Below are 56,381 nucleotides of genomic sequence, written 5' to 3'. Positions count from 1 at the left end.
GAACCGCGGCCCTGTTGCGCGTCCGGCCGAGGTTGCGATCCGGATCACAGTCACGGCCGCCGGCCACCACAGCCGGCCACCACCGCTGAACAGTCGCTGCCCCATGTGTCCGCGGCCCTCCGCGCACAAACCTTTCTCTGACCGGAGCAACCGGATGAGGTGAAACATTGCCGCCGAATCGGTCATCGAGTTGACATCCGGGAGTGGATTCGCAACCTTTGGTCTCATGCCAGCGAACCCCTCGCAGACCGCGACCCACGCCCGTGGATTCCGCAGTGCTGTCCAGGCCCGCTGTCGCTGTTCCAGCCGTGCCTGCTGTTGATGCCCCGGGGCTCCAGCCGATCGCACTGGTCATCACCGCTTCCTCACGCCGTGTGACCGCTTCATCCGCGTAACCCGCTCCGCCCGTGTGACCCGCCTTCGTCATCCGTATCTGCCGAGGACCACCGCACCCCATGAACAGCGACAGCGACCTTCAGATCGCCGGCGACCTCCTTGAGGTCCCGCACCTCCTCCAGCCCGCCCGGGAGCACCCCGTCACCGTCGCCGACTTCGTCGGCCTCGCCCGTACCGTCGCCGCCGACCGCGCGCAGTGGGCGCCGCTCGTCCAGTACGACGCCTCCAGCCGCTGGTACCACCGGCTGCGCACCGGGCCCGGCTACGAGGTCTGGCTGCTCTCCTGGGTGCCCGGACAGGGCACCGACCTGCACGACCACGGCCGGTCCTCGGGCGTACTGACGGTCCTCGAAGGCGAACTGACGGAGCGTTCGGAGCACGGCAGCCGGGTCCTCGCGCCGGGCGTGCAGCGGGTGGTGGCGCCGGGGCAGGCGCACGAGGTGGTCAACGCCTCGCTGGAACCGGCCGTGAGCCTGCATGTGTACTACCCGGGGCTGACGGAGATGCCGATGCACACGGCGGGGGCCACGGTCTCCGCTTCGGCGACAGCCTCCGAGGATGTCGTACCCGCCTGACAGACTGTTCCCATGCGCATTGTGGTTCTGGCCGGCGGTATCGGCGGCGCCCGTTTTCTGCGTGGCCTCAAGCAGGCCGCGCCCGAAGCGGACGTCACGGTCATCGGCAACACGGGTGATGACATCCATCTGTTCGGGCTGAAGGTCTGTCCCGACCTCGACACCGTGATGTACACCCTCGGCGGTGGCATCAATGAAGAACAGGGCTGGGGACGCGTCGACGAGACGTTCCGGCTGAAGGAGGAGCTGGCCGCCTACGGGGTGGGGCCCGAGTGGTTCGGCCTCGGCGACCGCGACTTCGCCACGCACATCGTCCGTACGCAGATGCTCGGCGCGGGCTACCCGCTGAGCGCCGTCACCGAGGCGCTCTGCGCCCGCTGGAAGCCGGGCGTGCGGCTGCTGCCGATGTCCGACGACCGCGTCGAGACGCATGTCGCGATCGAGGTGGACGGCGAGAGCCGGGCCGTGCACTTCCAGGAGTACTGGGTGAAGCTGCGGGCGTCCGTCGACGCCCGGGCGGTCGTGCCGGTCGGCGCCGAGCAGGCCAAGCCGGCGCCGGGTGTGCTGGAGGCGATCGCCGCCGCCGACGTCATCCTCTTCCCGCCGTCCAACCCGGTCGTCAGCATCGGCACGATCCTCTCCGTCCCCGGCATCCGCGAGGCCATCGCCGAGGCGGGTGTGCCGGTCGTCGGGCTCTCCCCCATCGTCGGGGACGCGCCCGTGCGCGGGATGGCCGACAAGGTGCTCGCCGCGATCGGCGTCGAGGCGACGGCAGCGGCCGTCGCGCTGCACTACGGCTCGGGGCTGCTCGACGGCTGGCTGGTCGACACCGTCGACGCCGAGGCCGTAGCCGGCATCGAGGCCGCTGGCATCCGCAGCCGCGCGGTCCCACTGATGATGTCGGACGCCGACGCGACCGCAGCGATGGCCCGCGAGGCGCTCGCGCTGGCCGAGGAGGTACGGGCATGACGGACGCCGCCCCCTCGTACCGTGTGCGCGCCCTGCCGGGGCTGCCTGAGGTCCGCCCCGGCGACGACCTCGCCAAGCTCATCGCCGCCACCGGCCCCGGGCTGGCCGACGGGGACGTGCTGCTGGTCACCTCGAAGATCATCTCCAAGGCCGAGGGCCGGATCCTCGAAGCCACGGACCGCGAGGCGGCCATCGACGCGGAGACCGTACGGGTCGTCGCGCGGCGCGGCACACTCCGTATCGTCGAGGACCGGCGGGGCCTGATCATGGCCGCCGCCGGGGTCGACGCCTCCAACACCGCGCCCGGCACGGTCCTGCTGCTGCCCGAGGATCCCGACGCGTCCGCCCGCGCGATCCGCGACGGACTGCGGGACACGCTGGGCGTGGACATCGGCGTGATCGTCACCGACACCTTCGGCCGGCCCTGGCGCGCCGGGCTCACCGATGTCGCCATCGGCGCGGCGGGGGTACGGGTCCTGGACGACCTGCGCGGCGGTACGGACGCATACGGCAACCCGCTGCGGGCGACCGTCATCGCGCTCGCCGACGAGCTGGCGGCGGCGGGCGACCTGGTCAAGGGCAAGACCGGAGGGCTGCCGGTCGCGGTCGTGAGCGGCCTGTCGCACCTCGTCGGCCCGGCCGCGCCCGACCCGGGCAGCCGTCCGCTGGTGCGCGAGGCCGCCAACGACATGTTCCGGCTCGGCACGTCCGAGGCCGTACGGGAGGCGGTCACCCAGCGCCGTACCGTCCGCGACTTCACCGACGAGCCGGTCGACCCCGGCGCGGTCCGCCGCGCGGTCGCGGCGGCGGTCACGGCGCCCGCCCCGCACCACACCACGCCCTGGCGCTTCGTCCTGCTGGAGTCGGCGGAGTCCCGGCTGCGGCTGCTGGACGCGATGCGCGACGCCTGGATCGCCGACCTGCGGCGCGACGGCAAGTCCGAGGAGTCCATCGCCAAGCGCGTCCGGCGCGGCGAGGTGCTGCGCAGGGCGCCGTATCTGGTCGTGCCGTGCCTCGTCACGGACGGCGCGCACGCCTACGGCGACCCGCGCCGGGACAGCGCCGAGCGCGAGATGTTCGTCGTCGCCATGGGCGCGGGCGTCCAGAACTTCCTCGTCGCCCTGGCCGGCGAACGGCTCGGCTCCGCGTGGGTCTCGTCCACGATGTTCTGCCCGGACGTCGTACGGGACGTGCTGGCGCTGCCCGCCGGCTGGGACCCGATGGGCGCGGTCGCGGTCGGTCACGCGGCGACGGCGGCTGCCGCGCGGCCGGCGCGGACGCCGGAGGGCTTCATCGAGGTGCGCTGATCCTGCTCCGGGTCCTGGGCCGGGCTACAGGCGCGCGATGTTCCGGATCTCCATCCGGGGCGCGCGGCGGGCCGGGACCCGGCCGCTGAGCAGGATCAGCCGGACGGCGCGGTGGCGCTGGCCCTCGTAGGGGGCGAGCAGTTCCAGCATCGCCGCGTCGTCCGCGTCCCGGTCGTCCGCGAGCGCGTGCCCGACGATGCCGGGCAGATGCAGATCGCCGACGGTGACGGCGTCGGGCGCGCCGTTCGAGCGCTGGACCACCTCGGCGGCCGTCCACGGCCCGATCCCCGGGATCAGCTCCAGCCGGGCGGCGGCCTCGGCCGGCGCCATCGCCGCGGCCTCCTCCATGCGGCGCGCGACGCGGACGGCGCGCAGGATCGTCGCGGACCGCTTGGCGTCGACCCCGGCCCTGTGCCACTCCCAGGAGGGGATGAGCGCCCAGGTCCGGGCGTCGGGCATGACGTACATGCGCGCGTTCCCGGCGGAGCCGGTCCCGCTGGGGCCTGGCGCGCTGGGGCCGTTCGCGCTGGGGCCGTTCCCGGCGGGGCCTGGCGCGGGCTCGCCGTACTTCCGTACCAGCAGCCGCCAGGCGCGGTACGCCTCGACCGTGGTGACCTTCTGCTCCAGAATCGACGGAATCAGCGACTCCAGTACGAGCCCGGTCCGGCAGAGCCGCAGCCCGGGGCGCCGCCGCTGGGCCTCCGCGAGGACGCGGTGGCGCGGGGTGAAGGCGTCCGGGTCGTCGTCGGCGCCGAGCAGTGCGGGCAGCCGGTCCAGCAGCCACGGCGCCCCCGGCCCCCACGCCTCGGCCACGACATCGCGCCCCTGCCGTCCGACGCGCAGCGCCCCGGCACCCTCGGGCGTCCGGCACGTCCGCCACACCGTCCCGTCATTGTCGGCCCGGAACGTCGGATCCCCGGGCCCCCGCCGCAACGGCCCGAGCACGAGCCCGAGGTCGTACGCCCCCTCCGGCGGCGTCCACCGACGGCTCAGCGCCGGGGCGCGCGACGGCGCCACGTCCGCGCTGCGCGCGGGCCCGTGGGGTCTGTCGGGAGCGAAGCGTCCGGCCACGGGTCGAGCGTAGTCGCCTCCCGGCGAGGGGTCGTGGTCTGTGGTGGTGCGGGGTCCGGGCCGGTGGTGTCCGTGCCGGGGGCCGGGGCACTCCGGAGGCGCATCCCCGGATGCACGATTTACGCCGCGTGCGGCAGGGTTCTCTGTCCGCGGGTGCGTTCAGCGGCACAAATCGCGCTCTACATCCGGGGACGTCACCTCCTGCGACCCCGGCCCCCTCCGGTCGGTGGACGGCCCGCGCGCAAACGTCCCGGGCCGAGCCCGGTGGGTCTTGTGCGGCGTCAAGCGGGGAGCGGGGTGTCGGCGGACCAGAAGTCGGACCGCACGTTGGGGCGGGGAATCTCGACGCCGTCGTAACTCGGGCCATTGGGTTGGGTGAGGGGAGCGCCGACCTCGGACTTCCGCACACAGGGAGTGTTGACCTCCAGATACGCCTGTCCCTTGTCTCCCATCGTGAGATTCACCCCGAAGCCATTGGGCGTTCTGGCGAAGATCGCGGGAAACTCTCTGTCCTGATTCACCGACACAATCCTGTATCCACTATTCTTCCAGAAACTCTCGATCACACCGAGAAAATTCCCGCGCCGCTGTTCGGAAATGACCGTCATGACGGTTCGACGGCGAGTGACATCACAGGCCCTTGTCGTAGTGTCGTCGTGGGCCCAGTGGATTTCCGGCTTGACGGCCGAAATCGTCGCGTCCAGAATCCCGTCGGAGTACTGTGCCGCATCCTGCATATTCATGGCCGAATCGCTTCCCTTCCCGCTTTCATCCTTCCCGCAACCGGAGAGCAGGAGACCTGCCACCGCAGCGGCCGAAAGCCGGATCATCATCCGCTTCACCGCCATGCCTCCTCCTTGATTCCTTCGGATTTCCCGGCAACGATCCTGGCGATGTTGTCTGCCGAGATGTCATCCCGCTCGGGTGTGAAGTACTGACCGTGCGCGGCAAATCCGCCCAGATCGAGGACGGGGCGCGGCCCGTTGTCCACCTGGAAGCGTGTGGCCCCGAACGCCTCGCTGGCCGGGTCCTTCCCGAAGTACAGATCTTCACTTCGGAAGCCAAGCCCTTTTGTTACCACGGCCGGCGGCAAACCGAAATTCGCGGCCACCGCACCGACCCCGGCCTCTTGCTTCGTGGGAAGGTGCGTCACCGGATCGTTCTCGGCAGCTCCAACAAACACATGCCCCTTGCCCACCCCCAGGTCTTCGGCCCTGCTCACGCCGGTACCAGGACTGCCGACAACAATGATGTCATCTGCTCCAGGAATCCCGCCGTCCCGCTGCGACGCCGTACCCACGGTAAAAGAACCGTACGAGTGACCGATCGCCGTGAAATGCGGATCCTTGTGCTCATTCGTGGCCACCAGCCCGCTCATGAATGAATTGTAGAGCGGGGCACCCTTTCTGGCACTGCTCTCCGATGCGACATCCACGCTCAGTGGAGCGTCATAACCCAGCCAGATGATCGCCGCGCTGGACGCATCGTATTTTCTGGCTCCCTTGGCGGTGTCCAAGGCGCGCTCCATGGTTCCGTCGACGAATTCCTCGTCCAGCCGGTTCGACAGCCCCGGCACATACGCCGACACATTGCGCGCGGTGTCCGGGTTTCCGTAGGACACGATCGCTCTGCCGTTTCCCTCGGCACCGATGCCCAGCAGATACATCGGCGGCCTGGTCGGCTCGCCCAGTTTCTGCTCGATGCCGCGCAGCGCGGCCAGCTTGGCCCCGGCCCCGTCGCCACCGTTGCGTTCCAACTCGTCGATCAGCAGCGGAAGATAGTTACGGTTGGCCTCGTCGCGGGCGACCGCCGGAATGCCGTCGAGGTATCCGACCAGGTCCGGAGCGACCTCGATGTATTCGCGGCGCTGCTCCTCCGTCAGCCCGTCCCACCACGTCTTACGGCCCACGGGGGACTCGTTCTCCGGGATTCCCCGTTCCAGGTAGCGGCGGGCCGTGTCGCGTACGGCCGCCGTGTCTTGTGCCACGTCGGTGAAGGTCGCCGCGGTGACGTCCAGGCCCTTGGCCGCTTCGAGGCGGCGGAGGGTCCGGGTGTAGCGGGCGTCGATTTCGTTGGCGGAGCGGACTGCCCGGGCGATGCGGTCGGCGATGTCCTGGGCCTTCACGGTGTTCGGGTTGGGGACGGCGAGGCGGCCCGGGGTGAGGGGCAGGGGGTGGGGGTCCAGGGGGAGGCGGGTGGTGCCCCGGGCCGAACCGCCCGCGTGGTCCTCCGGGCCGAGCGGGCCTTCGGTGGTGGCGGCCGGGTAGGTCACCGAGCCGTCCTGGTGAACGGTGAAGGCCAGGTCCGCGGCGTCCCGGAGTGCCTGTTCCAACTGCTTCGCGGGTGTGGCGAGTTCGGCGGTCAGGCCGTTGAGCGCGGTGCTGATCAGACCGGCTTCTGTGTGGATGTACTGGAAGTTGCGGCTCAGCCGCTCCAGCCGTCCGACGGCCGCCCGGGCCGACTCGCTCTCCTGTGTCTCGCGCAGCTTCGCCGACATCGCGCCGTCCGTGTCGTCGCGGTCGGAACCGGCCCTGGCCGACACCTCGTTCCAGCCGTTCCCCGCGTCCTCGATCTCCGAGAGGTCGAGATCGCGCAGTTGCTGCCAGGTCAGCGCGGCGCCGGTCAACGGTCCGACCCGCTCCGCGCGACCTTCACCCGGCGCACCGCCTGCTCGGCGTCGCCGTCGGCCTCGCCCATCTCCTTCGCGACGGTACGCAGCGCGCCGTCGAGGTAGGCGCACTCGTCGCGTACCGACGCCAGCCGTTCCTCCCACGACTTCCGTACGGCCGCGAGCGCCGCCACGGCCGACAGCCCCTTCCCCGCGGGCGCCACGCCCTCGTGTGCCAGGCCGAGGCGGACGCGGCTCTTCTCGCTGCTGGTACGCAGGCGGCCTGCCGTACCCGAGGCGCTGGTCCACGGGCCGTCGCTGTGCCTCAAGGTGCTCGCGCCCGGTCCCCGGACCGGCGACAGCCCGGACAGGGCGAAAATCTCCTGCCATCCCTGTGAACGCGACACAGCAAACCCTCCCACGCCTCCCCGGCGGGCCCGCTCGGCTCACCGCCCGAGCGACGCTAACGCATCGCGCACGAGGCCGTGCAACCTGTCATATCTGCTGGTCAGCGTATTGATCGACTGGTCGTCACGGCTACGGCGGCACCTGCGCAGGAGTCCGTTCCCGCTGAACCGTCACCACCCCCGGTCGTCCGCGTGGGCCGAGGGTGGTGACGGGCGTGGCTCAGACCGACCGGTCTCAGACCGACCGTCTTACTCGTCCGAGGAGAATCTCACCGCGCCCGCGCCCAGGACCGCGTCGCACCACACCCGGACCCCCTCGCGCAGTTCGTTGTCCGGGCCCACCATCGCGCCGTCGCCGATCACCGCGCCCGTCACCACCGTGCGGGCGCCGATGTGGGCGCCCGCGCCGATCAGGGAGTCGGTGATCGTCGCGCCGGGGGCGATCGTCGCGCCGTCGAGGATCACGCTGCCCGAGACGCGGGCGCCCGCGCCGATCACCGCGCCCGCGCCGACGACCGTGCCGGCCGTGAGCTTGGCGTCCGGGGCGACCGTCGCGGTCGGGAGGACGAGGCGGTCGCCGCGGCGGCCGGGGACCGCCGGGGACGGGGCGCGGCCGAGGACCAGGTCGGCGGAGCCGCGGACGAACGCGGCGGGGGTGCCCAGGTCGAGCCAGTACGTCGAGTCGACCATGCCCTGGAGGTGCGCCCCCGCGTCGAGGAGGCCCGGGAAGGTCTCCCGCTCGACCGACACGGGACGCCCCGCCGGTATCGCGTCGATCAGGGAGCGCCGGAACACGTACGCCCCCGCGTTGATCTGGTCGGTGACGATCTCCTCGGGGGTCTGCGGCTTTTCGAGGAAGGCCGTGACCCTGCCCTGCGCGTCCGTCGGCACCAGGCCGAACGCGCGGGGGTCCGCGACGCGCGTGAGGTGCAGCGAGACGTCCGCGCCGGACGCCGCGTGGGTGGCGACGAGGGCGCGGATGTCGAGGCCGGTGAGGATGTCGCCGTTGAAGACGAGTACGGGGTCGTCGGGGCCCGAGCGCAGCCGCGACGCGACGTTGCGCAGCGCGCCGCCCGTGCCGAGCGGCTCGCGTTCGGTCACGTACTCCAGGCTCAGGCCGAGCGCCGAACCGTCGCCGAAGTACGGCTCGAAGACCTCGGCGAGGTACGACGTGGCCAGCACGATGTGCTCGACGCCCGCCGCGCGGGCCCGCGCCAGCTGGTGGGTGAGGAACGGGACGCCCGCCGCCGGGATCATGGGTTTCGGTGTGTGCACCGTGAGGGGCCGCAGTCTGGTGCCTTTGCCGCCGACCAGGAGGATCGCTTCTGTCAACGTGTGGTCTCCGCTTCTCGGTGATCGCGTCTCGGTGATCGCGTTCTCGTGGGCCGCGTCTACGTACGTATATCCATACATGCGCGGGTACCCGGAACCGACCAGTCCGTGCGGACCGGGTCAGCGCCCCTGGTATCCGGCCGCCTTCGCCCGTACCGTGCCGAGCTTCCCGTAGAGGCGGGCACCCGGGCATTCGGTGGCGAACCCGTCCCGGTGACCTGAGATGGTGTGCAGGGTGACGCGGGTTCCCTTTCCGTACTTTCCGCTGCCACCGGAGGTCAGCGTGACCTTTCCGTTGGGGTTGACGCCGTGCAGGCCGAGCTTCCAGGCGGTGAGCCGGGCGAGGGCGGTGAGGGCCGCCGCGGGCGGGTTGGTGTTGCTGTACGTTCCGAGGACGGCGATGCCCGTGGAGTTCGTGTTGAAACCGAGGGTGTGGGCGCCCAGCACGGGCTTGGCCACTCCCCCGGCGCGCCCTTCGTAGATGTTTCCGCACTTGTCGACGGCGAAGTTGTAGCCGAAGTCGCGCCAGCCGCTGCTCCTGACGTGGTAGCGGTAGATACTGCGCAGGACTGAGGGCGCTTCGTCGCAGGTGTAGTTGTTTCCGGTGGCGCTGTGGTGGACGAAGGCGGCCTTGACGGTGCCGGTGTAGCGGAAGTTCCGCTCGCGCAGGGACTCGTCGGCGCCCCAGCCCCTGCGGGTGATGATGCGCGGGCGGGGGGCGGCGTACCGCTGAGCCTCGGCCGAACTCCCGGACGCGCTCCCGGCCGCGCTCTCGGAGTACGTCGCCGAGAAGGTCGCGGAGAACGTTCCGGGCGAGACCTCCGTCGTGGCGGGGATCTCGCGGGCTCCGGGCGCTACGAGTTCCTCGTTCGCGGCCGAACTGGCCAGCTCCTCGGGGGACATGGGGGCGAGGGGGCCGAGCCCGCTACCGGTGGCGGGGTCGGCCGGGGACGCGCCCGTCTCCGTCTGCCCAGCGCCGCTCTGTTCCGCGCCGCTGCCCACGGCGGGTTCGACGCCCGGGTCGATCAACTCCAGCCGCAGGCCCTGCGGGAGCAGCGCGCGGGCCGGGCCCGTCTCGTCCTGCTCCTGGGTGGCCCGTACGCGCAGCTCCACACCGTCCGAGCCGCCGACCCAGAGCGGGGCGGTGGAGCCGTGCACGGTGCCGGAGTCGCGTTCCTGGCTGCCGGGGTCGGCGCCGTGTTCCTGGTTGTGGGTCTCCAGGTCCTGCCACTCGGACCAGATCTGGGTGCCGGCCGAGCGGGTACGGACCTGGACGGTGCCGTGGAACTCGGTGTCGGCGTCGTCCCAGACGACACCGAGCAGCGAGAAGGGGCGCACATCGCGGCGGGTCACACCCTGCTCCTGGGCGGCGCCCGGGGACCGGTCGGCGGGGAGCGCGGTCAGCGGGATCGACTGGGTGGAGCCGGGCACGGCCGGGACGGCGGCGCTCGCGGAGGCGAGAGCGACGGCCGTGCTCCCCGCAGGGAGCGCGGCGGCGCCCGAGGGGAGGGACAGCGGGAGGACCAGGGCGGCGGTGCACGCGACGCCGATCGGGGTTGCAAGGTAGGCACGCATGAACCGATCCTCGGGGCACGACCGCCCTCGCGCCCGTTGGACGCTCCCGGAAAACTGACGCACCGTCGGTCCAACCGGTGGAGGCCGTCACCGGTACGGCGGCGGTCCCACAGGGTCGCGGCGTACCCTTTGCCGCGTGAATGCCAGCGACCGCACCCCCGCCGACCTGCTGCGATCCGCTCTCACCGCGGACCCGGCCCGCCCCTTGGTCACGTTCTACGACGATGCCACCGGTGAACGTGTCGAATTGTCCGTGGCCACCTTCGCCAATTGGGTGTCCAAGACCGCCAACCTGCTCCAGGGCGAGCTGGCGGCCGAGCCTGGCGACCGGCTCGCGCTGCTGCTGCCCGCGCACTGGCAGAGCGCCGTCTGGTTGCTGGCCTGTTCCTCGGTGGGGGTGAGTGTGGACATCGGCGGCGACCCGGCGAAGGCCGATCTCGTCGTCACCGGTCCCGACACACTCGATGCCGCTCGCGCGTGCGGAGGCGAGCGGGTGGCACTCGCACTGCGTCCGCTCGGCGGGCGTTTTCCGCAGCCGCCGGAGGGCTTCACCGACTACGCGGTCGAGGTGCCGGGTCAGGGCGACCGCTTCGCGCCGTACGCCCCGGTGGACCCGGACGCGTCCGCGCTCACCGTCGGGGGTACGGAGCTGACGTCGGCCCAACTCGTCGCGCTGGCGCGGGAGAACGCCTCGGAACGCGGCCTGGCGCCGGGCTCCCGGCTGCTGTCGGGGCTCTCGTACGACAGCTGGGACGGACTGTCGGCCGGGCTGTTCGCGCCGCTCGCCGCGGGCGGCTCCGTGGTGCTCTGCCGGCATCTCGGGGCACTCCCCGCGGCGGCGCTCGAACAGCGTGTGACGAGTGAGCGGGTCACCCACCGCGCGGTGTGAAAGGGCGGTGGCGGCGGCGCGCGAACGTCCGAAAACCGCCCGGTCTGCACACAACGGACCGAGGTAGCGCAGCCGTAACCAAACTGAAGTACGTGATCGGCAATATGTGCGATCTCCCGTACAACCAAGAGCGCTCTCAGCCCGTCTACGACATCAACCGGCGGCCCAGCGCGCCGCCGACGCCTTGAAGGATGGACGAAGACGTGACCGACAGTGCTGGCACGCCGCCCGAACCGGACGAGAACTCCGGCGCCGCGGCCGGGACCACGGGCGCGGTGACGGACGCGGTGACGGACGCCGTCTCGGACGCGGCCAGGGACGAGTACCACGCTGTCTTCACGGCCATCGCGTCCGCCATGGCCGCCGCGGTGGCCGTGGCCGAGGCGGAGTCGGCGGCGGAGTCGGAGTCTGCGGCGGCGGAGAAAGCGACGGCCGCCGTCGGATCGCTCCCGTCCCCGAAGCCCGTCAAACGCCGCAAGCGCCGCTGGTTGCGCTGGGTAGCGATCGGCACGTCCGCCGCCGTCCTCGCGACGGGCGGCGCCGGCTGGTGGTTCTACCGGCAGCTCGACCAGAACATCACGACCGATACCACCACCACCGCCGAACTGCAGACGTACGAGAAGGAACGGCCGAAGCCCGTCGTCCTCGACGCGGAGAACATCCTCCTCGTCGGCTCGGACAGCCGCGCCGGCAAGAACGGCAAGTACGGCCGGGACGACGGCGGTTCGCAGCGCTCGGACACCACGATCCTGTTGCACCTGGCGGCCGACAGGAAGAGCGCGACCGCCGTCTCCTTCCCGCGCGATCTGATGGTGGACATACCGAGCTGCCGCCGGTCGGACGGCACCCGGACGAAGGCGCGGTTCGCGCAGTTCAACTGGGCCTTCGAGTTCGGCGGCGCGGCCTGCACGATCCGTACCGTCGAGAAGCTCACCGGCATCCGCGTCGACCACCACATGGTGGTCGACTTCCAGGGCTTCAAGGCCATGGTCGACGCGGTGGACGGCGTCAAGGTCTGCCTGAAGGAATCGGTCGACGACAAGAACTCCAAGCTCAAGCTCTCCGCCGGTACGCATCTGCTCGACGGGGAGCAGGCGCTCGCGTACGTACGCGCCCGGCACAGCCTCGGTGACGGCAGCGACACCCAGCGCATGGGCAGACAGCAGCGCTTCCTCGGCGCCCTCTTCAAGAAGGTGCAGAGCAACGGCGTCCTGCTCAACCCGACGCAGCTCTATCCGGTCCTGGACGCGGCTACGAAGTCGATCACCACGGACCCCGAGCTGGGTTCGCTGAGCGCGCTCTACGATCTGACCCGGTCCATGCGGAGCGTACCGACCGAAAAGGTGCAATTCCTTACGGTGCCGCGGCAGCAGTACACCCTGGACCCCAACCGCGACGAGCTGGTGCAGCCGGACGCCGGGAAGCTCTTCGAGCAACTGCGCGACGATGCCACCGTCACCGTCGTCCCGCCGAGCGCGGACGACGAGGACGCGCTCGGCGAGTCGTCCTCGGACTCCGCCACTCCCTCGCCCTCACCGAGCGGTGCGGGCACCGTATTCGAGGGGACAAATGCCGCGGCAGGCGTGTGTGAGTAAAGCAATCCTCAAAGAGATGGCAGCGGTCCATGGAGATTGAGCGGATTGCCCGCTTGTAAGTGGTGAGGAATGTGTCACTGGCGTCGCTCGACGCCGAACTGGACGGATAGTGTGGCGCGATCCGGTGTATCCGACCAACAGGTCGCGCACTAGCTGGAGCGAAACCGAGCGCCTTCCGGAGTGAAGGCGACTCGCGTGGCACCGACGGAGGATTCAGGCAACCGTGGATGCACATAGCCGTGGGCAGGCGGACGAAATCGACCCCGCCGACCAGTGGGTGCTCAACCCGGACACGGGTAACTACGAGCTGCGACTGGACCGCTCCGCAGGGCAGCCGCCCGCACCGCGCGCGGCCACCGGTTCGAGAACCGACGGCCCCGGCGCGGCCCCGGACACCGACAAGGGTGCGGGCAGTACGGGTACGACGGGTACGCGTGGCGGAGCGGCGTCGAGCGGGTCCGGCAGCGGACCGGATGCCGCCCCGGACCGGGAGCCGGGGGCCAGGCGGGCCGACGTGCCCGGCCAGCGCAGCCGGCGGGCGGGGAAGAACCAGACGGCCCCGCCGCCCCCCGCGGCCGGCCGCCGCAAGGGCAAGGGCAAGAAGAAGTCGGGCAAGAAGAAAGCCCTGCTGTGGACCGGCGGTGTGCTGGCGTTCGTCCTCGTGGGCGCCTCCACGGGCGGATATCTCTACTACCAGCACCTCAATAGCAACATCGCCACGATCGATGTCGCGGGCGCGGGTACCGGCGGATTCAAAAAGGGCCAGCCCGTCAACATCCTGCTGATCGGCACGGACAAGCGGACCGGCGCGGGTAATGAGGGATACGGCGACGCGGGCAGCATCGGCCACGCCGACACCAATCTGCTGTTCCACGTGTCGAAGGACCGTACGAACGCGACGGTACTGTCCATCCCGCGCGACCTGATCACCGACATTCCCGACTGCGAGACCAAGACCGAGGACGGCTCCAAAGTCATCCCGGGCGCCTCGCAGCAGCGCTTCAACAACAGCCTGGGCCAGGACGACCGCGACCCCGGCTGCACCATGCGCACGACCACCGAGATCACCGGCCTGGAGATCGATCACTTCATGATGGCGGACTTCAACGCGGTCAAGACGCTGTCCACCGCGGTCGGCGGCGTCGAGGTCTGCGTGGACAAGGACGTCGACGACAAGAAGTCCCGGCTCAAGCTCAGCAAGGGCACCCACCGCATCGACGGCGAGCAGGCCCTCGCCTTCGTCAGGACCCGGCACGCCTTCGGCAACGAGAGCGACCTCACCCGGATCCAGACGCAGCAGCAGTTCCTCAGCTCGATGATCCGGCAGATGAAGTCGGGCGACACACTCACCAGCCCCACCAAGCTGTTCAAGCTGGCGGAGGCGGCGACGAAGGCGCTCACCGTCGACACCGGCATCGGCAGCATCGAGAAGCTCAGCGAGCTGGCCAAGGAACTCGCCAAGGTCCCGGCGAAGAACATCACCTTCACGACGCTGCCGGTGCTCGACAACCCGGCGGAGGCCGTCCGCGCCACGGTCGTCCTCAACGAGGGCGAGGCCAAGCCGCTCTTCACGATGATGCAGAACGACGTCTCCCTCACCGAGGTGAAGAAGAAGGAGTCGGCGGCGAAGAGCGCGGCCAAGAAGAAGCAGGAGGCGCTCCTCAAGGGCACCAAGGCCGCCCCGGCCGATGTGCGCGTCGATGTGTTCAACGGCGGCGGGCCGCAGGGCTCGGCGCAGGAGACGCTGAACTGGCTCCAGAACACCGAAGGCGTCCTCAAGTCCTCCAACAAGGGCAACGCCCCCGCCGATGTCTCCAAGACGCAGCTGGAGTACGCGCCGAACCAGGCCGATCAGGCGCGGGCGCTCGCCGAGATGCTGGGGCTGCCGGCCGCCGGGATGAAGCCGGGCACCGAGGACGCCGTGGGCCTTGAGGCGATGACACTGACGCTCGGCAAGGACTTCAAGGGCGCGGGCGTGCCCATCACGGGCTCGGCGAAGGTGTCGGACACCGTGCAGCGTGTGGAAGCGGACAAGCAGGTCTGCGCCAAGTGACCCAGCGCGGACAGAGTGGTGTACGACCCGAGGGGGCGCCGGAACAGGCGCCCCAGGCGGGCGAGTTGGGCTGGGACGACAGCCTGTACGAGGGTGTCGGCGGCACGAAGACGGACGCGGACACCGCCTCCGGGGCCGACACCGGCGCCACTGACACCTCTGACACTTCCAGCCCCGGCGCCGTTGTGGTGTCCGACGGCAAGAAGGACGCCGAGAGTACGGTCGCGAGCGGCAGCGGCACCGGCGGCGGCAGCGGGCGCGGCCCCCTGCGGCGGGCGCTGCGCTGGGGCGCCGCCGTACTGTCGCTCCTGATACTCGGGACGGCCGGCGCCGGTTACCTGTACTACAAGCACCTCAACGACAACATCCGCAGCGGCGCACGGACCGGCGGCGCGGACGACCCCGCGAAGGCCCAGGCGAACGCGGCGGGCGACACCCCGCTGAACATCCTGCTCCTCGGCTCCGACAGCCGCGGCAAGCCGGAGAACGTCAAGCTCGGCGGCGGCAAGAACCTCACGTCCGACCCGCCGCTCGCGGATGTGCAGATGCTCGTCCACATATCCGCCGACCGGAAGAACGCCTCGGTCGTGTCCATACCCCGGGACACCCGGGTGGACATACCCGAGTGCAAGGACGCCGAGACCGGCAAGGTCTATCCGAAGACCAACACGATCATCAACGCGTCGCTGGGCCGCGGCGGCGCCGGCTGCACCCTCGCCACCTGGCAGAACCTGACCGGCCTCTACATCGACCACTGGATGACGATCGACTTCTCCGGCGTCGTGCAGATGGCCGACGCGATCGGCGGGGTCGACGTCTGTGTCAAGGACAACGTGTGGGACCGGCCGCTGCCCGGCGTCCCCGGCGGTTCGGGGCTGAAGCTCACCAAGGGCACGCACCAGGTCAAGGGCGAACAGGCCCTCCAGTGGCTCCGTACCCGGCACGCGTTCTCCAGCGACCTCGGCCGCGCGAAGGCGCAGCACATGTACATGAACTCGATGATCCGTCATCTGAAGTCGCAGAACGTCTTCACCGACACCCCCAGGCTGACCGGGCTGGCGGAGGCCGCCACCAAGTCGCTGGAGGTCTCCGAGGAGATCGGTACGGTCAAGAAGCTCTTCGATCTGGCCATGCAGCTCAAGAGCGTGCCGACCGACCGGGTCACCATGACCACCATGCCGACCGTGACGGATCCGCAGGACCCGAACCACCTGGTCGTCCAGGAGACCGACGCCGCCAAGATGTGGACGATGCTCCGCGACGACGTCGCCTTCGACGGCAACGGCACCAAGGCGGACGCCGAGGCAGCCGCCGCGAAGAAGAAGGCAGCCGCGGAGAAGGCCGCCGAGAAGGCCGCGGCGGCGGTCAAGGACCCGGCCGGGGAGCCCGCCGACACCGGTGTGCTCGTACGGAACGGTACGGGCGGGTCGCAGACGCCGGTACGGGGACGGGCGGCGACCGTGGCGTCCCTGCTGATCGGCAAGGGCTACGCGCTGGCCAAGGCGGACCCGACGCTCACCCCGCTGGAGAAGACGACGGTCGCGTTCCCGAGCGCGGAGCTGGAGGGCGACGCGCAGGGCGTGGCCAAGGCGCTGGGGATCCCGCTGACGTCGGTGCAGCGGTCCACGGACGTCTCGGGGGTCACGGTGACCGTGGGCGCGGACTGGCGTACCGGGGCGACGTTCCCGAAGGAGACCGCCGCGGCACCGTCGGCGGCGGCGGGCGGGATACCGGACACGGCGGACGCGATCAACGGCTCGGAGAAGAGCGCGTGCATGGACGTGTACGCGCCGTACCGCTTCTGACGTCCCGCTTCCGACGTCCCCGCTTCCGACGTCCCCGCTTCTGACGTCCCCGTTTCCGACGTCCCCGTTTCCGACGTACCGCTCCACGTGCCGCGTACGGGGCTGAGGCGCGCCGCCCCGTTACCGCGAACGGGGGACAGCCACGCGCGCCGCCCGGTTGCGGCCCGGTGCCGCTGATCGTATGGGCCTACTGTGCGCGTAATCCGCCACGGTCTCCCACCGGGCTTGCCTCTCCTTCTCTCCCCACTTGCTCCCACCGCGGAGGTGCTCCCCGTGCCCACGCCGCCCCGCACCACCCCCCGTCGCCCCGCCACGCCCCGCCCCGCCCCGCCCCGCCGGCCGCGCTGGGGGAAGCGCACGGCGACGGCGCTCTCCGTACTGGTCCTGGGCGCGGGCGGCATCGGCCACGCGGTGGTGACCGGCCTCGACACGGGCATCGGCCGGGTCGACCCGTTCAAGGACATGAAGAACCGGCCGAACGCGGGCCGCGGGCTGAACCTCCTGCTCGTCGGCACCGACAGCCGCGACAAGATCACCGAGGAGGAGCGGCAGAAGTACCGTCTCGGCGGCGCGCCCTGCCACTGCACCGACACGATCATGCTGGTGCACCTCTCCGAGGACGGCCGGCGCGCCAGCGTCGTCAGTCTGCCGCGCGACAGCTATACGGAGCTGCCCGAGCACACCGACACCGGCGGCAAGCACCACGCCGCGCACCCGGCGAAGCTGAACGCGGCGTACGCGGAGGGCGGTCCCGGGCTGACGGTCAGCACGGTCGAGCGGATGACGGGGGTGAAGATCAGCCATTATCTGGAGGTCGACTTCACCGCCTTCATGAAGACGGTGGACGCGATCGGCGGGGTCGAGATCTGCACGGCCAAGCCGATGAAGGACACGTACACCGGTCTCGACCTGGCGGCGGGGACCCACCGGATGAACGGCGGCGAGGCGCTCCAGTACGTACGGTCCCGGCATATCGACGGTGCGGCCGATCTCGGCAGGATGCAGCGCCAGCAGCGCTTCGTGGCGGCGCTGATCCACCGGGCGGCCGGCAGCGGGGTGCTGCTGAACCCGGTGCGGTTCAAGGAGGTCACCGCGACCGTACTGGCCTCGGTGCGGGCGGACGCGGGGTTCGGCGCGGAGCAGATGCTGGCCCTGAACGAGGCGATGCGCGGCTTCTCGCCGGCGTCGTCGGAGTTCACCTCCGTACCGCTGGCCGGTGACGGGTCCGGGGTGACGGTCAAGGGCCTCGGCTCCACGGTGAAGTGGGACCCGGGGAAGTCGGCGCGGCTCTTCCGCGCGCTGCGCGACGACAAGCCGCTGACGGCCGCGCGCGAGCCGCGCGAGCCCGGGCACCGGGAGCCCAGGACGGTCGAGGTGAACCCGCACGAGATCAAGGTGCAGGTCTACAACGGGACCACGGCGGACGGCCTCGGCAAGCGCGTCGACGACGCCCTGCGCGCGACCGGCTTCGACACCACCCGCGCCCCGCTCGGCTCCGACGGCCCGGACACGCACCGTACGGTCGTGATGTACGACCCGCGCTGGGACCGCTCGGCGAAGTCGCTGGCCGCCGCGCTGCCGGGCAGCGAGCTGCGCGCGGTGAAGCAGCAGGGCGCGACGCTGAAGGTGCTGGCGGGCACGGACTACAAGGCGGTGACGCCGGTCCGGGCGCGGGAGACCCCGAAGGGCGAGTTCGGCGCGACAACGGGCGACGAGGCGGTCTGCGCGTAGGCCTGCCGTCGCATGTGAGGCCCGTTGTGGAACAAAAGGGTCCCGATTGCATCATTCCAGCAACAGGCCCGGTCCGATTTCCCACCCTCCCTGTATAGAGCGTGGCCGGGCCCGGCACACTGGTCCGCATGAATGACTGGCCCAATGGATCGCACGCACAGCGCCAGGGTGTGCCGCCGCAGCGGCCACAGTACGTCCAGGGCGCAGGACCCACTTCCGGCTCCGGCTACAACACGGGCCAGACGTACGGCAATCCCTCCGGCGGCGGTGTACCGCCCCAGCGCAACGGCGGACGGCCGGGGCCGGGGCAGGCACCCGACTGGCGCCGCCGTATCAAGATCGGCTCGCTGGTGCTGGTCGTCGTCATCCTGGCGACCACGATCGGCACGTACTTCTGGGCGGACTCCAAGCTGCGGCGCGAGGTCGACCTGTCGGTCGTGATCGACCGCCCGGCCGAGGGCAAGGGCACGAACTACCTGATCGTCGGTACGGACAGCCGCGACGGCATGTCCGACGAGGAGAAGAAGAAGCTGCACACGGGCTCGGCCGAGGGCAGCAGGACCGACTCGATGATGATCCTGCACACCGGATCCAACGGGCCGACGCTGATCTCGCTGCCGCGCGACACCGATGTGCAGATCCCGTCCTTCAAGGGCTCGCAGTCCGGCAAGCTCTTCCCGGCGCAGACCACGCACAAGAAGCTCAACGCGGCCTTCGCCGAGGACGGCGCGCCGCTGCTGGTGCGTACGGTCGAGGCCAAGACCGGGCTGCGGATCGACCACTACGTGGAGATCGGCTTCGCCGGGTTCGCCAATGTGGTGGACGCGATCGGCGGGGTGGACCTGGACATCCCCCAGGCGTTCAAGGACAAGAAGTCCGGCGCGGACTTCCAGGCGGGCGAGCAGACCCTCAACGGCGAGCAGGCGCTGGCCTTCGTGCGGACGCGGTACGCCTTCGCGGGCAGCGACCTGGACCGTACGAAGAACCAGCAGAAGTTCCTCGCGGCCCTGGCCGCCCAGACGGCCACCCCGAGCACGATCATCAACCCGTTCCGCTTCTACCCGGCGGCGGGCGCGGGGCTGGACACGCTGGTCGTGGACAAGGACATGTCCCTGTGGTCGCTGGGCAGCATGTTCTTCGCGATGAAGGGCGTGACGAGCGGCGACGGCACCTCGATGAACATGCCGATCGCGGGCCAGAGCGGCGGGAACCTGCTGTGGGACGACGCGAAGGTCAAGCAGCTCGTCAGCCAGCTCAACAACGACGAGAAGGTCACGGTCACCGGCAACTGATGACGTCCCCCGCTTCCCCCGCCGCCGTCGATCACGCCCTCGTCGAGGCGGCCACGGCCACCGCCCGCGCCCACTCCCACGGCGACCGGCACACCATGGCGGCGGCGGGCCGGTCGGCGGACGGCCGCGTGGTCACGGCGATGAACGCGTACCACTTCACCGGCGGCCCCTGCGCCGAACTCGTCCTCGTCGGCACGGCGGCGGCGCTGGGCATCCACGACCTGACCACGGTCGTCGCGGTGGGCGACCGCGACCGGGGCGTCATGCCGCCCTGCGGTCGCTGCCGCCAGTTCCTCTTCGACTACTTCCCCGCGCTCCACGTCATCGTGGGCACGGGCCCCCGCCTCCGGACGGTCCCGATCGCGGACCTGCTGCCGGAGGCGTACGCCTGGTCGGACCACCAGGACTGAGCGGGTCAGCGCGGCGGGCCGACGACGATCCGGCCGTACATGCCGGCGGCCTCCGCCATGAGGTCCGTCGAGATCTCGAACCCGTCGGGTCGCGGCGTCCCTCGGGTGCCGCCCCGAACCGCGCCGCTCCCGAACTGGCCTGTCCCGTCACGTAGTTACGGCAGGTTCCGCGCCATCACGATCCGCTGGACCTGGTTCGTGCCCTCGTAGATTTGCGTAATCTTGGCGTCGCGCATCATGCGTTCGACCGGGTAGTCGCGCGTGTAGCCGTAGCCGCCCAGGAGCTGGACCGCGTCCGTCGTGATCTCCATCGCCGCGTCGGATGCGAAGCACTTGGCGGCGGCGCCGAAGAACGTCAGGTCCTCCTGGGCGCCGGTCGCGCCGCCGGAAACGCGTTCGGAGCGGGCGGCGGCGGAGTAGGTGAGCTGGCGGGCGGCCTCCAGCTTCATGGCCATGTCGGCCAGCATGAACTGGACGCCCTGGAAGTCGCCGATCGGCTTGCCGAACTGCTTGCGCTCCTGGACGTACCCCTTGGCGTAGTCGAGCGCGCCCTGCGCGATGCCGAGGGCCTGGGCGGCGATGGTGATGCGGGTGTGGTCCAGGGTCTTCATCGCCGTGGCGAAGCCGGTGCCCTCCGCGCCGATCAGCCGGTCGGCGGGGATACGGACGTTGTCCAGGTAGACCTCGCGCGTCGGCGAGCCCTTGATGCCGAGCTTCTTCTCCGGCGCGCCGAAGGAGACGCCCTCGTCGCCCTTCTCGACCACGAACGCGCTGATGCCCTTGGTCCGCCTGTCGGGGTCGGTGACGGCCATGACCGTGTAGTACTCAGAGACACCCGCGTTGGTGATCCAGCGCTTCACACCGTTGAGCACATAGTGGTCTCCGTCCCGGACCGCCCTGGTCGTCATACCGCCCGCGTCGGAGCCCGCGTCCGGTTCCGAGAGACAGTACGAGAACATCGCGTCGCCCTTGGCCAGCGGCGTCAGGTACTTCTTCTTCAGGTCCTCGCCGCCCGACAGCATCACCGGCAGCGAGCCGAGCTTGTTCACCGCCGGGATCAGCGACGAGGAGGCGCAGACCCGCGCGACCTCCTCGATCACGATCACGGTGGCGAGCGCGTCCGCGCCGGCGCCGCCGTACCCCTCAGGCACATGAATGGCGTGCAGGTCGGAGGCGACGAGCGCGTCCAGCGCCTCCTGCGGGAAGCGGGCCTCTTCGTCCACGGCCGCGGCGTACGGCGCGATCTTCGCCTCGGAGAGCGCGCGAACGGTCTCACGGAGCATCTCGTGCTCCTCGGACGGGCGGTACAGGTCGAAATCAGCCGATCCGGCCACGCTCATTCACTCCCCAAGACGCTAACTACCGTTAAGTAACACGATTTTAGTGGGCGGACCTCGCGCCCGCATAGGTGACGTTGCCGACAGCCCTCCGGCCGGGCGCTCCGCGCCGCGCGGTTATGCTCGGGCCCGCACAAACGCAGCGCGTGCCGCGTTGTCCTTCTCCGTCCCCACCTGGAGTTTCCATGGCCCCCAAGATCACCGTGATCGGCACCGGCTACCTCGGCGCCACCCACGCCGCGGCCATGGCGGAACTGGGATTCGAGGTGCTCGGGCTCGATGTGGTGCCCGAGAAGATCGAGCTGCTCTCGGCGGGCCGGGTCCCCATGTACGAACCCGGCCTGGAGGACCTGCTGCGCAAGCACGTCGCCGGCATCGAGGGGTCCAGCGGCCGGCTGCGCTTCACCATGGACTGGGCGGAGGTCGCCGAGTTCGGCGATGTGCACTTCGTCTGCGTGAACACCCCGCAGAAGCACGGCGAGTACGCGTGCGACATGTCGTACGTCGACGCCGCCATGGAGAGCCTCGCCCGCGAGCTGCGCCGGCCCGCGCTGGTCGTCGGCAAGTCCACGGTCCCCGTCGGCAGCGCCGAACGGCTCGCCGCCCGGATCACCGAACTGGCGCCCGCCGGCGCGGACGTGGAGCTGGCCTGGAACCCGGAGTTCCTCCGCGAGGGCTTCGCCGTCCAGGACACCCTGCACCCGGACCGGATCGTGGTGGGGATACGGAGCGAGGCCGCCGAGCGCACGCTGCGCGAGGTGTACGCGACGCCGCTCGCCGAGGGTTCGCCCTTCGTGGTGACGGACTTCCCGACGGCCGAGCTGGTGAAGACCTCCGCCAACTCCTTCCTCGCCACCAAGATCTCGTTCATCAACGCGATGGCGGAGGTCTGCGAGGCCGCCGGCGGCGATGTGGTGAAGCTGGCGGAGGCCCTCGGCCACGACGATCGGATCGGGAAGAAGTTCCTGCGCGCCGGCATCGGTTTCGGCGGCGGCTGTCTGCCGAAGGACATCCGGGCGTTCATGGCGCGCGCGGGCGAACTCGGCGCGGACCAGGCGCTGACGTTCCTGCGCGAGGTCGACTCGATCAACATGCGCCGCCGCGGCCACATGGTGGAGCTGGCGCGCGAGGCCGTCGGCGCCGACTCGTCGTTCCTCGGCAAGCGCGTCGCCGTCCTGGGCGCGACGTTCAAGCCGGACTCCGACGACGTACGCGACTCCCCCGCGCTCAACGTCGCCGGTCAGATCCACCTCCAGGGCGGCCAGGTCACGGTGTACGACCCGAAGGGCATGGCGAACGCCAAGCGGCTCTTCCCGACGCTCGGGTACGCGGACTCCGCGCTGGACGCCGTACGCGGCGCGGATGTGGTCCTGCATCTGACGGAGTGGCGCGAGTTCCGCGAGCTGGACCCGGCCGTCCTGGGCGCGGCGGTCTCGCGCCGGCTCGTCCTGGACGGCCGTAACGCCCTGGACCCGGCGCCCTGGCGCGCGGCGGGCTGGACGTACCGCGCGATGGGCCGCCCACGCGCCTGAGCCCCCGGGCCCGCGCCCCGGCCGTCCACGACCGGAGGGGGCCGGGGCCGCAGGAGGTGACGTCCCCGGATGTAAAGCGCGATTTGTGCCGCTGAGCGAAACCCGCGGACAGAGAACCCTGCCGCACGCGGCGTAAATCGTGCATCCGGGGATGCGCCTCCGGAGTGCCCCGGCCCCCGGCACCGGAACCAACCGGCCGCACCCCGGTACCACCGCAGACCCACGGCCCCCTAGCCGGGAGGCGCCTCCGCCAGCCTCGCCCGGTACGCCCGCATCTTCGCGCGCGCCCCGCACACCGACATCGTGCACCAGCGCCCCCGCCCCGCCGGGCTGCGGTCGTAGAACGCCCAGAGGCAGTCCTCCGCCTCGCACGCCTTGAGCCGTTCCCACGTGCCGTCGGCCGCGCCCGCCGCGATCGCCTCCGCGACCCGCGCGGCCAGGGTGTCCGCCACCGGGCGGACCGCGGCGGCGCCCGCCGCGTCGACGGCGACGCGGAGCGGGGCCCCGGCCAGCAGGCCGTCGAGTACGGCCGTCGAGCGGCCCGGCAGCTGGATCCCGGCGTGCGCGAGGCAGGCCGTACGGAGCGCTTCGCGCAGTTCACGGGCGGCCGGGACGTCCGCTTCCGCGAGGCCGAAGGCGGCGCGGCCGTCGGGCGAGCCGAGGGAGTCGGTGCCCGTCTCGACGGCGAGGGTGTTCACCAGGGCCTCTACCAGGGCGAGCCCGCCCGGCGCGGGGGGCCTGTTCGTCATGGTTGCGACGTTACCTCTTCTGCGGGAGTATGCGGTAACCACCAGCGTTACCGGATGAGCACCCTTACCAGTAACCCCGACCGACGGAGAATCGCCATGGCCATCGCCACCCTCTGCACCGTCGTCCTGGACTGCCCCGACCCCCTCGCGCTCGCCCGCTTCTACGCCGGGGTGCTCGGCGGCGAGGTCGTCACGGAGGACGACGGGACCGACACCTGGGTCGAGTTGACGCGCTCCGGCGGGACGACGCTCGCCTTCCAGGCCGCGCCCGGTTACGTACCGCCGGCATGGCCCGCGCCGAACGGATCGCAGCAGTTCCATCTGGATCTGGACGTACCGGATCTGGACGCGGCGGAGAAGGAGGTGCTGGCGCTCGGCGCGACGGTGCTGGACGCGGCGGACCGGAAGCGGTCGTTCCGGGTGTACGCGGACCCGGCGGGGCATCCGTTCTGCCTCTGTGCCGGTTGAGACGCAGAGGCGCGAGGTGGGGGCCGACGGGCCCCCACCCGCCACTCAGCCGTCCAGCTCCTCGATCGTCGCCCGCGACGGCCCCCGCGTCGCCGTCAGCGACCGCGACACGTCCTCCGCCGCCCGCAGCACCCGTACCGCGTTCTGCCAGGTCAGCTTGGCCACGTCCGGCGTCGACCAGCCGCGTGCCAGCAGCTCCGCGATGAGGTTCGGATAGCCCGCCACGTCCTCCAGGCCCTCCGGCGTGAACGCCGTGCCGTCGAAGTCCCCGCCGATGCCGATGTGGTCGACGCCCGCGGCCTCGCGCATGTGGTCGAGGTGGTCCGCGACGGTCGACACGGTCGCGACCGGGCGCGGACGCGCCGCCTCGAAGGCCGCGTGGATCTTCATCGCCTCGGGTGTGGTGGCGAGCGGGTGCAGCCCGTTGGCGCGCATGTTCTCGTCCGCCTCGTGCGTCCACTCCACCGCCGCGGGCAGGATGAACTTCGGTACGAACGTGACCATCGCGACGCCGCCGTTCCCCGGCAGCAGCCCCAGCACGTCGTCCGGCACATTGCGCGGATGGTCGCAGACCGCCCGCGCCGACGAGTGCGAGAAGATCACCGGCGCCTCGGTCACGGCGAGCGCGTCGCGCATCGTGGTGGCCGCGACGTGCGAGAGGTCGACGAGCATGCCCGTACGGTTCATCTCGCGCACGACCTCGCGGCCGAACGCGGAGAGCCCGCCCACCCCCGGCGCGTCCGTCGCCGAGTCCGCCCAGCGCAGATTGTCGTTGTGCGTGAGGGTCATGTAGCGGACGCCCAGGGTGTGCAGCGCGCGCAGCGTGGCGAGGGAGTTGTTGATGGAGTGGCCGCCCTCGGCGCCCATCAGCGAGGCGATCCGGCCCCGCCGCCGCGCGGCCTCCATGTCGTCCGAGGTCAGGGCGCGGGCCAGGTCGTCGGGGTAGCGGTCGAGAAGCCGGCCGACGGCGTCGATCTGCTCCAGCGTCGCGCTGACCGCGTCGTCCCCGGCCATGTCGGACCGTACGTACACGGACCAGAACTGGCCGCCGACGCCGCCGCGCCGCAGCCGGGGCAGGTCGGTGTGGAGGCGCGCGGAGGTGTCCCCGGCGATGTCGAGACGGTCGAGGTCGTAGCGGACCTGCTCGCGCAGCGCCCACGGCAGGTCGTTGTGGCCGTCGACCACGGGGAAGTCCGTGAGCAGCGCGCGGGCCCGGTCCAGGAAGTCCGCGGCGGAGCCGGAGGACGCGCCGGAGGACGGCACCGGCGGCGGCGTCACTTGCCGAATCCGAAGTGCTCCGAGCCCTCGACCTTGGCGCGCAGCCGCTTGCCCTTCTCCGTCGCCTGGTCGTTCAGGTCCTGCTGGAACTCCCGCATCCGCTGCTGGAGTTCGGGGTCGTGCGCGGCGAGGATACGGGCGGCCAGCAGCCCCGCGTTCCGCGCGCCGCCGACCGAGACCGTGGCGACCGGGACACCGGCCGGCATCTGGACGATGGAGAGCAGCGAGTCCATGCCGTCGAGGTACTTCAGCGGTACGGGAACGCCGATCACCGGCAGCGGCGTCACCGAGGCCAGCATGCCCGGCAGATGCGCCGCGCCGCCCGCGCCCGCGATGATCGCCTTGAGGCCGCGGCCGGCCGCCCGCTCGCCGTACGCGATCATCTCGTGCGGCATCCGGTGCGCGGAGACGACGTCGACCTCGTACGGGATCTCGAACTCGTGCAGGGCCTTCGCCGCGGCCTCCATGACGGGCCAGTCGGAGTCCGAGCCCATGACGACGCCGACGAGGGGTGCGTGGGGGGTACGTGGGGAGGTCACTCGGTGATCGTTCCTCGCAGGTAGCCGGCGGCGTGGCGGGCGCGCTCCAGCACGTCGTCCAGGTCGTCACCGTAGGTGTTGACGTGCCCCACCTTGCGGCCGGGCTTCACGTCCTTGCCGTACATGTGGATCTTGAGCTGCGGGTCCCTGGCCATGCAGTGCAGATACGCCGTGTACATGTCGGGGTAGTCGCCGCCGAGGACGTTGCACATGACCGTCCAGGGCGCGCGCGGGCGCGGGTCGCCGAGCGGCAGGTCGAGGACGGCCCGTACGTGGTTGGCGAACTGCGAGGTGATCGAGCCGTCCTGGGTCCAGTGCCCGGAGTTGTGCGGGCGCATGGCGAGTTCGTTGACCAGGATGCGGCCGTCGGCCGTCTCGAACAGCTCGACCGCGAGATGGCCGACGACGCCCAGCTCGGCGGCTATGCGCAGCGCGAGCTGCTGGGCCTCGCCCGCCAGCTCGTCGGAGAGTCCGGGCGCGGGCGCGATCACGGTGTCGCAGACGCCGTCGACCTGCCGCGACTCGACCACCGGGTACGCCACGGCCTGGCCGTGCGGCGAGCGGACGATGTTCGCCGCCAGCTCCCGTACGAAGTCGACCTTCTCCTCGGCGAGCACCGGGACCCCGGCGCGGAACGGCGGCTCGGCGTCCGCCGCGGACCGTACGACCCACACGCCCTTGCCGTCGTACCCGCCGCGCACGGTCTTGAGGACGACCGGGAAGCCGCCCACCTCGGCGGCGAAGGCCGCGGCGTCGGCGGGGTCCTTCACCACGCGGTGGCGCGGGCAGGGGACGCCGAGACCGGTGAGCCGGGCGCGCATGACGCCCTTGTCCTGGGCGTGCACGAGCGCGTCGGGGCCGGGACGGACGGGGATGCCGTCGGCCTCCAGGGCGCGCAGATGCTCGATCGGGACATGTTCGTGATCGAAGGTGATCACATCGCACCCGCGCGCGAAGTCACGCAGCGTGTCCAGGTCGCGGTAGTCGCCGATGACGACCTCGCTGACCACCTGGGCCGCCGAGTCCTGCGGGGTGTCGCTGAGAAGCTTGAACCTGAGGCCGAGGGGGATACCCGCCTCGTGGGTCATACGGGCGAGCTGACCGCCGCCGACCATGCCGACTACCGGGAACGTCACGCCACCAGGGTATCCGGCCACCGCGGGCGGCACACCGCGCCCCGGTCGGGCCCCGCACCCGCCACCCCACCACCGAGCGTCACCGAGCGTGACGTACGGTCGCCCGGGCGGCGGAGGAGGCCGCTGGTTAGCATGGTCCGGTACCGCCGGATCGAGTGAACTATCGAGTGAACTGGGGCTGAACGAGCATATGAGCGAACGCAGCGCACTCCGCGTGCGGCTGGACCGACTCGTACGCGAGGCGGCCAAGTTCGGCGCGGTGGGCGGCGCGGGGCTGCTGGTGAATCTCCTGGTCTTCAACCTCGTCCGGCACACCACCGGCCTCCCCGTGGTGCGGGCCAGCGTCCTGGCCACCGTCGTCGCCATCGCCTTCAACTACGTGGGCTTCCGCTACTTCACGTACCGGGACCGCGACAAGGGCGGACGTACGAAGGAGCTGACGCTCTTCCTGCTGTTCAGCGCGGTCGGGCTGGTGATCGAGAACGGTGTGCTGTACGCGGCGACGTACGGGTTCGGCTGGCACTCCCCGCTCCAGAACAACGTCTTCAAGTTCCTCGGCATCGGGATCGCGACGCTGTTCCGCTTCTGGTCGTACCGGACGTGGGTGTTCCGGGTGCAGCCGGCCGAAGGCGACGAGCCCGCCGAGGAACCGACGGAGCCGGCCGGCGTGCGCTGACCGGCTCGCACCCGTACACGCCGTACGTCGGCGGACCGTACGTCAGCGGACCGGTCGCTCCGGCTCGCTCGCGCCCTTGCGCGTCCGCGCCTCCCGGCTCAGGAACAGCGCGAAGACCGGCGGCTGCTGCTGGAGCAGCTCCAGCCGCCCGCCGTCCGCCTCCGCCAGATCACGCGCCACGGCGAGGCCGATGCCCGTCGAGTTCCGGCCGCTGATGCTGCGTTCGAAGATCCGCGCCCCGAGGTCCACCGGCACGCCCGGACCCTCGTCGGTCACCTCGATGACGGCCTGGTTCCCGGTGACGCGGGTGCGCAGCGCGACCGTACCGCCGCCGTGCATCAGCGAGTTCTCGATCAGCGCGGCCAGGACCTGCGCGACCGCGCCCGGCGTCGCGACGGCGCGCATACCGGGCCGGCCCGAGCAGACGATGGCGCGGCCCGCGCTGCGGTAGGCCGGGCGCCACTCCTCGATCTGCTGCTTGACGACCTCGTCCAGGTCGAAGGCGACGGCCGAACCGGTTCGCGGGTCGCGGGCGTTGGTCAGCAGCCGCTCGACCACATCGGTCAGCCGCTCCACCTGCGTCAGCGCGATCTGCGCCTCCTCCTTCACCGTGTCCAGGTCGTCGGTCACGGAGATCTCCTCCAGCCGCATCGACAGCGCGGTCAGCGGGGTACGGAGCTGGTGCGAGGCGTCCGCCGCGAGCCGCCGTTCCGCCGTGAGCATCCGGGCGATCCGCTCGGCGCTGGCGTCGAGCACATCCGCGACCCGGTCCAGCTCGGGCACCGAGTACCGCCGGTGCCGGGGGCGCGGGTCGCCGGAGCCGAGGCGCTCGGCGGTCTCGGCGAGATCGGTGAGCGGCGAGGCGAGCCGGTTGGCCTGGCGTACGGCGAGCAGCGCGGCGGCGATGACGGCGAGCAGCGCGACCGCGCCGATGATCAGCAGGGTGCGGCCGACCTCGCGGGTGACGGAGGAGCGGGTCTCCTCGACCGTGACGGTCTCACCCTCCTCCCCCGTGGCCCGGGCGCGCAGGACACTGCCGGTGGGCCGCTCGCCGACCTCGACGGTGGCCCGGCCGGGGATCTCGATCCGCGCGTACCGCTTCTTGGCGACCTGCTCGGCGAGCACCTTCGCGTTGACGCGGTCGCCGCCGAGCAGCCGGCTGTCGACGATGCTCACGAGGCGCAGCGCCTCGGAGTCCACGCTCTCCTGGGCGCTGCTGCTGATCGTGCGGGTCTCGACGATGACGAGCGAGACCCCGAAGACGGCGATGACGATGAGCACCACGGCGAGCGTGGAGCTGATCAGCCGGCGGCGCACGGCCCCCTCCTCGCGGGGGAGGCTCCGAAGTCGTTCAACGAAAGGCCCTAGCTCTTCTCGAACCGGAAGCCGACGCCGCGGACCGTCGCGATGTAGCGCGGGTTGGCGGCGTCGTCACCGAGCTTCTTGCGCAGCCAGGAGATGTGCATGTCGAGGGTCTTGGTCGACGACCACCAGGTGGTGTCCCAGACCTCGCGCATCAGCTGGTCGCGGGTGACGACCCGGCCGGCGTCCCTGACGAGCACGCGCAGCAGGTCGAACTCCTTGGCGGTGAGCTGGAGCTCCTCGTCGCCCATCCACGCGCGGTGCGACTCGACGTCGATACGCACGCCGTGCGTCGCGGGCGCGGGGGCGGTGTCGGCGGCGCCGCGCCGCAGCAGCGCCCGTACGCGGGCCAGCAGCTCGGCGAGCCGGAACGGCTTGGTCACGTAGTCGTCGGCGCCGGCGTCGAGGCCGACCACGGTGTCCACCTCGTCGGCGCGCGCGGTCAGCACCAGGATCGGGATGGCGTGGCCCTCGGCGCGCAGTCTGCGCGCGACCTCCAGGCCGTCCATGCCGGGCAGCCCCAGGTCGAGGACCACCAGGTCGATACCGCCCTGGAGTCCTGCGTCCAGCGCGGTCGGGCCGTCTTCACGGACCTCGACCTCGTAACCCTCCCGTCGCAGGGCGCGGGCCAGCGGCTCCGAGATGGAAGCGTCGTCCTCGGCGAGCAGTACACGGGTCATGAGGTGATGGTAGACCGCGCGGGGCGGGGCTCGGGCGGTGTGGCTCCGGCTGCGCCCACTGAGGCCCGAGGGGCGGGAAAGCGCGGGGGGCATATCGCCCGCTCTCATGCCGTACCACTCGCTCTCGTTCCGTATCACTCTCTGTCGTGCCGTATGGTTTCAAGACGCCTGTAGTACCACTTGGGGACCTTTGGCCCGCTCGGCGCCGAAGGTCCCTTTCGTGTGGTGCTACCCGTGCCCCCACACACAGAGCAAGCAAGGATCGATCAATGGCGTCCAGCCTGACGACGGACCCGCCCAGCGCGCCCGCCGGCCCCGAGAAGACCTTCTTCGGCCACCCGCGCGGGCTGGCCACCCTCTTCATGACCGAGATGTGGGAGCGCTTCAGCTTCTACGGCATGCGGGCCCTGCTCACCATCTATCTGATCTCCGGCGGCCCCGACGCCTCGAAGGGGCTTCAGGGCGGCGGGCTCGGGATGGACCTGGCCACCACCACGGCCATCTACTCCATCTATCTCTCGATGGTCTATCTGCTGGCCATGCCGGGCGGCTGGCTGGGCGACCGGGTCTGGGGGCCGCGCAAGACCGTCACCATCGCGGCCTGCACGATCATGCTGGGCCATCTGACCCTGGCGCTGCCCGGCTCGGGGACCTTCTTCGCCGGGCTGGCGCTGGTGGCGCTCGGCTCGGGGCTGCTGAAGGCCAATATCTCCACGATGGTCGGCCAGCTCTACGACGGCCCGGACGACCCGCGCCGCGACGGCGGCTTCACGGTCTTCTACATGGGCATCAACATCGGCGCGTTCTTCGCACCGCTGGTCATCGGCACGGTCGGCGAGACGTACAGCTGGCACCTCGGCTTCGCCCTCGCGGCGGTCGGCATGGGCATCGGCCTGATCACCTTCCTCGCCGGTACGCGCCACCTGAGCCCGGCGAGCAGCCGCGTCCCCACCCCGCTCTCGGTCGCGGAGCGCGCCTCCTGGCTGCGCAAGGGCATGAGCTGGCTGCTGGTCGCGGCGGTCTTCTACGCGGCCGTCGTGCTCAGCGGTCACTTCACCCTCAACTGGGCGATGGTGCCGCTCACGCTGGCCGGGGTGATCATCCCGACCGGGGTGCTGCTCCGTATCAAGCGGGACAAGGACCTCTCGGCGGCCGAGCAGAACAGGATGTCCGGGTACATCTGGTTCTTCGTCGCCGCCGCGGTCTTCTGGATGATCTACGACCAGGGCGGCTCGACGCTCCAGGCGTTCGGGACGACGAAGTCGGCGGGCACGCTCTTCGGGCTGTCCTTCCCGACGTCCTGGTACCAGTCGCTGAACCCGGTGTTCATCATGGCGCTGGCGCCGGTGATGGCCTGGTTCTGGCTGTGGCTGAACCGGCGGGGCCAGGAGCCGTCCACGGTCGTGAAGTTCGCGGGCGGGCTGGTCCTGATCGGCGTCTCGTTCTTCTTCTTCCTGATCCCGCTGGTGATGGCGGGCGATGGAACGCTGGTCAGCCCGATGTGGCTGGTGGGCATCTATCTGATCCAGACGGTGGGCGAGCTGTGCGTGTCGCCGGTGGGTCTCTCGGTGACCACGAAGATGGCGCCGGCCAAGTACGCGAGCCAGATGATGGGCGTGTGGTTCCTGGCGGTGACGGCGGGCGACTCGGTGACGGGACTGCTCTCGATCGCGCAGGTGGATCTGAGCCGGTCGGGCGTGGTGGCGCTGGAGGCGGTGCTGGCGACGCTGGCGGGGGTCGCGGTGTACATGTACCGGAAGCGGGTGCGGGCGATGATGGGGGACATTCACTGAGGGAGCCGGTCCGGCGGGACGCCCCGAGGAGGCGTCCCGCCGGTGGGTATCAGCGGGTGCTGGGCTTCAGCGGGTGCTGGGCCTCAGCGGTCTGCTGGGCCTCAGCGGGTGCTTGCGCGTCGGCGCCGGTGGAGTACGGCGGCTCCCGCCGCGAGGGCGAGCGCCGAGCCGGAACCGCCGGCGACGAGCAGGGTGGAGGACTCGGCGGAAGGCCCGGTGGAAGGCCCGGCCGGGCCTTCCGCGCGCTGGAGCTCGTAGCCGCTGGAGTAGCCGGTGGTGTCGTACTCCGAGCCGGCCAGCTTGTCCGCGTAGCGGTCCTTGACCAGCTTCTGGTATTCGCTGAGCGACACCGCCGCCAGGCCGCGCAGTCCCTGCCGGGCCTCGTCGTTGAGCGGTTCGACGGTGAGGGTGAGCAGCTTGAGCTGGTACCAGCCGCGGATCTGCGGCTCGGTGAAGACCAGCGAGCCCGTGGTGGCCTTGCCGGCGTACGCGGCGTCGGTGTCGCCGTCGCGTACGGCCGCCAGATGCCAGCCGCCGCCCTGAGTGGGGGCGAGCATGACGGTGACGTCGCGGCCGTTGACGGTGGCGCTCAGCGAGGAGACCAGCTGTGTCAGCGCGATCGCCTCGGTGGGCAGGGGCTGGGCGGTGCCCGCGACGAACCCGGGGGTGATCTCGTTCCGCGCCACCGGGTCCTTGATGGTGAAGGCCGGGAGGCCCTCGCAGGGCTCGGCGAGTTCCGGGATCGTCCGCACCGGCCCGCTGCCGTCGCTGTCTCCGGCGGGCACCGGAGTGCGCAGGAAGCGGCAGACGGTGTCGCGTACGTCGGCGGACTTCACCGCGTCGAGGGCGGCCCGGTAGTCGGGGATGTCGGCCGGGAGGGGGTCCTTGGCCGGGGCCGCGTGCGCCGGACCGACGACGGACAGCAGCGCGGACGCGCTCAGCGCGATGACGGTGGAGAGACGAGAAAGGCGGGAGAGACGAGAGAGGTGGGGTGTCGCCCGCTTGCCGGACATTCTGGTACCGCTGGTGTCGCGCATGTCGCCTGCCTTAGCGGGAAATACCGATGCGGGAGTGGGTCCACTTGGACGAGCTGTTGCTCACGTAGTCGTCGTACTTCCACCACGTGTACGTGGTGGCGTCCGGCCACGGGTCGGCCACACCGATCGTCCTGTTCGAGGTGTCGAAGCCGTAGATCACGTTCATGTGGCCACCGCCGGACGTCCATCCGATGCGGGCGCCGATCGGCCGGGCCGCCTTGACGTCGGTGTACACCTGGTCGAACGTGGCCGCGCTGTTCAGGCCCGAGCCGGTGTGGGTCATGCCGAGGCTGCTCCAGCCCCTGGCCATGTCGTCGAGCGTGGCGGGCTGGTTGTTGCAGCCGTAGTAAGGCTGAGCCCGGTCGCAGAAGTCCGTCTGTGTGGAGCCGAAGCCCTGGAACGTGGCGATGGTCAGCCCGGAGGCGACCCAGCACCACTGGGACTTCTCCTGCTTCTGCATGTTGATGGTGTCCTGGCCCGCTTCCGCGTGAGCCGTACCTCCCGCGGCCACGAGCGAACCCAAGGCGGCCAGCGCGAGGGCCGACGCCGAGGTTCCGTACCTGAACCTGCCCATTTTCCTGCCTTCCCCTGATGGGTAAAACGAGACGAACGGGGCAATCTGGCAGGAATATGACACCCCATCACATCTGATCCACACAGGGGACTTGCAGGGGATTACCCCTTACCGACCATTTGTCGGGTAATCGCGCGGCTCTACGCGGGCGCGGCCAGCTCCGCCCATACGGTCTTGCCCGTCGCGCCGGGCGTTCTGACGACGCCCCAGTCGAGGCAGAGCCGCTGCACGATGAACATCCCGTGGCCGCCGGGCCGGCCGGCGCGGTGCGGGGTACGGGGCGCGGGCTGGCCGGCGCCCCGGTCGGTGACCTCCAGGCGCAGCGCCTTCGTGCCGTACGCGACGCACAGCCGCTCCGGGCCCTCGGCGTGCAGGCAGGCGTTGGTGACCAGCTCGGAGACGACCAGCAGCACGTCCTCCGCCGCCGCCCGCCGGTCCGCGGTCGGGGCGGGGAGCCAGCCCCAGTCGTGCAGCGCCTGGCGGGTGAAGTCGCGCGCGAGCGGGACGACGCCGCTGGCACCGGACAGCACGAGCGTCCGCACCCGCGCGTCGGACGCGGCGGGGGCGGGGCCCGCCTCGTCCGACTCGGGGCCGAGGTCGCCCGGCGGAGGCTGCCGGGTGGTGCTCATCAGCGCTTCACCTCACCGATTCACCAACTGTGTGGATTCCGTCAAATTCAGATACGTATACGTACAGGGAACGCGTCAATGCAGGCCGTGCGGCACATCGTCATACAGCAGTCGGTACAGAACTGCGGGGTCCAGAGTTCCATGGTCCTCCCGTGCGGCCCGCCCGGGGTCTTCTGCCCGCCCGAATCGTGACAACACCCACTTCACCGATACGGAGGGCGTGACACAGGCAACACGGGGGACCGCCGGGGCGGGGGAAAACGGGGCAGACGAGAGGGACGGATGGGGCGGGAGGGAGCGGGGGGCTGGAGGGAGCGGAAGGGACGGGGGTGGCGGGCGCGGGGCAGCGGGTGCGGGGTGACGAGTGCGGGTGCGGGGCAGCGAGTGCGGGGGCCGGACACCGGCCCCGTTCAGTCGGCCAGGGCCTCTTCGAGCGACTCGTGGACGGTGAAAACGGCGTCCGCGCCGGTGATCTCGAAGACTCTCGCGACGACAGGCAGCATCCCCGCCAAGTGGACCCCTCCCCCGGCGGCGTCCGCTTTCAGGCGGGCGCCGAGCAGCACATTGAGTCCGGTGGAATCGCAGAACTCCAGCCGCGAACAGTCGACCACCAGGCGGGACCGGCCCTGTTCGAGCGCCTCGTCCAGCGGGGCCCGCAACAGCTCGGCCGTATGGTGATCCAGCTCACCGGCCACCGTCACCACCTCGCTCCGGCCCTCCGTGCGCGCCGCGACCTGAAGTCGGCCCCGGTTCGTGCTGTCGGCCGTCTGGCGGTCCATGCCCGTCCCTCTTCGCCGTGTCGTCCCGTGGTCATCCCGTGGTCATCACAAACGGATGACGTCCGCCGAACATTACGCCTTTCACCTGCCGACCGGTACTCAAACTCCCCCACAATAAGGGCATACTGCACAATTCGCACTTGCAACTGGCCGCGTAGACCGGGTAGGGCTTGTAAGGACACATCCGCCCGCGACGGCTTTGGAGGCGCCGCAAACCGCACAACGCGCATCGGCACCGGCAGCCATATGCCGCTACGTATGGAGGAGACCCATGTCACCCCGGCTCGACGAACCGCGTACCCCGCACGCGCCGTCGGCAGCTCCACCCGCCCCTGCCCACCTCACTGCCGTCCCCTACCCCGCACCCGACCCCACACTCGTGCTGGACGGCCTGCCCGAGATCCCGCAGTTCGACAAAGTCAACGCGGTCGACGCCCGGGCCCTGTCGAAGACGCTCTTCGCCCGCCTCGCCACCCTCGAAGAGGGCACGCACGAGCACGCGTACGTCCGTAACACCCTGGTCGAACTGAACCTCGCCCTGGTGAAGTTCGCGGCGTCCCGGTTCCGCTCCCGCAGCGAGCCGATGGAGGACATCGTCCAGGTCGGCACGATCGGTCTGATCAAGGCCATCGACCGGTTCGAGCTGAGCCGGGGCGTCGAGTTCCCCACCTTCGCGATGCCGACCATCATCGGTGAGATCAAGCGTTTCTTCCGCGACACGTCGTGGTCGGTACGCGTCCCGCGCAGGCTCCAGGAACTCCGCCTCGACCTCGCCAAGGCCGGCGACGAACTGGCCCAGCAGCTCGACCGCGCGCCGACCGTCGGTGAACTCGCGGACCGGCTCGGCCTCACACACGAGGAGATCGTCGAGGGCCTGACCGCGAGCAACGCGTACACCGCAAGCTCGCTGGACGCCCAGCCCACGGACAGCGACGGGGACGGGAACGGCGAGAACGCACTCGCCGACCGGATCGGGTACGAGGACAACGGACTTGAGGGCATCGAGTACGTCGAGTCGCTGAAGCCGCTGATCGCGGGCCTGCCGTCACGGGACCGCAAGATCCTCTCGCTGCGGTTCGTGGCGAACATGACGCAGTCGGAGATCGGCGAGGAGCTCAACCTCTCGCAGATGCATGTGTCGCGGCTGCTGTCGCGGACGCTGCGGACGCTGCGCAGGGGTTTGACGCTGGAGGAATGAGCGCGGGAGCCGGAGCGCCGTAGCGCCGGCAGACAGACGGACCGCACCCGCGCGCCCGCCCCGGAAGAACATCGGGGCGGGCGCGGGCAGTCGGCCGTCGGATCAGCTCAACTGCCGCTGCCGGCAGTCCTTCTCGACGCCGCTCTTGTAGAGGCAGACCTTGACGACAGGTGAGGTCACGGCCCCGGCCGCCGTCGTGAACGCGGTGCAGCGGTCCGCGTACGCGCCGTCCGCGCCGGTGAGCACCTCGGCGCCGCCCGACGTCCGGTACACGTACGCCCGTACGCCCCAGCCGTCCGCCTTGTTGTCGCACACCCGCAGGGTGGCGGCGCCGTCGTCCTGTACGGCGAGATGCGCCCAGCCCGCGTCGGAGTCGGCGCCCGCGAGCACGGTGCCGGTCCTGGTCACGGCGGCGGAGCGGACGGTGAGGTCCGTAACGACGGGCAGGTGGTCGGAGGCGTTGGTGGAGACCGTGTGCGCGCTGCCGACGTCGAGGGCGGGCGTCGAGTAGACGTAGTCGATACGGGAGTCGTCCAGTCCATCGCCGGGGTGGGTGACGGCGGAGGCGCCGGTGTTGGCGTTCACCCGGGTCCAGGAGTCGATCCAGTCGGCGGCGGCGAACCAGGGCCGTATCCCGTCGTCGGGACGGACGTTGAGGTCGCCGGTGAGCAGCATCGGGGACGTGACCAGCGAGCTGGGCAGCTTGTCGATGACCGCGCGGGCCTGCCGGTTGCGGCGCTCGGTGGCCTCGGTGCCGACGCCGGCCGAGAGGTGCGTGGTGTAGACGCGTACGGCCGTACCGTCCACGTCGAGCCGCGCGCCGCCGAGGCTGCGCAGGACGGCGGTGGTGCCGGCCGGGTACTGGGGCAGCTGGTAGGTCAGCGTCTCCTTGATGGGGTACTTGCTGAGGATGAGGTTCCCGGCGACGCCGCCCAGCGCGTTGGTGTCGCTCTTCGCGAAGTGCGCGGAGTAGCCCGGGAGGGCGTCGAGGAGGGCCTGCCACTGGTTGACGCCGCCGATGGCGCGGTTGTCGTGGAGTTCCTGGAGGGTGACGACGTCGGGGTTCTGAGCGCCGATGACGCGGGCGATGCGGTTGATGTCGGTGACGCCGTCGGTGCCCTTGCCGCCCTGGATGTTCCAGTCCATGACGCGGAGGGAGAGTGCGGCGGCGGCCGTGGTCGCCGAGTCGCCGTCGGCGGCGTAGGAGACGCCCCCGCCCGCGCCCGCGCCTGCGGCGACCAGGGCGAGGGCCCCGATCAGCCCGGATATGAGGCCATGGGTACGTCGTCTCATTGCAGTCCCCGTTCGTTGGTGCGTGAGTTGGTGCGTGAGTTTTGGTGCGCGCAGGTTGGTGCGCGCAGGTTGGTGCGCGCAAGTTGGTGCGCGCAAGTTGGTGCGCGCAAGTTGGTGCGCGCAAGTTGGTGCGCGCAAGTTGGTGGGCAGATTCAATCAGAGGTCTGGTCGCGGCACACGGCGACTCATTAAGGTCAAGACATGATCAATGCCTCTTCCTCCGCCTCATCTGCTTCAGCCGGACGTCGGATCGGCGTGATGTTCGACAGAGACCGCCGCCCGGAAGAACTCGCCTCTTTCGCGGCCGAGTTGGAGAATCCGGCCACGGGCCCACAGGTGGATGACCTGTGGGTGGTGGAGGATCTGGCCTGGGCGGGCGGCGTCTCCTCGGCGACGCTCGCGCTGGCGGCGACCGAGCGGCTGCGGGTGGGGATCGGCATCAGCCCGGCACCGTTCCGTAACCCCGCGCTGCTGGCCATGGAGTTCGCCACGCTGGCCCGGGTGTTCCCCGGCCGGTTCGTCGCGGGCATCGGGCACGGCTCGACGGACTGGATGGTGCAGGTGGGCGCCGCGTCCCCGACGAAGCTCGCGCTGCTGGAGGAGACGATCGCGGCCGTACGCGGCCTGCTGTCGGGCGCGACCACGAGCGTGGACGGCCGTACGGTCCACATCGACGGCGTGACCCTGGTCCACCCCCCGGCCGTGGCGCCGCCGGTGGTCGCCGGGGTCGTACGCCCGCGCTCCCTGGAACTCTCCGGCCGGGTCGCCGACGGCACGGTCATGGCCGAGGGCCAGGGCCCGCGCGCGGTCGAGGCCGCGCTGAACACCATCGCCAAGGGCCGCGCGGCCGTGTCGCCGGACGACCCCGCCGCCCCGACCGCACACGAACTCATCGTCTTCACGCACCTGTACGTGGACGACGACCCGGCACGCGTCGCCACGGCCACCGCGCCGGTGGTGGCGGAGTACACGCAGTGGCTGGGCATCCCGCAGGAGGACGTCTTCGTGGCGGCGGGCCCGGCGGCCACGGCGGCGGAGCGCATCCGAAGCCTCTGGGAGGCGGGCGCCGACACGGTGGTCCTGAGGCCGATCGGCGACGACCCGCTGGGCCAGGTACGGACGGTCCTGGCGGAACTGGCGGAACTGGCGTAGCGCTAGGGCGACTTACGCGGTTGGGCCCCGGGGGAAGCGTCCGGGGGAGGCATCGCCTCCGTACGCCTCCCCTGGGCACGGACCCGCGCCCCGGTCCGCCCGTAACACGCCACGACATCCGCGCAGACGAGCTGCGTGACGCCCCGGCAGAACCGCGCCCGAAGGGTGGCTGCCACGACGTGGCAGCGGCACACGTCGCAGGGGTAGAGCAGCAGAGGCCCTCCATCCCCCACGTCCCCGGCGTCGCCTACGTACGGCATAACGGCGACGCCTCCTCCCGCCGGATCCGCAGCTGAGCCCAGGCGGTCTTCCCTGGATCCCGAGGCCGAACGCCCCACGTATCGGCCAGCGCGTCCACGAGCAACAGCCCCCGGCCACCGAGGTCTTCGTCGTCGGGCCTGCGCAGCTCGGGCATCCGCCACTGGAACGAGTCGGACACCTCCACCACCAGCACCCCGTCCCGCCGCCGCACCCCGAGTTCGAAGAACTCGCCGGTTCCGCGTGCGTGTTGGACGACGTTGGTCGTGAACTCGCTGGTGATAAGGGTGGCGACCTCCACGAGCCCTGCGGCCAGTTTCCACTCCGTGAGGAGGGATTCGACGTGCTGTCTGGCGGCGGGGACGGAGTGGTTGAGGATCCGGAATCTCTTGGTGTGCGTACGCCCGGACATGGGCCTCCAACGGTCGTCGAGCAGCGGCAGCATCAATCACTCAATGCGTCCAACCGGGTGCAATGAGTGACGCATTCACGATAGGGTGCGACTCGCGGCGATAGCAATCGAACGCCAAACGCATAGTTGCGCTTCGCGCGGTCGCCGCCAGTGCCCATCACGGCGGAGGAGAGAACATGCCCGCAGGCGGACGCGCAACCGTACGAAGCAAGCGACTTGGCGCGGCGCTCAAGCGATATCGCGAGGCCGCGAAGCTTGATCAGCAGCACGCGGCGGACCACATCGTGGGCTCCAAAACCAAGATCAGCCGCATCGAGGCCGGGCAGGTCTCGGCCCGTCCCGGCGACGTACGGCTCATGCTGGAGCTGTACGGGGTCGAGGACCGCGAGGTGCACACGCAGCTTGAGCAGCTCGCGCGGGACTCCAACAAGCGGGGGTGGTGGCTCAACTCCCCCTGGCCACTGAAGCCCGAGTACTCCGCCTTCATCGCGCTGGAGACTGACGCCACGTACATCCGCACGTGGGAACCGCTCTTCATCCCCGGCCTGCTCCAGACGGACAACTACTTCAGGGCGCTGCTCGGCGCCAAGCCGAATCCGCTGCCTCCCGAGGACGTCGAGCAGTCGGTGTCCATCCGCCAGGCCCGGCGGCGCACGATCGAGGAGGGCAAGACCCTCTACGCGGCGGTCATCTGGGAGCCGGCGCTCACCGCGCCCATGCCGTCGGCCGTGGCGCACCGCGAGCAGTTGGAGCACATCCACACCATGGCGCAGCAACAGAACATCAGCATCCAGGTGCTGCCGGTCAGTGAGTGGCGGGCCGCGCACATCGCATCCCACTTCGTCATGTTCAGCTTCGGTCCCGAGCCGATGCTGGAGGCTGTTGCCTTCGACACCACCACGAGTACCGTCTTCATCGAGGACCTCGCAGACATGACCAGGCATGCCCAGATCTTCGAGACACTCCGATCCGCCGCACTGACACCGGACCAGAGCCTGTCGTTCCTCCAGAAGGCCATGGAGGGCATGGCCGACACCCAGGAAGAAGAGGAATGAAGGACCAGGACATAGTCACCCCCTTCGCCAAGGCCACCGCCTCGCAGGGCGAGCAGCAGAACTGCGTAGAGGTGGCCCACACAGCCAACGGCGGCCGTGCCGTACGCGACAGCAAGAACCGCGACGGCGGAACGCAGTTCTACACCCCCGCCGAGTGGACGGCGTTCCTCGACGGCCTGAAGGCCGGCGGGCTCGGCCTCGGCCGGTGACGGAGCAGAGGGAGAGATTCAGGGTGGAGCAGAATAAGAGTGTCAGAATCATTCAAGTCGCCATCTACTCAATAGCGATAATTATCTCATTTACTTTCCTACTGGGCAGCTGGCTGTCCCTTGCTCCAGTCATGGCAGCAGCCGTGATCAATTACGCCTTGCTTCCCCCTATGTACCATAAAATTCTCACCGCCAAAAAAAGAAATTAAGGCGGGTGCCGATTTTCTGCCATATGTGCAAGCGGCGGCGGCCCAGCAATCCCGGCGGGCTGCGATGGAACGGCATCCTTCCGGCCACGACCAGCAGAGAGGACGGGGATCCGTTCCTTGGGCGTTATCCCTGGGGCAGTGCCGGGAATTAGCGGGGCCGGGAGCTTGTCGGGGTTGGCCGGTGGCGCGGATTGTGGGCGTGGGGCCGCCCCCGTACACCCCTGCCTACCTTCCCTCTCGGTACTGACCGCACCCGACAACACCCCAGCGACCAGCGGGGCATGAGCCTCAGGCTGGGCGCTTGGCCATGACGACCAGACCTGGCCCGCTCTGCTCATCTGCGGGGAGCCGGAGTTCGGCGACCGGGCGCAGGCCGGCCTGCTCGATCAGGTCCACGAGTTGTTCCGGCCGCCATTTGTGGGTCGTCCAACGAACGGGTACGCCCCCGTATGCCTCGGTGCGCACAACATCCCCGTCGCCGACGTGTGTTGCGGTGATGAAGTGACCGCCCGGCTTCAGAGCGCGCGCGAATGAGGCGAGGACCTGGGGAAGGACGTCACGGGGGAGGTTGAACAGCGACCACCACCCGAGTACGCCGCCGAGGGACGCTTCGGCAAGGTCGAGATCGGTGGCAGAGGCGACGCTGAAGCGGCACTGCGGATGGAGACGGCGCGCGTTCTCAATCATGCGAGGCGAGAGATCGACCCCGGACACGTCGAGGCCACGTTCGGCAAGGTAGGCGGTCACCGTTCCGGGCCCGCAGCCGACGTCGAGGACAGGCCCGAGCTCGCTCACGGTGTCGGCGAAGGCGTCGATTGATGCCTTGAGCCATGAATGGCTACGGATGTCGCCGACTCCCGTCGTCACCACCATGTGTGCGTAGTTGTCGGCCACGCGGTCATAGGACTCACGTACCACGTCGAGATCGGCCGGGCGGTCAACAGGGTGTGCGCGCATCAGCCAACGATAGTGCGGGGCCAACCTGCTTCCTGGACGAAGCGCGCGTCACAGTCTGCCCGCTGACGGTCGTCGGCTGCGGGTCAGTGCGGACGCCAGGTGTGGTCTACGGCGGCGAGCGTGGAGCGCGGGGCCGCCCCTCCTGCTGTGAGTTTCGCGCTTCCGGGCCGGGTATCAAGGGCGCTCCTCCGTCGCGTCGGCTGCGCCGATTGCGCTGCGCTCCACCCCTGACACCCGACCCTCCAGCGCAAGTGCAGCTTTTCGGGAGGGGCGGCCGGGGGGAAGGGGGGCCCAGGAGGTCCGCCTGTTCTGCCGCTCGGCTCAGGGTCCGGCGGGCCGGTGGGCCCTGCGGGGCTGCGCGACAGTTGCATGGGGTGACGCGGCACCGGCTCGGCGACCGACCGTCCGTTGCCGGTTGCTACTCATGCCCCGCTGGTCACCGTTGCGTCGTGGTGCCCGGGAGCTGGGCGGCGGCTGCTGTCCGGCCGGGGACTCGAGTCGATCGGGGGCCGGGGGTCTTCGGGCGGTGTCCGGGAGCGGGGAGTGTGACGTTAGAGCCACCTCCGGCCCGTCAGATGGCCGTAGCGTCACCGTCGTCGGGATCAAGCACTCCACCACCCGCCAATCTGTCCCATATGTGATGATTTGGAAGGCAGTTGAGGGGCTCCCCGGGCTGCACATGTGTCCTGAGGTGCATTAGACGCACTCCTCGATGCAAAGACCGCCTCCGGGAGCCCACTTGCCGCCACACACGTCCCGCCAGCCCCTCCCCCACCCGGAGTTACCAGCGGGGCATGAGTGCCGGCCAACCGGCAGCCGTCACGCCGCCGAGACGAGCCCCGCCGCCCCACTCCTCTGCCGCGCAGCCCCGCAGGGTCCACCGGGCCGCCGGACCCTGAGCCGAGTGGCAGAACAGCAGACCTCTCGGGCCCCCTCACCCCCCGGCCGCCCCTCCCACACCCGCACTTGCGACTCCGGGACAGGTGTCAAGGGTGAGCGAAGCGAAATCGGCGCAGCCGACGCGACGCAGGAGCGCCCTTTACACCTGTTCCGGAGTCGCGATACTCACAGCTGGAGGGGCGGCCCACCTTCCCAACAACCCGCGCCACCCACCCCCCCACTCAGCGCCGCCCTGACCCGCACCACACCACACCGCAGTTGCCGCTGTGCCCTCGGGCGTGGAATTCGTGCGATGTGAACGGCGTTACGGCGACCACCCCGGGGTCTTCCCCGGCGATGGGAGGATTGCCGCGCCGTATCGAGGAGGACCTGGATGCCGTCCACCGTACTCACGCACACGTTTGAGATCGCCGCGCCGCCGAAGGAGGTCTTCGCGCACCTGGCCGAGCCGTTGAACTACGTCGGCCTGTCGCCGCTCCTCGTCGCCGTACGCGACGTGCGTGGCAGCGGCGGGGCTGTGACGTACACGGCCGTGGAGCGCTTCCGGTTACTGGGCTTCCTGCGGTACGACAACATCCTCGACGTCACGCTCGTCGCCGTCCCGGACGGCCTCCCGCACTCCGCCGAGGTCTCCGGCGAGGTCCGCAGTCCCGGTCGGGTCCGCATGGACTACCTCTTTGCCATCGACCGTCACGAGGTCGGCAGCGTCGTCACGGACACCCTGTGCCTCCGGACTCCCCCGGGCCTGCTGCGCTTCGCCGCCTCCCAGGCGGGAGCGGTCCAGCAGGCCCGGGCCCGTATTCTGACGGGCCGTATGGCCCGGCCTGCCTGACGGCCTCCACGGACCGCACGGACTGCACGGACCGCACGGACCGCACGGACCGCACGGACCGCACGGACTACGAGGACGGGGTCTGCTTCATCGCGTCGACCACGGCGCGCGTCATGATGGCGCTGGTGTAGTTGACGGTGCCGGGCTTGATCTCGATGCCCTCTTCCGTCCTCTCCTTCACCTGGACGTTGCGCTCGCCGAGAAAGGCATGGGTCTTCTTGTCGAAGATCCACTCCTCGCGGTTACCGCCCAGCTCGTCCTGCCGGGCGACGGCGATACCGGGCCGGCCCGCCGCGTCGACGGCGTTGTTCACGACGACCACCCCGGGGATCTTCGCAGCGGCCTTGAACAGCGCCGGGTACAGCTCGGCGGGCGGGTAGCTCTCGTTGAGCAGGTCGCCGATCGTGCTGAATGCCTGCTGATCGGGGGAGTTGCCCTGGCCCTCGGTCTCCTTGTAGATCTTCGCGAGCAGCTGGTCGGGGTTGGTGGTGAGCTTGGTCAGGTAGTCGTACGACGCACCGTTGAGGTCCGCCTTCGGGGTGTTGCCCTGCTCGTCGGGCAGGCTCAGGGTCTCCCCCTCGGGACCGTCGTTGACCGTGGGGTCGATCAGCCAGCCCTTGGTGCCGTCGGGCGACATCCAGATCTTCCGGGTGCTGAGGGGTTCGCTGACGAGGGTGCTCTTGTCGTCGACGGTCTTGATGAAGGTGCTGGCCGTCTTGGACTCGATGTAGATGAACTGGCCGGCCCCCACCTTCGGGTGGGTCGTCCCGGAGGCGGCGGCGAGCGCGATCTGGTCGATCAGCTGGGGTACACCGTCGGCGCTGGCCGTGCCGAGGTCGGTGGTCAGGGCCGGCCCGGTGGCGGTACCGCCACCGCCACCGCCGATGTCGAGCACCGATCCGCCCACGATCACGCCCGCCACGGCCGCGGCCATCACCGGCAGCGCGATCGCCAGGCGCGGCATCCGCAGCCGGGCCTTCTTGCCGGCGGCGGGGGTGCTGGCGGCGGGGGCGGTGGCGGTGGACGCCGTACGGTCTTCGTTCTGCTGCATGTCGTGGATCTGGGCCATCAGACGCTCCTTGTGGAACTGGTGACGGCCCGGCGGCAGGTCGCGCGCTGTACGGGACATGAGCTGGGCGCTCTCGTCCTTGTCCGCCGGATGCTGCCGGGAGGACGTGTACTCGTTCATCGGTTTCCTTCCTGTACGGGCCGGATCGCGTTGTTGTGATCGCCTCTTATCTGTCGGGCGGGGAGGACGCCTTCCCGTTTCCCGCGCACTTTTTTCCGGGCCGTCTCCCGGCCGGGGCGCGACAGCTCGGTCACCGGCCGGGGCGTGGCGTCCGGCTTGGCGGCAGACGTGGCGTCCAGCGGGCGGGCGAGTTCGGCCTCGGCCAGCGTGCGCAGCTTCTTGCGGGCCCGGGACAGCCGGGAGGCGACCGTACCGACGGGGATGCCGAGCGCCTCGGCCGCGGCCTCGTAGTCCAGGCCCTCGCCCAGGCAGAGCGCGATGACCTCACGCTCGGTCCGGCGCAGCGCCGCGAGGCAGGTGAGTACGGTCGCGAGACGCCGGCGGTCGTCGACCCGTCCGGCCACCTCTTCGGCGTGGTCGGGCACCGCCAGTTCGGCCGCGGCGGCGGCGTTGGCGGCGGCCCGGTACCGGCGGTTGGAACGAAACTGATTCCGCGCGGTGTTGGTGGCGATCCCGAGCAGCCAGGGCCGCAGCGAGCCCCCTTCGGGGTCCACTCTGTCCCGCAGTTTCCACGCCTCCATGAACGTGGCGGCCATGACGTCCTCGGCGGTCGACCAGTCGGCGGTCAGCCGGAAGGCGTGGTTGTAGATCGCGCGCGCGTAGCTGTCGAACAGCTCGGCGTACGCGCTCGAATCCCCGGCTCTGATCCGGGTACGCAGTTGAGTGCTCACCTCAGGAAGCTGTCCGGCACCCGGTACCGCCTTCCCGTGACCTGCGCCACACTGCGCAGGTCACGCATCACACGTCACGCGCGGCGCCGGTCGTACGTGAGGAAGGCCGCTCCGCTCTTGAGAACGGTGTGGTCGGTCAACTCCCAGGCGTGGGGCGCGAAGGCGGTGGCCCGTCCGAAGAGGGGGATACCGGAGCCGATGGTGAGCGGGCTGAGTTTCACGATCACACGGTCGATCTCCCCGTAGAGCGCGCCGGCCAGTTCCGCACCGCCGACGAGCCAGATGTCCTTGCCGTTCCCACGCTTCAACTCCCTCACCGTCGAGACTGGTTCACCGGCTACGAGTTCGACGGCGGGGTCCGGACTCTCCGTCAGTGTCCGGGAGAAAACCACATGCTTGAGGTGGGGATAGGCGTCGGTCACACCGGCCGCGAGGCCCACCTCGTAGCTCCTGCGGCCTTCGACGACGGTGTCGAAGCGGACGCCCTCGGCGGTGACACCGAGCCCGGCCCGGGCCGGGCCCGGCAGGGTCTCGGGGTACTCCTCGATGAGGTGCTGGATGTAGTCCTCGGCCGGGGACCAGAAGCCGCCGGGGCCGCTGGGGTCCGAGCCGTCGGGACCGGCGATGAAGCCGTCGAGCGTGGAGGCGATGAAGTAGACGAGCTTGCGCACAATGAGCCCTTCGTTGATCGGTTGGTCGCGATGGAGGGTGCGGTACCCCGCCTCTGAGTGCTCACGCCTCGCTGCTGTGGCGCGGCTGGAGGCGGGCCAGTTCGTCGTCGGAGAGCCGCAGGGCACCGGCGGCGATGTTCTCGGTGAGGTGGTCGGGGTCGCCGGTGCCCGGGATGGCCAGCACATGGGGGCCGCGGTGCAGCGTCCACGCCAGCCGGACCTGCGCGGGCGTCGCGCCGTGGGCGCGCGCGATGGCGAGCACTTCGTCGTCGTGCGTGTCGTTCGCGCGCGCCTCTCGCTGTTCGCCCGCGATCGCGAAGAACGGTACGAACGCGATGCCGTGCTCGCCGCAGCTGCCCAACAGCCCGTTCTCGTCGGCGAGTCGGTGGTCGAGACCGTACTGATTCTGTACGCAGACCACCGGCGCGACGGCCCGGGCCTCGGCGAGGTGCTCCGGGCCCACGTTGGAGATGCCCAGGTGGCGGATGAGGCCGGCGTCGCGCAACTCGGCCAGGGCGCCGAAGTGTTCGGCGATCGAGTCCTGGTTCGTCCTGCGCAGATTGACGACGTCGAGGTGATCGCGGCCGAGCTGGCGCAGGTTCTCCTCGACCTGACCGCGCAACTGCTCCGGCGCGGCCGTGCCCAGCCACTCCCCCGACGGGCTCCGTCCCGGCCCGACCTTCGTGACGATGACCAGGTCGTCGGGGTAGGGGGCCAGCGCCCGGTTGATCAGCTCGTTGGCGGAGCGCAGGGGGGAGAAGTAGAACGCGGCGGTGTCGATGTGGTTCACGCCGAGCTCGACCGCGCGGCGCAGGACCGCGACCGCGCGGTCGCGGTCGCGCGGTCGCGGTCGATGGGGGCACCGTCGGAATTCCCCCTCATGCCGTTGCCCGTCAGACGCATCGCGCCGAGCCCGAGCCGGTTGACTTCCCGGTCGCCCAGCTTCCAGGTGCCCGCGGACGCCGCGGTGATCGGCGTACTCGTCGGTTGCGAGGTCATGGTGGGATCCCCCTTGTGGCTGTGGACTGCGATACGCCGTGCGCGGACGGGGCGCGGGCGGGCGGGGCGCGGGCGGGCGTGCTGGCCCGACCGGCCGCCGCGACCTCGGAGTATGGGGCGCCATCGCCGTAAGAAAAAGGCAAGACGCGGGCGGGAAAAGTCACACGGCGTACGGGAACGCGTCCGCTCTGTGCCGCGTTGAAAAGTACGTGAGCCGCCGCACTTCACAAGGCGGCGAGAGCCGCCCGCAGCTTCCCCGGTGCGGTCACCCGCAGAGGAATGCCGACATAGTCGCCACAAACCGGTCGGCGTCGTCGAGCCACGGATCGCCCAGCTCACCGACATAGGCCAGCCCGCCGTGTCCAAGCAGGTGGCGAAGCACAGGACCGACGCCCCACAGCCTCCGACAAAGCTCTCCCTCGACCAGTACGACACTCCTTGGCTCGAAGGCCGGCTGTGGGGACTCGCCGAGGAACTCTCCGAGACCCTTCACGAAACGGCCCGCTGCACCCGTTACGTCGATGCCCTCACCCGGGGCAAGAAGCACTTCACGCCCCAGAACATCGACGAGTTGCGGCGTCTGGTCGAAGAGGACCTGCGGCTGCACCGGGCAGATCTGCCCGTCGGCCACCGGGCCGCGTACGACGAGATCAGCCGTGGCCTCGACCTTCCCTCGCACGTCACCGTCACCACCACCGCACCGGCATCCGTACGCCGCTCCCTGGCCCACCGGATCCAGCGCGATCGGCTCAGCAACGCCACCTGAGCCGTACGGGACCAGCCGAGCGGCCGGGCAATTACGCACCCGCCGTGATCAGTCCCTGGCGGTCGGGCGGCACGCAGCGGGCGGGCTCATCCGAGTCCCAGCCCGCGCCACGACGTGGTGCGGGTCGTCCAGCCAGACCTGTTGCTCATCGTCACCGGCACCGACGTCGGTGCCGGTGCCGGTGACGGCCGACAGACCGAAGCGGGAGCGGTCCGGGGCGCCGAGGTCGTGCCAGCGCAGGAACTCGTGCCGGACCTCGTCCCAGAGAGGTCGGGGGCCGTGCTGCTCGACCTCGTACGTTTCCGCGTCGGGTACGTACTCGACCGTGGCCCACGACCTCCCGTCGTCAGTGACGAATCGCAGTGTGGCCTCGCCGCTGTCGTCGTCGGCCTGGCACCAGCGGTAGCGCACGTCGGTGAGGCTGAGGCCGGTGAAGAACGCCGGCGCGTCCTGGATGACGTTCTGGGGAGGGATGTCGGTGGTACTCCTCATCCCCGGAGCCCCCGGCTCGCCTCGGCCGATGCCTCCGAGCGGGACAGCCCCCGGCCGGGCCGTACGGTCCCACATAAAGGCCGGGTCGCCCGAGAACGTACCGCGCGCCCTGCCGTCCGTCACTGTCAGGGTGAGGAAGGAGCCACTGAAGTAACTGCTGCCCCACGGGGTGACAATGAGCCCATCGGGGCACTGCTCCAGCCACGCTCTCGGCACGTTCCGCACCGTGCAGGTGCAGATAATCCGATCGTACGGGGCGCCCGCCGGATGTCCGTCATGACCGTTGCCCAGGACCGTCGTCGGGTGGTGTCCGGAGTTGTTGAGGTTCTTCACGGCGGTGGACAGGACCGCCTCGTCGAACTCCACGCTGGTGACATTCCGCGCGCCCAACCGGTGCGACAGCCAGGCAGCGTGGTAGCCGGTCCCCGTGCCGATCTCCAGCACACGCCGGCCCTCGCGCACATCCAACAGAGCGAGCATCTCAAGCATGATCGACGGCATCGTGGAGGAGGACGTGAAGAGCCCGAACCCGCCCTCGGGCGTGGGCTTCCCGTCGTTGACCTGGGTCACGACCGGGACATCCGCGTAGACGGAACGGAGCCAGCCCTCCGGATCCGAGGTGAAGTCGCCGCCTTCGAACACCTCCGGGATGAAGAGCCCACGGTCCACCGAGGCCACGGCCTCATGCCACTCGGGCGGCAGTACGCCCTGCCGGAGCAGCGTGCGTACGAGCTGCTGGTGCGTCGTCATCCGGCATCACTTCTTCGGGGGCTCGTACGGCTTGGTCGGCCCCGGCGGCTTGTCACGGTGACCGTCGCTCTCGGAGGTGTCCGGCTTTCCGGAGTGGTCTCCGCCCTGTTTACCCATGGTCGCCTCGTCCCTTTCCGTGCGTCAGAGAGTTGATCCGGCGGTGCGTGGCTTCGAGAGCCACGTCGTCCGCCCGTCCGTCAATGACGTTACGGAGCCGGGAAGTTACTGGTCCACGTTGTTGCACTCTGTTGCAGTTCATTCACCCTAGGGAGTCCATCGCCCTACCGATCAGGGCTCCGGCCCGAGGCCCGTACACAGCCATCCGAGCGATCCTGGCGAAAGCCCGCTGATACAGCCGCACCTCACCGGGAACGGTGAGAGTGACCTTGGCCGACAGCAACTCGACATGGACCCGAGTGTCGTCGAACATCGTGAACGTCTCGACGCCCCACATGACGCGGGGCGCCGAACTCGGGATGACCCCCAGGGAGACGGCGGGATAGGACATGGCGGTCAGCAGATACGCGAGCTGGCCGGCCATCACGGCATCGGTACCAATGCGCTGCGAGAGAACGTCCTCCTCGACCAGCAGGACGACACGGTGGTGCCCGTCACGGACGATCCGCGACCGGTTCACCCGCGCCGCCGCTGCCTCGTCGACGTCATCGGGAAGGCCACGGAAGTCCGCGACAAGGGTGAGCAGGGCTCGCGCGTAATCCTCCGTCTGGAGAAGTCCGGGCACGACCCTGGAGCAGTACGCACGGATCAGTGTGGTGCGCTCGTACAGCGGGATGCCGGCTTGCTGAAGACTCCGTAACCCCGTCCGCTGCGTGCGCCGCCACTCGACGTACATCAAGTCGGCGGATCGGGAGAAGGCGATCAGGTCGTCGGCCCGGTCCTCAGCACCGCAGGTGATGCACCAGGCCCTGATGTCGGCGTCCGAGGGCGTGGTTTTCGCGCTCTCGATGCGTGAGGTCTTCGCCTTGTTCCAGCCGCACAGGTCAGCCAGCGCCTGCATGGTCAGATGCGCGTCGAGGCGGAGGTCCTTGAGCTGAGCGGACACGGACTCGCGCACTGCCTGCGCGCCGGAGAACGGAGACGAGGACATGGACCGGCCACCCGTGTCAGATGCTGTACTTCTCGTGCGGGATACCTCGCTCCCACACGGCCTCGAATGAGGTGGCGAACAGCTTGAGGGTGGCGGGGTCGGTGCTGATCTCGTCACCGACGAGTGAGCCGTCCCCCGCGAAGTGGTGAATCCGTGCCAGGCGGTCGTCGAACAGCCAATAGTCGTTGCCGGGGAGGGCGAGGTCCGAAGCGGAGCGCCGGGGCAGCCAGCGGATTCGCTCACCCGCCCCCAGGTTGGCACGGGATACGTAATGCTCCCACCGGATGTACTCCGACACCGGCTCGCTGACAACACGGGCCCGGCGGACCACGACACCACGCGCCACGGCCCTGGCGATCTCCTCATGGAACCCGCGCCACCACGTCGTACGGTCGGCCCAGTCCGTCCGATGCCCGCGGCGCCAGGCCGCGAAGCGCTCGTTGTCGGCGTAGGCATCACGCATCTCCAGGTGCACCGCCGAGCGGTCCGTGTCCCTGAGGATCTCAGCGAAGCTCGGCTGCTCGCTCTTCTGCGGCATCACATGCCCTCCTGATCTGCGGCACCATTCGTGCCGGGATACGAATGACCGACTCGGTCGGAGGGATCGAGCCGACCTCCCGGCACTTCTCCTCGGTCGCGTCGTCCGCCTTCCATCCTTGAAGGACGAGATCGGCATTCTCATCATCCACCCAGGCTGACGGGCAGTGGTCATCGTCCGTGTCGGGGTCCTTGCCGAAGAACAGTAGGGACATGGCGGCTCTCCCATCCAACATCCAGTACATCGCAATCCGTTGAACAACCTTCACGCTCTGGAGTTGGATCAGTCAAGGGCACCCCCCGCGCCCCCGCGTGATCGGGTGGCGGACATGTCTCGTTCATCTCGGCGGGCCAGGGTGGAGCGGCTTCCTCCGTATCCGTATCCGTATCCGCCCGTCGGCCGACCTGAATGAGGACCAGAGGACCATGCGACGCGCCACCGCCACCCGTACTGCCACCGTCCCTGTCATCGCGCTCGCGCTCGTCGCGCTGCTGCCGGCCGGGGTGGCCACCGCTCGGGCCGGTGGGGCCGGGGAGCAGACCTCGTATGCGACCAAGACGCCCTACCGGCCGCAGCAGGACGCGCGTTCCTACCAGCGGGTGCCCGCCGGGTTCGTGCCCGTGTTCACGGAGAACGTGTCGCGGCACGGGTCGCGGGCCGCGACCGGCGGGGAGGACGGGGAGCTGGTTCTCGCGCTGCTGGCGAAGGGCGGCGAGGCGGGTGCGCTGACCTCGGCCGGGAAGTCGTTCGGGCCCGAGGTGCGGGGGCTGCTGGACGCCATGGCCAAGGTCGGGTACGGGGAGCTGAGCGGGCGCGGGAAGCAGGAGTTGCGGGATACGGCGGCGCGGCTGCGGAAGCGGCTGCCCGCGCTGTTCGAGGCGATGCCCGCGAAGGGCGAGCGCATCGACGTCGTCAGTTCCGGCAAGGGGCGCGCGGTCGACAGCGGAACGGAGTTCACGAAGGCGCTCGTCGCCGCCGATCCGAAGCTGGGGCCGCTGGTCGATCCCGCCCGTACGGACGCGGACCTGCTCTACTTCCACAAGTCGGCCGGCGGCGCCGCGTACCGCGACTACCTCGACAACGACCAGCGCCTCGCCGCCACCCTGAAGAAGATCCGGGAGCAGCCGCGGACCGACGTCGCCGCGCGCGGTGTGCTGCGCAAGCTGTTCTCCGCCTCCTTCGTGAACCGGATGACCGCCGCCGACCGGGTCGCCGCCGCCGAGGCCGTCTACAGCGTCTACGCCATCGCGCCCAGCATGAGCGCGGAGGGCGACTGGCACCTCGACCGGTACATCGACGCCCGGGACGCCTCCTGGTTCGGGTATCTGGACGACGCCGAGAGCTTCTACGAGGCCGGCCCCGGCTTCAGCGACTCGGACATCACCTACCGCATGGCGGACGTACTGCTGGACGACCTCTTCCGGCAGGTCGAGGCCAAGAAGTCCGGCAGCAGCGCGTACGGGGCCGTGCTGCGCTTCACCCACGCCGAGGAGATCATGCCGCTCGCCGCCCTCATGAAGCTCCCCGGCAGCGAGCGCCCGGCGTCGCCGTCCCGCCCGTACACGTACGCGGACAACGCGTGGCGCGGCTCCTCCGTCGCGCCCATGGCCTCGAACATCCAGTGGGACGTCTTCCGGAAGGGCAGCACCTACCTCGTCCGGATGCTCTACAACGAGAAGGAGACCGCCTTCAAGACCGGCTGCCGGCCCGTCTCGAAGGGCAGTTCCTTCTACAACCTGGATGAGCTGGAGCGCTGCTTCGACCGGTCGGCCACGGCTCGTTGAGCCTGCCGGCTCGCCCCACGCCTTGTTGACTCCCCCCGCCCGGTATGGGACACATTGAGCCGGGACAGGGGGATCGGAATGGCTCGTGGGGAGGGCCTGCCCGGGGAGCGCTCGGCGTACGCGGCTTTGGAGTCGCTGATGCGTGCGCGCCTCGGCAGGGACGTTCTGTACATGCCGTCGTGCCGGCTCGGGCTCTATGTCGCGCTGCGGCACTGGTGTCCGCCCGGCGGACGGGTGCTGATGTCGCCGGTCAACGACGACGTGATCTTCTTCGTCGTGCTCGCCGCCGGACTGCGGCCTGTACAGGCGCCGTTGAATCCGTACGACGGGTCGATCGACGTCGGCGCCGTGCCGGAGAGCGTCTGGGGCGGGCTGTCCGGCGTCATCACCACCAATCTGTACGGGAATCCCGATCCAGCCCCCGAACTCCGCTCCCGCTGCGACGCGTTGGGGATTGCGCTGATCGAGGACGCCGCCCACGCCATCGGGTCCACGGTGGCGGGGCGGCCGGTCGGGGCGTTCGGGGATGCCGCCGTGTTCAGCCTCTCCAAGCATGTGGGGGCCAAGACCGGGGGGTTTCTTGCCTTCGGCGATCCGGAGCGGGAGCCGGACCCCGGGGTTCGGGACGCGCTCGTTCTGTTGCGGGATCGCGCTCTTCTTCCACCCCGGCCCTCCGCCGAACTCGCCTACGCCGTCCGGCCGTACGCCGAGGCCGCCGTCCGCGCCACCCGCCTCGTCCCCGCCGCGCGCGCCGCGCTGCGGCTGCTCGGGCAGGAGGAGCGCGACGGCATCCGGATGCCGCTGAGGGCGGACGAGCTGGCGCGGGCGGTCGCGGGCGCGCCCGGTCTTGCCGCGTTCCACTCGTGGGTGCGGGTCGACATGCACGACTACCGGTTACGGCCCGGACGGCTCCGATTACGCCGTACGGAACGGCTCCTCGCCTCCCTCGACGCCACACTCGACGCCCATCGGGCCGGTACGGAGGCACTGTTGGGATCGCCCTGGGCCCCGCCGGAGGGCAGCGGTCCCGTACAGCCGCTGTTCCGTTTTCCGCTCCTCGTCGCCGACCGCGACGCCGCCGTCGCCGCCCTCGCGCGGCGGCACATCACCACTGGCTATCTTTACGATCCTCCTCTCGACACGTACGCCGGCGCCGCCTTCACCGATCCGCCGCCCTCGCCCGCTCCCGGTACCGCCGCCGGCGCCTGGTTCGCGCGGCACGCCCTGCCGGTGGATCCGCGTCTCGCCGCCCGGGTGATCTCCGTACTCCGGGAGGCGGACGTACGACCGGCCCGGCCCCCGGCGCCCGGGTTCGGCAGCGGTGGCTGATACCGTCCGGCGGCCGAGACCGGCCACCCCTGTGAAGGCGCACGGCGGCGCGCCGCCCGGCGGCGGCGACTCCATGTTCCGCAACGCCTACGCCCTCATGCTCTCCACCGGCGTCTCCGCCGCCCTCGGCCTCGGCTTCTGGCTCGTCGCCGCCCGGTACTACACCGAGGAGGCCGTCGGCCAGGGCTCCGCCGCCATCGCCGCCATGCGGCTGCTCGCCTCGATCACCGCCACCACCATGATCGGCGCGGTCGTGCGCTACGTCCCGCGCGCCGGGCGTGCGACCGGGCCGCTGGTGTGGCGGGCGTACGCGGTCAGTTCGCTGGTGGTGAGCGTCGCGTGTGTCGTGTTCCTGATGACGCTCGATCTGTGGGGGCCCTCGTACGCGCCGCTCGGCGGGCTGACGGCGGGGCTCGTCTTCACCGCGTCGTGTGTCGCCTGGGCGCTGCTCACCCTCCAGGACGGGGTGCTGACCGGGCTGCGCCGGGCGGTCTGGGTGCCCGTCGGCAACGCCGTCTTCTCCCTCGGCAAGCTGGTGCTGCTCGTCGTGTTCGCCACGGCGCTGCCCGTCCCCGGCGTCTTCGTCTCCTGGGCGGCGGCCATCGCCCTCTCCGTCCTGCCGCTGGGCTGGCTGGTCTTCCGCCGGCTCATCCCGCGCCAGGCCGCCGCCGACCGCGACCGCGAGCCGCCCAGGACGGCGGAGATCGGGCGGTTCCTGGCGGGCGACTCGGTCGGGGCGCTCTTCAGCCTGGCGATGATCAATCTGCTGCCGGTGCTGGTCGCGGTCCGCTTCGACGCCGCGCACAACGCGTTCTTCTACACGGCCTACACGGTCGGCGGCACGATGGAGTTCATGGCCATCAACATGGCCTCCTCGCTCACCGCGCACGCTTCCCACAGCCCGGAACGGCTGGCCGAGGGCGTACGCGGCGCGCTGCGCCGGATGGCGCTGCTGCTCGTGCCGGTGGTACTGGTGCTGGTGGTGTTCGCGCCACAGGTACTGGCGCCGTTCGGCGCGGATTACGCGCATCACGGCACCACGGTGCTCCGGCTGCTGGCCGCCGCCGCGCTGCCCCGGGTGGTGGTCGAGCTGTACATCGGGGTGCTGCGGGTCCAGGGCCGTACGGGCATGCTCGCCGCGTTGCAGGGCGCCATGTGTGTGCTCGTGCTCGGCAGCGCGCTGTATCTGTTCGGGCCCGGCGGGGCGGGAATCGCCGGGGCCGGGCTCGCGATGCTGCTGCCGATGACGCTGGTGGCGCTGGTCGCGGCGCCGGGACTGCGGAGGGCGCTGCGGCCGGGGGCGTACGGGGTGGGGGCGTACGGGGTGGGGGCGTACGAGGTGGGGGCGTACCGGCCTGTCGTCAGCGACGGGTACGGGACGAGTTGGGCGCGCGAGGCGGCCGTTCCCTCCCCCACGCCTGCCCCTGGTTCCGGCTCCGGCTCCGGCTCCGTACGTATCGACGAGAGCAGCCTCATCACCTTCCTCTGGCTGCTCTTCGGCACCTCCCTCGGGCTCTTCTGGGCGCCGCTCGTCCGCGTCGGGGATCTCGGCCTCGACCGGCTCACCGGAGCGCGACTCCTCGACGTACTCCCGCCGTTGACCCTGCTCGGCTTCCTCGTGCTGACCGTCGTCCATTGCGCCGCCGTCTCCCTCGTACGGCCGGGGGCGGTGCTCCTCGTGCTGGGGCCGCTCGTCACGTTCGCCGCGCTGCACTCCGCGCCGCTGCTGCTGGGCATCCGGCCCGAGCCGATGTCGGGGCGCTGGCACGGGCCGGTCGCCGACGCCGTGACGTGGCTGGCGGACCGGGCGGCGGGCCTGGGAGCAGGGGCGGGAGTGGGTGCGGGCGCCGGCGCGGCCGACCGTGACGCCGTGCTGCGCGCCCTGCCCGTCGCGCTCCAGCTGCTCGCTCTCCTCCTCGTCGCCGTCACCCTGTGGGCGGTGGGTACGGACGGGCGTCTCGCCGCGAGCGTGGTGTGGGTGCTGGTGGTGGCCGGCTGGGCGGGGCAGGGGCTCTTCGCCTCCGCCGCCGTACCCGTGGCGCTCGTCCTGCTCGCTGTGGCCGTGACAGTGCTCGCCGTACAGGCACGGCTGAGCCGCCCTCACCGTGTCGGCAGCGGCTGATTGAAGTAGGGGGCCTCGCCCGCCTTCCGGTAACCCTCCAGCGCCGGGCCCTTGTTGACCGTCAGATCGCAGTTCTCCCCCGGCACCGGCCGGTTCCAGTGCACCAGCGCCCTTACCCCCGGCAGGTCAGGCGCCACCTGCGGGATCGCCTCGTACCAGCCGCGCTGCCGGTCGGGCCGCTCCGGGTCCGGCGCCGTACTGAACTCGGACAGCATGATCGGCTTCTCGGCCGAGATGTTGGCGCGCAGCCAGTCGTACGCCGGCCGCTGGCTGCTCTCGAAGTCCAGCCAGGACGCGCTGCGTTGACAGCGGTAGTAGTTGTACTGGTCCATGCCGATCCAGTCGACGTACGCGTCGCCCGGATACAGCGCCTTCATCAGATCCGCGTGCCCCAGATAGCCGGAGACCGTCCACACCCACACCACGTTGTCCACGCCCAGCCGCGCGAACCGGTCGTGGATATGGCGGTACGCGGCGACGAACTCCTCCGGCGTCCCCGCGTCCGGCGTCCGGAAGTCGGTCTCCTGGTCGAACGAGAAGAAGACGCGCTTGCCGTACGCCTTGAGCCGCCTCGCCTGCGGATCGATGATGTCCCGGTCGAACTTCCCGGCCGCCACGTCCCGCCAGCCGAGCTGCGTCTCGGTCCAGTTCTCGTGGTGCGGCTCGGTCCACACGGTGGACTCCCAGGCCAGCATCAGCATCCGGTCGCGCCCCAACTCCTGCTCGTCGGGGGTGAGGAGGACGCCGTCGCGCTCGGTGTTGGACATGTCGTGGTAGTTGTAGACGAGGTCGAGCCGCCGGCCGATCTTCTTCTCGAAGGCGTACACCGCGTCCTTGAGCGAG

The 56,381-nt window shown here is 70.4% G+C and carries 51 protein-coding genes and 1 pseudogene (1 of these 52 cut by a window edge); 23 read left to right on the top strand and 29 right to left on the bottom strand.

The window, feature by feature from the left end:
• Positions 1-455 precede the first annotated feature (455 nt).
• Genes AB0389_RS04230 through AB0389_RS04220 form a run of 3 tightly spaced genes read left to right on the top strand, consistent with a single transcriptional unit; the run spans position 456 to position 3,247 of the window.
• On the top strand, positions 456-971 hold the full coding sequence (locus AB0389_RS04230; RefSeq protein ID WP_366393739.1) for a cysteine dioxygenase family protein: 516 nt from the start codon (positions 456-458) through the stop codon (positions 969-971).
• 12 nt (positions 972-983) lie between these two features.
• Entirely contained in the window at positions 984-1,940 is a 957-nt protein-coding gene (gene cofD, locus AB0389_RS04225) for a 2-phospho-L-lactate transferase (RefSeq protein ID WP_366393738.1), read from the top strand.
• Positions 1,937-3,247 (top strand): coenzyme F420-0:L-glutamate ligase, encoded by a 1,311-nt coding sequence (locus AB0389_RS04220; RefSeq protein WP_366393737.1) that lies wholly within the window; start codon positions 1,937-1,939, stop codon positions 3,245-3,247. Before cofD ends, AB0389_RS04220 begins: the two co-directional genes overlap by 4 nt.
• Before the next feature lie 24 nt (positions 3,248-3,271).
• Here AB0389_RS04220 and AB0389_RS04215 read toward each other — a convergent pair whose 3' ends face one another.
• The 6 genes from AB0389_RS04215 to AB0389_RS04190 form a co-directional block, all read right to left on the bottom strand.
• Positions 3,272-4,264, bottom strand: a complete 993-nt coding sequence (locus AB0389_RS04215) for a DNA-3-methyladenine glycosylase 2 family protein (RefSeq protein WP_366393783.1) — start codon at positions 4,262-4,264, stop codon at positions 3,272-3,274.
• Positions 4,265-4,599: 335 nt separating this feature from the next.
• A complete protein-coding gene (locus AB0389_RS04210; protein WP_366393736.1) occupies positions 4,600-5,166 on the bottom strand; it encodes a hypothetical protein in 567 nt (188 codons plus the stop codon).
• Positions 5,157-6,944 carry an alpha/beta hydrolase gene (locus tag AB0389_RS04205; protein WP_366393735.1) on the bottom strand — a complete coding sequence of 596 codons (1,788 nt, stop codon included), beginning with the start codon at positions 6,942-6,944 and terminating at the stop codon, positions 5,157-5,159. The genes AB0389_RS04210 and AB0389_RS04205 overlap by 10 nt, the downstream gene beginning before the upstream one ends.
• On the bottom strand, positions 6,941-7,333 hold the full coding sequence (locus AB0389_RS04200; protein WP_366393734.1) for a hypothetical protein: 393 nt from the start codon (positions 7,331-7,333) through the stop codon (positions 6,941-6,943). Before AB0389_RS04200 ends, AB0389_RS04205 begins: the two co-directional genes overlap by 4 nt.
• A gap of 249 nt (positions 7,334-7,582) precedes the next feature.
• On the bottom strand, positions 7,583-8,665 hold the full coding sequence (locus tag AB0389_RS04195; protein ID WP_366393733.1) for an NDP-sugar synthase: 1,083 nt from the start codon (positions 8,663-8,665) through the stop codon (positions 7,583-7,585).
• A 120-nt stretch (positions 8,666-8,785) separates the two neighbouring features.
• Positions 8,786-10,240, bottom strand: a complete 1,455-nt coding sequence (locus AB0389_RS04190) for a peptidoglycan recognition protein (protein ID WP_366393732.1) — start codon at positions 10,238-10,240, stop codon at positions 8,786-8,788.
• A gap of 136 nt (positions 10,241-10,376) precedes the next feature.
• Here AB0389_RS04190 and AB0389_RS04185 point away from each other — a divergent pair, with 136 nt between their 5' ends.
• From AB0389_RS04185 to AB0389_RS04155, 7 genes are all read left to right on the top strand, one after another.
• Complete coding sequence (locus tag AB0389_RS04185; protein ID WP_366393731.1) at positions 10,377-11,129, top strand: TIGR03089 family protein; 753 nt, start codon at positions 10,377-10,379, stop codon at positions 11,127-11,129.
• 203 nt (positions 11,130-11,332) lie between these two features.
• On the top strand, positions 11,333-12,724 hold the full coding sequence (locus tag AB0389_RS04180; RefSeq protein WP_366393730.1) for an LCP family protein: 1,392 nt from the start codon (positions 11,333-11,335) through the stop codon (positions 12,722-12,724).
• Between the two features lie 223 nt (positions 12,725-12,947).
• Positions 12,948-14,777, top strand: coding sequence for an LCP family protein (locus AB0389_RS04175; protein WP_366393729.1), 1,830 nt, complete (start codon positions 12,948-12,950; stop codon positions 14,775-14,777).
• 278 nt (positions 14,778-15,055) lie between these two features.
• Positions 15,056-16,582: an LCP family protein gene (locus tag AB0389_RS04170; RefSeq protein ID WP_366393782.1), complete on the top strand. Its 1,527-nt coding sequence runs from the start codon at positions 15,056-15,058 to the stop codon at positions 16,580-16,582.
• Positions 16,583-16,855: 273 nt separating this feature from the next.
• Complete coding sequence (locus AB0389_RS04165; protein ID WP_366393728.1) at positions 16,856-18,313, top strand: LCP family protein; 1,458 nt, start codon at positions 16,856-16,858, stop codon at positions 18,311-18,313.
• A 128-nt stretch (positions 18,314-18,441) separates the two neighbouring features.
• Positions 18,442-19,605: an LCP family protein gene (locus AB0389_RS04160; protein WP_366393727.1), complete on the top strand. Its 1,164-nt coding sequence runs from the start codon at positions 18,442-18,444 to the stop codon at positions 19,603-19,605.
• On the top strand, positions 19,605-20,015 hold the full coding sequence (locus tag AB0389_RS04155; RefSeq protein WP_366393726.1) for a cytidine deaminase: 411 nt from the start codon (positions 19,605-19,607) through the stop codon (positions 20,013-20,015). Before AB0389_RS04160 ends, AB0389_RS04155 begins: the two co-directional genes overlap by 1 nt.
• 155 nt (positions 20,016-20,170) lie before the next feature.
• On the opposite strand, the gene AB0389_RS04150 is transcribed toward AB0389_RS04155, so the two are convergent.
• Entirely contained in the window at positions 20,171-21,349 is a 1,179-nt protein-coding gene (locus AB0389_RS04150; RefSeq protein WP_366393781.1) for an acyl-CoA dehydrogenase family protein, read from the bottom strand.
• Between the two features lie 188 nt (positions 21,350-21,537).
• Between AB0389_RS04150 and AB0389_RS04145 the strand changes: the two genes are divergently transcribed.
• Positions 21,538-22,884: a UDP-glucose/GDP-mannose dehydrogenase family protein gene (locus AB0389_RS04145; RefSeq protein WP_366393725.1), complete on the top strand. Its 1,347-nt coding sequence runs from the start codon at positions 21,538-21,540 to the stop codon at positions 22,882-22,884.
• A gap of 230 nt (positions 22,885-23,114) precedes the next feature.
• On the opposite strand, the gene AB0389_RS04140 is transcribed toward AB0389_RS04145, so the two are convergent.
• Positions 23,115-23,633, bottom strand: coding sequence for a CGNR zinc finger domain-containing protein (locus AB0389_RS04140; protein ID WP_366393724.1), 519 nt, complete (start codon positions 23,631-23,633; stop codon positions 23,115-23,117).
• Positions 23,634-23,729: 96 nt separating this feature from the next.
• On the opposite strand from AB0389_RS04140, the gene AB0389_RS04135 reads away from it, so the two are divergent.
• Entirely contained in the window at positions 23,730-24,101 is a 372-nt protein-coding gene (locus tag AB0389_RS04135; protein ID WP_366393723.1) for a VOC family protein, read from the top strand.
• Positions 24,102-24,146: 45 nt separating this feature from the next.
• Here the strand turns inward: AB0389_RS04135 and AB0389_RS04130 are convergent, their stop codons facing one another.
• The 3 genes from AB0389_RS04130 to AB0389_RS04120 are packed head-to-tail and all read right to left on the bottom strand — an operon-like array spanning position 24,147 to position 27,054.
• Entirely contained in the window at positions 24,147-25,379 is a 1,233-nt protein-coding gene (locus AB0389_RS04130) for a dipeptidase (RefSeq protein ID WP_366393722.1), read from the bottom strand.
• The gene (gene purE / locus AB0389_RS04125; protein WP_366393721.1) at positions 25,376-25,918 is read right to left on the bottom strand and encodes a 5-(carboxyamino)imidazole ribonucleotide mutase; all 543 of its coding nucleotides are present in this window, start codon (positions 25,916-25,918) and stop codon (positions 25,376-25,378) included. The genes AB0389_RS04130 and purE overlap by 4 nt, the downstream gene beginning before the upstream one ends.
• Entirely contained in the window at positions 25,915-27,054 is a 1,140-nt protein-coding gene (locus AB0389_RS04120; RefSeq protein ID WP_366393720.1) for a 5-(carboxyamino)imidazole ribonucleotide synthase, read from the bottom strand. Before AB0389_RS04120 ends, purE begins: the two co-directional genes overlap by 4 nt.
• A gap of 190 nt (positions 27,055-27,244) precedes the next feature.
• Here AB0389_RS04120 and AB0389_RS04115 point away from each other — a divergent pair, with 190 nt between their 5' ends.
• Positions 27,245-27,730 (top strand): GtrA family protein, encoded by a 486-nt coding sequence (locus AB0389_RS04115; protein ID WP_366393719.1) that lies wholly within the window; start codon positions 27,245-27,247, stop codon positions 27,728-27,730.
• Positions 27,731-27,772: 42 nt separating this feature from the next.
• Here the strand turns inward: AB0389_RS04115 and AB0389_RS04110 are convergent, their stop codons facing one another.
• Positions 27,773-29,047: an ATP-binding protein gene (locus tag AB0389_RS04110; protein WP_366393718.1), complete on the bottom strand. Its 1,275-nt coding sequence runs from the start codon at positions 29,045-29,047 to the stop codon at positions 27,773-27,775.
• Positions 29,048-29,094: 47 nt separating this feature from the next.
• A complete protein-coding gene (locus tag AB0389_RS04105) occupies positions 29,095-29,772 on the bottom strand; it encodes a response regulator transcription factor (RefSeq protein ID WP_366393717.1) in 678 nt (225 codons plus the stop codon).
• Between the two features lie 269 nt (positions 29,773-30,041).
• Between AB0389_RS04105 and AB0389_RS04100 the strand changes: the two genes are divergently transcribed.
• Complete coding sequence (locus AB0389_RS04100; protein WP_366393716.1) at positions 30,042-31,565, top strand: oligopeptide:H+ symporter; 1,524 nt, start codon at positions 30,042-30,044, stop codon at positions 31,563-31,565.
• A 101-nt stretch (positions 31,566-31,666) separates the two neighbouring features.
• Here the strand turns inward: AB0389_RS04100 and AB0389_RS04095 are convergent, their stop codons facing one another.
• The 4 genes from AB0389_RS04095 to AB0389_RS04080 all read right to left on the bottom strand — a co-directional run bounded on the left by AB0389_RS04095 (position 31,667) and on the right by AB0389_RS04080 (position 34,584).
• Positions 31,667-32,602, bottom strand: a complete 936-nt coding sequence (locus AB0389_RS04095; protein WP_366393715.1) for an LPXTG cell wall anchor domain-containing protein — start codon at positions 32,600-32,602, stop codon at positions 31,667-31,669.
• Positions 32,603-32,612: 10 nt separating this feature from the next.
• Positions 32,613-33,176, bottom strand: a complete 564-nt coding sequence (locus tag AB0389_RS04090) for a papain-like cysteine protease family protein (RefSeq protein ID WP_366393714.1) — start codon at positions 33,174-33,176, stop codon at positions 32,613-32,615.
• A 140-nt stretch (positions 33,177-33,316) separates the two neighbouring features.
• Positions 33,317-33,805, bottom strand: coding sequence for an ATP-binding protein (locus AB0389_RS04085; protein WP_366393713.1), 489 nt, complete (start codon positions 33,803-33,805; stop codon positions 33,317-33,319).
• A 410-nt stretch (positions 33,806-34,215) separates the two neighbouring features.
• Entirely contained in the window at positions 34,216-34,584 is a 369-nt protein-coding gene (locus AB0389_RS04080; protein ID WP_366393712.1) for an STAS domain-containing protein, read from the bottom strand.
• A gap of 271 nt (positions 34,585-34,855) precedes the next feature.
• Here AB0389_RS04080 and AB0389_RS04075 point away from each other — a divergent pair, with 271 nt between their 5' ends.
• Positions 34,856-35,782 carry an RNA polymerase sigma factor SigF gene (locus AB0389_RS04075; RefSeq protein ID WP_366393711.1) on the top strand — a complete coding sequence of 309 codons (927 nt, stop codon included), beginning with the start codon at positions 34,856-34,858 and terminating at the stop codon, positions 35,780-35,782.
• A 102-nt stretch (positions 35,783-35,884) separates the two neighbouring features.
• On the opposite strand, the gene AB0389_RS04070 is transcribed toward AB0389_RS04075, so the two are convergent.
• Positions 35,885-37,075 carry an endonuclease/exonuclease/phosphatase family protein gene (locus tag AB0389_RS04070; protein ID WP_366393710.1) on the bottom strand — a complete coding sequence of 397 codons (1,191 nt, stop codon included), beginning with the start codon at positions 37,073-37,075 and terminating at the stop codon, positions 35,885-35,887.
• Positions 37,076-37,333: 258 nt separating this feature from the next.
• Between AB0389_RS04070 and AB0389_RS04065 the strand changes: the two genes are divergently transcribed.
• A complete protein-coding gene (locus AB0389_RS04065; protein ID WP_366393709.1) occupies positions 37,334-38,227 on the top strand; it encodes an LLM class flavin-dependent oxidoreductase in 894 nt (297 codons plus the stop codon).
• 247 nt (positions 38,228-38,474) lie between these two features.
• On the opposite strand, the gene AB0389_RS04060 is transcribed toward AB0389_RS04065, so the two are convergent.
• Positions 38,475-38,897 (bottom strand): ATP-binding protein, encoded by a 423-nt coding sequence (locus AB0389_RS04060; RefSeq protein WP_366393708.1) that lies wholly within the window; start codon positions 38,895-38,897, stop codon positions 38,475-38,477.
• A 176-nt stretch (positions 38,898-39,073) separates the two neighbouring features.
• On the opposite strand from AB0389_RS04060, the gene AB0389_RS04055 reads away from it, so the two are divergent.
• Positions 39,074-39,952: a helix-turn-helix transcriptional regulator gene (locus AB0389_RS04055; protein ID WP_366393707.1), complete on the top strand. Its 879-nt coding sequence runs from the start codon at positions 39,074-39,076 to the stop codon at positions 39,950-39,952.
• Positions 39,949-40,161, top strand: coding sequence for a DUF397 domain-containing protein (locus AB0389_RS04050; RefSeq protein WP_366393706.1), 213 nt, complete (start codon positions 39,949-39,951; stop codon positions 40,159-40,161). Before AB0389_RS04055 ends, AB0389_RS04050 begins: the two co-directional genes overlap by 4 nt.
• Before the next feature lie 497 nt (positions 40,162-40,658).
• Here AB0389_RS04050 and AB0389_RS04045 read toward each other — a convergent pair whose 3' ends face one another.
• The gene (locus AB0389_RS04045; protein ID WP_366393705.1) at positions 40,659-41,327 is read right to left on the bottom strand and encodes a methyltransferase domain-containing protein; all 669 of its coding nucleotides are present in this window, start codon (positions 41,325-41,327) and stop codon (positions 40,659-40,661) included.
• Positions 41,328-42,600: 1,273 nt separating this feature from the next.
• On the opposite strand from AB0389_RS04045, the gene AB0389_RS04040 reads away from it, so the two are divergent.
• Entirely contained in the window at positions 42,601-43,059 is a 459-nt protein-coding gene (locus AB0389_RS04040; protein WP_366393704.1) for an SRPBCC family protein, read from the top strand.
• 67 nt (positions 43,060-43,126) lie between these two features.
• Here AB0389_RS04040 and AB0389_RS04035 read toward each other — a convergent pair whose 3' ends face one another.
• From AB0389_RS04035 to AB0389_RS04020, 4 genes and pseudogenes are all read right to left on the bottom strand, one after another.
• Positions 43,127-44,248 (bottom strand): CU044_5270 family protein, encoded by a 1,122-nt coding sequence (locus tag AB0389_RS04035; RefSeq protein ID WP_366393703.1) that lies wholly within the window; start codon positions 44,246-44,248, stop codon positions 43,127-43,129.
• The gene (locus AB0389_RS04030) at positions 44,245-44,979 is read right to left on the bottom strand and encodes an RNA polymerase sigma factor (RefSeq protein ID WP_366393702.1); all 735 of its coding nucleotides are present in this window, start codon (positions 44,977-44,979) and stop codon (positions 44,245-44,247) included. The genes AB0389_RS04035 and AB0389_RS04030 overlap by 4 nt, the downstream gene beginning before the upstream one ends.
• 74 nt (positions 44,980-45,053) lie before the next feature.
• Positions 45,054-45,650, bottom strand: a complete 597-nt coding sequence (locus tag AB0389_RS04025; protein ID WP_366393701.1) for a dihydrofolate reductase family protein — start codon at positions 45,648-45,650, stop codon at positions 45,054-45,056.
• Positions 45,651-45,711: 61 nt separating this feature from the next.
• Positions 45,712-46,649: pseudogene (locus AB0389_RS04020) on the bottom strand (oxidoreductase).
• 259 nt (positions 46,650-46,908) lie between these two features.
• Here AB0389_RS04020 and AB0389_RS04015 point away from each other — a divergent pair.
• Positions 46,909-47,415, top strand: a complete 507-nt coding sequence (locus tag AB0389_RS04015) for a sigma-70 family RNA polymerase sigma factor (RefSeq protein WP_366393700.1) — start codon at positions 46,909-46,911, stop codon at positions 47,413-47,415.
• A gap of 48 nt (positions 47,416-47,463) precedes the next feature.
• On the opposite strand, the gene AB0389_RS04010 is transcribed toward AB0389_RS04015, so the two are convergent.
• The 4 genes from AB0389_RS04010 to AB0389_RS03995 form a co-directional block, all read right to left on the bottom strand.
• On the bottom strand, positions 47,464-48,657 hold the full coding sequence (locus AB0389_RS04010; protein ID WP_366393699.1) for a methyltransferase domain-containing protein: 1,194 nt from the start codon (positions 48,655-48,657) through the stop codon (positions 47,464-47,466).
• 259 nt (positions 48,658-48,916) lie between these two features.
• The gene (locus AB0389_RS04005; RefSeq protein WP_366393698.1) at positions 48,917-49,765 is read right to left on the bottom strand and encodes a helix-turn-helix transcriptional regulator; all 849 of its coding nucleotides are present in this window, start codon (positions 49,763-49,765) and stop codon (positions 48,917-48,919) included.
• Between the two features lie 16 nt (positions 49,766-49,781).
• A complete protein-coding gene (locus AB0389_RS04000; protein WP_366393697.1) occupies positions 49,782-50,303 on the bottom strand; it encodes a DUF6879 family protein in 522 nt (173 codons plus the stop codon).
• Positions 50,269-50,517, bottom strand: coding sequence for a hypothetical protein (locus tag AB0389_RS03995; protein WP_366393696.1), 249 nt, complete (start codon positions 50,515-50,517; stop codon positions 50,269-50,271). Before AB0389_RS03995 ends, AB0389_RS04000 begins: the two co-directional genes overlap by 35 nt.
• 211 nt (positions 50,518-50,728) lie before the next feature.
• Between AB0389_RS03995 and AB0389_RS03990 the strand changes: the two genes are divergently transcribed.
• The 3 genes from AB0389_RS03990 (at position 50,729) to AB0389_RS03980 (ending at position 55,538) form a co-directional block, all read left to right on the top strand.
• Positions 50,729-52,087 carry a histidine-type phosphatase gene (locus AB0389_RS03990; protein WP_366393695.1) on the top strand — a complete coding sequence of 453 codons (1,359 nt, stop codon included), beginning with the start codon at positions 50,729-50,731 and terminating at the stop codon, positions 52,085-52,087.
• Between the two features lie 138 nt (positions 52,088-52,225).
• The gene (locus AB0389_RS03985; protein ID WP_366393780.1) at positions 52,226-53,416 is read left to right on the top strand and encodes a DegT/DnrJ/EryC1/StrS family aminotransferase; all 1,191 of its coding nucleotides are present in this window, start codon (positions 52,226-52,228) and stop codon (positions 53,414-53,416) included.
• Between the two features lie 73 nt (positions 53,417-53,489).
• Positions 53,490-55,538: a lipopolysaccharide biosynthesis protein gene (locus AB0389_RS03980; protein WP_366393779.1), complete on the top strand. Its 2,049-nt coding sequence runs from the start codon at positions 53,490-53,492 to the stop codon at positions 55,536-55,538.
• Here AB0389_RS03980 and AB0389_RS03975 read toward each other — a convergent pair.
• Positions 55,517-56,381, bottom strand: the 3' portion of a protein-coding gene (locus AB0389_RS03975; protein ID WP_366393694.1) for a glycosyl hydrolase. Its footprint extends 239 nt past the window's final position; the window shows 865 of its 1,104 coding nt (coding positions 240-1,104); its start codon lies beyond the right edge, outside the window; it ends in the stop codon at positions 55,517-55,519. The genes AB0389_RS03980 and AB0389_RS03975 overlap by 22 nt on opposite strands.

The sequence above is a fragment of the Streptomyces sp. NPDC093109 genome, from assembly GCF_040701725.1.
Classification (GTDB): Bacteria; Actinomycetota; Actinomycetes; order Streptomycetales; family Streptomycetaceae; genus Streptomyces.
This window is presented reverse-complemented; position numbering and strand designations above follow the sequence as displayed.

Bases quoted from the DNA above. Each gene is read 5' to 3' on its own strand.
- AB0389_RS04230 (WP_366393739.1), top strand. From the start codon at position 456: ATGAACAGCGACAGCGACCTTCAGATCGCCGGCGACCTCCTTGAGGTC.
- cofD (WP_366393738.1), top strand. From the start codon at position 984: ATGCGCATTGTGGTTCTGGCCGGCGGTATCGGCGGCGCCCGTTTTCTG.
- AB0389_RS04220 (WP_366393737.1), top strand. From the start codon at position 1,937: ATGACGGACGCCGCCCCCTCGTACCGTGTGCGCGCCCTGCCGGGGCTG.
- AB0389_RS04210 (WP_366393736.1), bottom strand. From the start codon at position 5,166: ATGGCGGTGAAGCGGATGATGATCCGGCTTTCGGCCGCTGCGGTGGCA.
- AB0389_RS04190 (WP_366393732.1), bottom strand. From the start codon at position 10,240: ATGCGTGCCTACCTTGCAACCCCGATCGGCGTCGCGTGCACCGCCGCC.
- AB0389_RS04160 (WP_366393727.1), top strand. From the start codon at position 18,442: ATGAATGACTGGCCCAATGGATCGCACGCACAGCGCCAGGGTGTGCCG.
- AB0389_RS04155 (WP_366393726.1), top strand. From the start codon at position 19,605: ATGACGTCCCCCGCTTCCCCCGCCGCCGTCGATCACGCCCTCGTCGAG.
- AB0389_RS04145 (WP_366393725.1), top strand. From the start codon at position 21,538: ATGGCCCCCAAGATCACCGTGATCGGCACCGGCTACCTCGGCGCCACC.
- AB0389_RS04140 (WP_366393724.1), bottom strand. From the start codon at position 23,633: ATGACGAACAGGCCCCCCGCGCCGGGCGGGCTCGCCCTGGTAGAGGCC.
- AB0389_RS04135 (WP_366393723.1), top strand. From the start codon at position 23,730: ATGGCCATCGCCACCCTCTGCACCGTCGTCCTGGACTGCCCCGACCCC.
- AB0389_RS04115 (WP_366393719.1), top strand. From the start codon at position 27,245: ATGAGCGAACGCAGCGCACTCCGCGTGCGGCTGGACCGACTCGTACGC.
- AB0389_RS04105 (WP_366393717.1), bottom strand. From the start codon at position 29,772: ATGACCCGTGTACTGCTCGCCGAGGACGACGCTTCCATCTCGGAGCCG.
- AB0389_RS04100 (WP_366393716.1), top strand. From the start codon at position 30,042: ATGGCGTCCAGCCTGACGACGGACCCGCCCAGCGCGCCCGCCGGCCCC.
- AB0389_RS04095 (WP_366393715.1), bottom strand. From the start codon at position 32,602: ATGCGCGACACCAGCGGTACCAGAATGTCCGGCAAGCGGGCGACACCC.
- AB0389_RS04090 (WP_366393714.1), bottom strand. From the start codon at position 33,176: ATGGGCAGGTTCAGGTACGGAACCTCGGCGTCGGCCCTCGCGCTGGCC.
- AB0389_RS04085 (WP_366393713.1), bottom strand. From the start codon at position 33,805: ATGAGCACCACCCGGCAGCCTCCGCCGGGCGACCTCGGCCCCGAGTCG.
- AB0389_RS04080 (WP_366393712.1), bottom strand. From the start codon at position 34,584: ATGGACCGCCAGACGGCCGACAGCACGAACCGGGGCCGACTTCAGGTC.
- AB0389_RS04075 (WP_366393711.1), top strand. From the start codon at position 34,856: ATGTCACCCCGGCTCGACGAACCGCGTACCCCGCACGCGCCGTCGGCA.
- AB0389_RS04070 (WP_366393710.1), bottom strand. From the start codon at position 37,075: ATGAGACGACGTACCCATGGCCTCATATCCGGGCTGATCGGGGCCCTC.
- AB0389_RS04065 (WP_366393709.1), top strand. From the start codon at position 37,334: ATGTTCGACAGAGACCGCCGCCCGGAAGAACTCGCCTCTTTCGCGGCC.
- AB0389_RS04060 (WP_366393708.1), bottom strand. From the start codon at position 38,897: ATGTCCGGGCGTACGCACACCAAGAGATTCCGGATCCTCAACCACTCC.
- AB0389_RS04055 (WP_366393707.1), top strand. From the start codon at position 39,074: ATGCCCGCAGGCGGACGCGCAACCGTACGAAGCAAGCGACTTGGCGCG.
- AB0389_RS04050 (WP_366393706.1), top strand. From the start codon at position 39,949: ATGAAGGACCAGGACATAGTCACCCCCTTCGCCAAGGCCACCGCCTCG.
- AB0389_RS04045 (WP_366393705.1), bottom strand. From the start codon at position 41,327: ATGCGCGCACACCCTGTTGACCGCCCGGCCGATCTCGACGTGGTACGT.
- AB0389_RS04040 (WP_366393704.1), top strand. From the start codon at position 42,601: ATGCCGTCCACCGTACTCACGCACACGTTTGAGATCGCCGCGCCGCCG.
- AB0389_RS04035 (WP_366393703.1), bottom strand. From the start codon at position 44,248: ATGAACGAGTACACGTCCTCCCGGCAGCATCCGGCGGACAAGGACGAG.
- AB0389_RS04010 (WP_366393699.1), bottom strand. From the start codon at position 48,657: ATGACGACGCACCAGCAGCTCGTACGCACGCTGCTCCGGCAGGGCGTA.
- AB0389_RS04005 (WP_366393698.1), bottom strand. From the start codon at position 49,765: ATGTCCTCGTCTCCGTTCTCCGGCGCGCAGGCAGTGCGCGAGTCCGTG.
- AB0389_RS04000 (WP_366393697.1), bottom strand. From the start codon at position 50,303: ATGCCGCAGAAGAGCGAGCAGCCGAGCTTCGCTGAGATCCTCAGGGAC.
- AB0389_RS03995 (WP_366393696.1), bottom strand. From the start codon at position 50,517: ATGTCCCTACTGTTCTTCGGCAAGGACCCCGACACGGACGATGACCAC.
- AB0389_RS03990 (WP_366393695.1), top strand. From the start codon at position 50,729: ATGCGACGCGCCACCGCCACCCGTACTGCCACCGTCCCTGTCATCGCG.
- AB0389_RS03985 (WP_366393780.1), top strand. From the start codon at position 52,226: ATGCGTGCGCGCCTCGGCAGGGACGTTCTGTACATGCCGTCGTGCCGG.
- AB0389_RS03980 (WP_366393779.1), top strand. From the start codon at position 53,490: ATGTTCCGCAACGCCTACGCCCTCATGCTCTCCACCGGCGTCTCCGCC.